49 protein-coding genes and 1 pseudogene (1 of these 50 running past the window's edge) are annotated in these 57,671 nt (G+C 56.0%); 37 read left to right on the forward strand and 13 right to left on the reverse strand.

From position 1 onward, the window contains the following. A partial coding sequence (mntR, locus tag KO492_RS03635; protein ID WP_216043731.1) for a manganese-binding transcriptional regulator MntR occupies positions 1-423 on the forward strand: 423 nt, incomplete at its 5' end. A 159-nt stretch (positions 424-582) separates the two neighbouring features. On the opposite strand, the gene KO492_RS03640 is transcribed toward mntR, so the two are convergent. Then, positions 583-1,287, reverse strand: a complete 705-nt coding sequence (locus KO492_RS03640; RefSeq protein WP_216043732.1) for a TetR/AcrR family transcriptional regulator — start codon at positions 1,285-1,287, stop codon at positions 583-585. 152 nt (positions 1,288-1,439) lie between these two features. Here KO492_RS03640 and KO492_RS03645 point away from each other — a divergent pair, with 152 nt between their 5' ends. The 8 genes from KO492_RS03645 to KO492_RS03680 all read left to right on the forward strand — a co-directional run bounded on the left by KO492_RS03645 (position 1,440) and on the right by KO492_RS03680 (position 12,313). Then, positions 1,440-3,539, forward strand: coding sequence for a hydantoinase/oxoprolinase family protein (locus tag KO492_RS03645; RefSeq protein ID WP_216043733.1), 2,100 nt, complete (start codon positions 1,440-1,442; stop codon positions 3,537-3,539). Beyond that, on the forward strand, positions 3,536-5,134 hold the full coding sequence (locus KO492_RS03650; protein WP_066605513.1) for a hydantoinase B/oxoprolinase family protein: 1,599 nt from the start codon (positions 3,536-3,538) through the stop codon (positions 5,132-5,134). Before KO492_RS03645 ends, KO492_RS03650 begins: the two co-directional genes overlap by 4 nt. Positions 5,135-5,204: 70 nt before the next feature. Next, a complete protein-coding gene (locus KO492_RS03655) occupies positions 5,205-6,218 on the forward strand; it encodes a TRAP transporter substrate-binding protein (protein ID WP_252735257.1) in 1,014 nt (337 codons plus the stop codon). Between the two features lie 14 nt (positions 6,219-6,232). Next, positions 6,233-6,784 (forward strand): TRAP transporter small permease, encoded by a 552-nt coding sequence (locus KO492_RS03660; protein ID WP_066605511.1) that lies wholly within the window; start codon positions 6,233-6,235, stop codon positions 6,782-6,784. Next, a complete protein-coding gene (locus KO492_RS03665) occupies positions 6,778-8,070 on the forward strand; it encodes a TRAP transporter large permease (RefSeq protein ID WP_066605507.1) in 1,293 nt (430 codons plus the stop codon). Before KO492_RS03660 ends, KO492_RS03665 begins: the two co-directional genes overlap by 7 nt. Before the next feature lie 4 nt (positions 8,071-8,074). After that, complete coding sequence (locus KO492_RS03670; RefSeq protein WP_216043734.1) at positions 8,075-10,186, forward strand: hydantoinase/oxoprolinase family protein; 2,112 nt, start codon at positions 8,075-8,077, stop codon at positions 10,184-10,186. Next, positions 10,183-11,850, forward strand: coding sequence for a hydantoinase B/oxoprolinase family protein (locus KO492_RS03675; protein WP_066605500.1), 1,668 nt, complete (start codon positions 10,183-10,185; stop codon positions 11,848-11,850). Before KO492_RS03670 ends, KO492_RS03675 begins: the two co-directional genes overlap by 4 nt. Positions 11,851-12,103: 253 nt before the next feature. Beyond that, positions 12,104-12,313, forward strand: a complete 210-nt coding sequence (locus KO492_RS03680; protein ID WP_216043735.1) for a hypothetical protein — start codon at positions 12,104-12,106, stop codon at positions 12,311-12,313. Between the two features lie 77 nt (positions 12,314-12,390). On the opposite strand, the gene KO492_RS03685 is transcribed toward KO492_RS03680, so the two are convergent. The 3 genes from KO492_RS03685 to denD are packed head-to-tail and all read right to left on the reverse strand — an operon-like array spanning position 12,391 to position 16,054. Continuing rightward, entirely contained in the window at positions 12,391-14,172 is a 1,782-nt protein-coding gene (locus tag KO492_RS03685) for an IlvD/Edd family dehydratase (protein WP_216043736.1), read from the reverse strand. Further along, entirely contained in the window at positions 14,169-15,074 is a 906-nt protein-coding gene (locus KO492_RS03690) for an NAD(P)-dependent oxidoreductase (RefSeq protein WP_066605491.1), read from the reverse strand. The genes KO492_RS03685 and KO492_RS03690 overlap by 4 nt, the downstream gene beginning before the upstream one ends. Beyond that, positions 15,071-16,054, reverse strand: a complete 984-nt coding sequence (gene denD / locus KO492_RS03695) for a D-erythronate dehydrogenase (RefSeq protein ID WP_066605490.1) — start codon at positions 16,052-16,054, stop codon at positions 15,071-15,073. The genes KO492_RS03690 and denD overlap by 4 nt, the downstream gene beginning before the upstream one ends. A 126-nt stretch (positions 16,055-16,180) precedes the next feature. Between denD and KO492_RS03700 the strand changes: the two genes are divergently transcribed. The 10 genes from KO492_RS03700 (at position 16,181) to KO492_RS03745 (ending at position 28,113) form a co-directional block, all read left to right on the forward strand. Then, on the forward strand, positions 16,181-17,617 hold the full coding sequence (locus KO492_RS03700; RefSeq protein WP_066605489.1) for an FAD-binding oxidoreductase: 1,437 nt from the start codon (positions 16,181-16,183) through the stop codon (positions 17,615-17,617). Between the two features lie 36 nt (positions 17,618-17,653). Beyond that, positions 17,654-18,370 carry a FadR/GntR family transcriptional regulator gene (locus KO492_RS03705; RefSeq protein ID WP_066605488.1) on the forward strand — a complete coding sequence of 239 codons (717 nt, stop codon included), beginning with the start codon at positions 17,654-17,656 and terminating at the stop codon, positions 18,368-18,370. Positions 18,371-18,509: 139 nt separating this feature from the next. Further along, on the forward strand, positions 18,510-19,676 hold the full coding sequence (locus KO492_RS03710) for a fumarylacetoacetate hydrolase family protein (RefSeq protein WP_231730550.1): 1,167 nt from the start codon (positions 18,510-18,512) through the stop codon (positions 19,674-19,676). Between the two features lie 2 nt (positions 19,677-19,678). After that, entirely contained in the window at positions 19,679-20,230 is a 552-nt protein-coding gene (locus KO492_RS03715; RefSeq protein ID WP_066605481.1) for a TRAP transporter small permease, read from the forward strand. Then, entirely contained in the window at positions 20,227-21,504 is a 1,278-nt protein-coding gene (locus KO492_RS03720) for a TRAP transporter large permease (RefSeq protein WP_066605478.1), read from the forward strand. The genes KO492_RS03715 and KO492_RS03720 overlap by 4 nt, the downstream gene beginning before the upstream one ends. Positions 21,505-21,559: 55 nt before the next feature. Beyond that, positions 21,560-22,570 (forward strand): TRAP transporter substrate-binding protein, encoded by a 1,011-nt coding sequence (locus KO492_RS03725; protein WP_066605472.1) that lies wholly within the window; start codon positions 21,560-21,562, stop codon positions 22,568-22,570. A 225-nt stretch (positions 22,571-22,795) separates the two neighbouring features. Next, complete coding sequence (locus KO492_RS03730; protein ID WP_066605469.1) at positions 22,796-23,602, forward strand: aldolase/citrate lyase family protein; 807 nt, start codon at positions 22,796-22,798, stop codon at positions 23,600-23,602. Between the two features lie 98 nt (positions 23,603-23,700). Further along, positions 23,701-24,681 carry an AraD1 family protein gene (gene araD1 / locus KO492_RS03735; protein ID WP_066605467.1) on the forward strand — a complete coding sequence of 327 codons (981 nt, stop codon included), beginning with the start codon at positions 23,701-23,703 and terminating at the stop codon, positions 24,679-24,681. A gap of 14 nt (positions 24,682-24,695) precedes the next feature. Beyond that, positions 24,696-26,447 (forward strand): L-arabinonate dehydratase, encoded by a 1,752-nt coding sequence (gene araD, locus KO492_RS03740; protein WP_066605465.1) that lies wholly within the window; start codon positions 24,696-24,698, stop codon positions 26,445-26,447. Between the two features lie 151 nt (positions 26,448-26,598). Beyond that, complete coding sequence (locus KO492_RS03745) at positions 26,599-28,113, forward strand: aldehyde dehydrogenase (NADP(+)) (RefSeq protein WP_216043773.1); 1,515 nt, start codon at positions 26,599-26,601, stop codon at positions 28,111-28,113. A 228-nt stretch (positions 28,114-28,341) separates the two neighbouring features. On the opposite strand, the pseudogene KO492_RS03750 reads toward KO492_RS03745, so the two are convergent. Continuing rightward, positions 28,342-28,512: pseudogene (locus KO492_RS03750) on the reverse strand (IS3 family transposase); the annotation flags it as partial. A gap of 347 nt (positions 28,513-28,859) precedes the next feature. Here KO492_RS03750 and KO492_RS03755 point away from each other — a divergent pair. The 9 genes from KO492_RS03755 (at position 28,860) to KO492_RS03795 (ending at position 39,541) form a co-directional block, all read left to right on the forward strand. Next, positions 28,860-29,240 (forward strand): DUF2946 family protein, encoded by a 381-nt coding sequence (locus KO492_RS03755; RefSeq protein ID WP_066605461.1) that lies wholly within the window; start codon positions 28,860-28,862, stop codon positions 29,238-29,240. Between the two features lie 30 nt (positions 29,241-29,270). Then, the gene (locus KO492_RS03760) at positions 29,271-31,460 is read left to right on the forward strand and encodes a NosR/NirI family protein (protein WP_216043774.1); all 2,190 of its coding nucleotides are present in this window, start codon (positions 29,271-29,273) and stop codon (positions 31,458-31,460) included. 14 nt (positions 31,461-31,474) lie between these two features. After that, entirely contained in the window at positions 31,475-33,412 is a 1,938-nt protein-coding gene (nosZ, locus tag KO492_RS03765; RefSeq protein WP_216043737.1) for a TAT-dependent nitrous-oxide reductase, read from the forward strand. Beyond that, complete coding sequence (locus KO492_RS03770; RefSeq protein WP_436835692.1) at positions 33,412-34,740, forward strand: nitrous oxide reductase family maturation protein NosD; 1,329 nt, start codon at positions 33,412-33,414, stop codon at positions 34,738-34,740. Before nosZ ends, KO492_RS03770 begins: the two co-directional genes overlap by 1 nt. Next, positions 34,709-35,611 carry an ABC transporter ATP-binding protein gene (locus tag KO492_RS03775; RefSeq protein WP_216043739.1) on the forward strand — a complete coding sequence of 301 codons (903 nt, stop codon included), beginning with the start codon at positions 34,709-34,711 and terminating at the stop codon, positions 35,609-35,611. The genes KO492_RS03770 and KO492_RS03775 overlap by 32 nt, the downstream gene beginning before the upstream one ends. Next, complete coding sequence (locus KO492_RS03780) at positions 35,611-36,438, forward strand: ABC transporter permease (protein ID WP_216043775.1); 828 nt, start codon at positions 35,611-35,613, stop codon at positions 36,436-36,438. Before KO492_RS03775 ends, KO492_RS03780 begins: the two co-directional genes overlap by 1 nt. Beyond that, a complete protein-coding gene (locus KO492_RS03785) occupies positions 36,435-37,025 on the forward strand; it encodes a nitrous oxide reductase accessory protein NosL (RefSeq protein ID WP_252735260.1) in 591 nt (196 codons plus the stop codon). Before KO492_RS03780 ends, KO492_RS03785 begins: the two co-directional genes overlap by 4 nt. Before the next feature lie 3 nt (positions 37,026-37,028). Beyond that, entirely contained in the window at positions 37,029-37,952 is a 924-nt protein-coding gene (locus KO492_RS03790) for an FAD:protein FMN transferase (RefSeq protein ID WP_216043740.1), read from the forward strand. Between the two features lie 389 nt (positions 37,953-38,341). Further along, the gene (locus KO492_RS03795) at positions 38,342-39,541 is read left to right on the forward strand and encodes an NnrS family protein (protein WP_216043741.1); all 1,200 of its coding nucleotides are present in this window, start codon (positions 38,342-38,344) and stop codon (positions 39,539-39,541) included. A gap of 160 nt (positions 39,542-39,701) precedes the next feature. On the opposite strand, the gene KO492_RS03800 is transcribed toward KO492_RS03795, so the two are convergent. Beyond that, positions 39,702-40,529 (reverse strand): Crp/Fnr family transcriptional regulator, encoded by an 828-nt coding sequence (locus KO492_RS03800; RefSeq protein ID WP_354668222.1) that lies wholly within the window; start codon positions 40,527-40,529, stop codon positions 39,702-39,704. Between the two features lie 112 nt (positions 40,530-40,641). Between KO492_RS03800 and KO492_RS03805 the strand changes: the two genes are divergently transcribed. The 5 genes from KO492_RS03805 (at position 40,642) to KO492_RS03820 (ending at position 44,828) form a co-directional block, all read left to right on the forward strand. Next, the gene (locus KO492_RS03805) at positions 40,642-41,322 is read left to right on the forward strand and encodes an NnrU family protein (RefSeq protein WP_216043742.1); all 681 of its coding nucleotides are present in this window, start codon (positions 40,642-40,644) and stop codon (positions 41,320-41,322) included. A 427-nt stretch (positions 41,323-41,749) separates the two neighbouring features. After that, on the forward strand, positions 41,750-42,061 hold the full coding sequence (locus KO492_RS18610) for a hypothetical protein (protein ID WP_252735261.1): 312 nt from the start codon (positions 41,750-41,752) through the stop codon (positions 42,059-42,061). Between the two features lie 21 nt (positions 42,062-42,082). Then, the gene (locus tag KO492_RS18615) at positions 42,083-42,322 is read left to right on the forward strand and encodes a hypothetical protein (RefSeq protein WP_252735262.1); all 240 of its coding nucleotides are present in this window, start codon (positions 42,083-42,085) and stop codon (positions 42,320-42,322) included. An 852-nt stretch (positions 42,323-43,174) separates the two neighbouring features. Further along, a complete protein-coding gene (locus KO492_RS03815; RefSeq protein WP_216043743.1) occupies positions 43,175-43,960 on the forward strand; it encodes a hypothetical protein in 786 nt (261 codons plus the stop codon). Beyond that, positions 43,950-44,828, forward strand: coding sequence for a lysylphosphatidylglycerol synthase domain-containing protein (locus tag KO492_RS03820; protein WP_216043744.1), 879 nt, complete (start codon positions 43,950-43,952; stop codon positions 44,826-44,828). Before KO492_RS03815 ends, KO492_RS03820 begins: the two co-directional genes overlap by 11 nt. Here KO492_RS03820 and KO492_RS03825 read toward each other — a convergent pair. The 3 genes from KO492_RS03825 to KO492_RS03835 form a co-directional block, all read right to left on the reverse strand. After that, positions 44,787-45,881 (reverse strand): glycosyltransferase family 2 protein, encoded by a 1,095-nt coding sequence (locus KO492_RS03825; RefSeq protein WP_216043745.1) that lies wholly within the window; start codon positions 45,879-45,881, stop codon positions 44,787-44,789. The two genes, KO492_RS03820 and KO492_RS03825, sit on opposite strands and share 42 nt — an antisense overlap. 3 nt (positions 45,882-45,884) lie before the next feature. After that, the gene (locus KO492_RS03830) at positions 45,885-47,456 is read right to left on the reverse strand and encodes a hypothetical protein (RefSeq protein WP_216043746.1); all 1,572 of its coding nucleotides are present in this window, start codon (positions 47,454-47,456) and stop codon (positions 45,885-45,887) included. Between the two features lie 696 nt (positions 47,457-48,152). After that, complete coding sequence (locus KO492_RS03835) at positions 48,153-48,884, reverse strand: SDR family oxidoreductase (protein ID WP_216043747.1); 732 nt, start codon at positions 48,882-48,884, stop codon at positions 48,153-48,155. Positions 48,885-49,060: 176 nt separating this feature from the next. Between KO492_RS03835 and KO492_RS03840 the strand changes: the two genes are divergently transcribed. The 4 genes from KO492_RS03840 (at position 49,061) to KO492_RS03855 (ending at position 55,327) form a co-directional block, all read left to right on the forward strand. Next, positions 49,061-49,948, forward strand: a complete 888-nt coding sequence (locus KO492_RS03840) for an AraC family transcriptional regulator (protein ID WP_216043748.1) — start codon at positions 49,061-49,063, stop codon at positions 49,946-49,948. Between the two features lie 129 nt (positions 49,949-50,077). Further along, complete coding sequence (locus tag KO492_RS03845) at positions 50,078-50,653, forward strand: ImuA family protein (RefSeq protein WP_216043749.1); 576 nt, start codon at positions 50,078-50,080, stop codon at positions 50,651-50,653. Further along, the gene (locus KO492_RS03850; RefSeq protein WP_216043750.1) at positions 50,625-52,067 is read left to right on the forward strand and encodes a Y-family DNA polymerase; all 1,443 of its coding nucleotides are present in this window, start codon (positions 50,625-50,627) and stop codon (positions 52,065-52,067) included. The genes KO492_RS03845 and KO492_RS03850 overlap by 29 nt, the downstream gene beginning before the upstream one ends. Then, positions 52,064-55,327, forward strand: a complete 3,264-nt coding sequence (locus tag KO492_RS03855) for an error-prone DNA polymerase (protein WP_216043751.1) — start codon at positions 52,064-52,066, stop codon at positions 55,325-55,327. Before KO492_RS03850 ends, KO492_RS03855 begins: the two co-directional genes overlap by 4 nt. 114 nt (positions 55,328-55,441) lie before the next feature. On the opposite strand, the gene KO492_RS03860 is transcribed toward KO492_RS03855, so the two are convergent. The 4 genes from KO492_RS03860 to KO492_RS03875 form a co-directional block, all read right to left on the reverse strand. Then, the gene (locus KO492_RS03860) at positions 55,442-56,476 is read right to left on the reverse strand and encodes a LysR substrate-binding domain-containing protein (protein ID WP_354668223.1); all 1,035 of its coding nucleotides are present in this window, start codon (positions 56,474-56,476) and stop codon (positions 55,442-55,444) included. Between the two features lie 17 nt (positions 56,477-56,493). Then, complete coding sequence (locus KO492_RS03865) at positions 56,494-56,682, reverse strand: hypothetical protein (RefSeq protein ID WP_216043752.1); 189 nt, start codon at positions 56,680-56,682, stop codon at positions 56,494-56,496. A gap of 49 nt (positions 56,683-56,731) precedes the next feature. After that, positions 56,732-57,049: a transposase gene (locus KO492_RS03870; protein ID WP_216043753.1), complete on the reverse strand. Its 318-nt coding sequence runs from the start codon at positions 57,047-57,049 to the stop codon at positions 56,732-56,734. A 103-nt stretch (positions 57,050-57,152) separates the two neighbouring features. Beyond that, positions 57,153-57,671, reverse strand: the final stretch of a protein-coding gene (locus KO492_RS03875; protein ID WP_216043754.1) for a PLP-dependent aminotransferase family protein. The gene runs 849 nt beyond the window's last position; only the last 519 of its 1,368 coding nucleotides appear in the window; the start codon falls outside the window, past its right edge — the gene reads right to left on this strand; it ends in the stop codon at positions 57,153-57,155.

Here is a 57,671-nt window from a genome sequence, read left to right on the forward strand (position 1 = left end):
TTTCTCGATGAAACCAAGCCAGCGAACCGTTTTGCCCGCGCCAGAGAAGCTCAGTCTGCGGCCTTGCTTGAGGACTATGCCGAGATGATCGGCGATCTTATTGAGGAATTAGGAGAAGCCCGCGTGGCTGACATCGCCAAACGGATGGGGGTGTCACAGCCTACCGCGACGAAATCCGTTGCACGGCTGAAGCGCGAAGGTCTCGCCACATCACGCCCGTATAGGGGTATATTCCTGACCGAAGAAGGGACGGCCTTGGCGACTCGTGTTCGCGCACGGCACAGGACAGTTGTCGAATTCCTGATCAAAATGGGGGTTCCCAAAGACATCGCGGAATTGGATGCCGAAGGTATAGAGCATCATGTTTCTCAGGTTACACTGACCGTGTTCGAAAAAGTCGTCGCGGGCAATAAAGGTGACTGACTGGAAGGTTCGCGTTCGGCAACGGACCTTCTCTCCAGCGAGCCTGAATGTCCGTTGTGGGCCGTTCGCGTCATTCGACATAGGCGGCGGATTGCGGACATTCGCTGCGGTTCGCTCCAAAGTCTGTTATGCGGATATCATAGGATCGCCACGACCAGTTCAATTGGACGAGGTCGGAGCCGTTAGCTCATTGCTTGGAATATCTGACGGCTGACGAAGCACCCAGCGTCTTACGTTGTCGCGTATCAACATTTCCCGGCGTTTGATGAAGTCCTTATCGTGCAGATCAATGTCGAAGGTGATCCCGAAAGTGTATTGAGTGGCAACTGTGAACCAGCACTGAGATGCCACGACCGTATAAAGCTCAACCGGATTGAGGTTTTCTCGGAACAGCTTTTCGGAGATGCCTGTTTCGGCAATTTTTTTGTACGTGCTTACGAGGGCGGGTACCAAAAGTTGTTCTGAACCGATGAGTTTCAGGTGTTCCCCTCGCTTCAGGTTCTCAATGCCGACGAGGACGAGAAAGTCCGGATTTTCAATATAGTAGTTCAGGGTGAAAGAAATTAGTTTGTCCAGTGCCTCAAGCGGGTCACTAGGCAAGGACAGTTCGGCCTCAGCTGTGCGCATATGTTGATAGGCACGTTGAAGTACCCGTCTATAGAGGTTTTCTCGATCTGAAAAATGGCGATAGACGAGAGATTTATTTAATCCGGCTTCTTTGGCAATCGCTTCCATGCGCGTGCCTTCAAGGCCATTTTGTACAAATTGATTGTGAGCGGCCTGAAGGATGCGCTGACGTGTGGCTTCGCTGCGAACCTCATGCGGTTTGGGCGCGCGTCCTATTGAGTTCACTGGGCTCTCCATCACATTCCCCATAAAGTCGCTTATCTTTTGGTCAGGCTATGCGTTTCAAGGGAGGCTCAGCAATGAATTTTCTTTCAGGAAGAAAATTTTGTTGACAGGAAACCTTCTCGCCTCGAATGATAACTGCAACGTTATCGTTACAGGAAGAATCGATGAAAACCAACAGGAACTTTCGGGTGGCATCTGATGTGGGAGGAACCTTTACAGACAGTATCGCATATGATGCGGAAACGCGCGTCATTACGGTATCCAAGGTTTCCACAACTCCCGAAAACCGCGCGAAGGGTACTGCAGAAGGTCTGCGAAAAGCGCTGGCACTACAAGGCGCAACAGGTGCCGATGTGTCCTATGTTGGTCATGGAATGACAACTGCGACGAATGCGGTCATTCAAAGAAATGGCGCGAAGACAGCCTTTCTGACCAACAAAGGGTTCCGCGACCTGTTGGAAATCGGTCGTCAAAACAGACCGACACTCTTTGATATTTCTGTTGTGCGCCCTGAACCGCTTGTGCCGCGGGAATTGAGTTTTACCGCTGAAGGGCGGCTGGACCATACCGGAGCGGAACTCATTCCTTTGAACGAAGGTGAAGTGCGCGATGCGGCACGTCAAATGGCGGCGGCAGGGGTGGAAGCTGTCGGAATACTCTTCCTTCATTCATACACGAATCCGGCGCATGAACGCCGCGCGAGCGATATTCTGAAAGAAGAGCTGCCCGGTGTGGCGATTTGTGCTTCGACAGACATCAATTCAGAATTTCGGGAATATGAGAGAGCTAGCACAACTGTCCTCAATGCCTATCTCAGACCTGTCATGGAGACTTACTTGCAGTCCCTATCCGGCATTTTGCAAGATGCGGAGGAGGGGCTTGGACTATCAGAAGATCGTCCTGTGATGGTCATGGATGCGGCGGGGGGGCTGATGCAGCTCGACAGTGCGCGCGAAAAACCTGTCCATACCGTCCTGTCAGGCCCTGCTGGTGGAGTTGTGGCCGCGGCCTATGTCGCGGATGCGGCAGGTATTCCCGACATTATCACGATGGATATCGGGGGAACTTCAACCGACATCAGCTTGATCCGGAACGGGCAGCCGGAGATCACACGCTCGGCGTCTCTCGAAACGGTGCCGATCCAGTTGCCGGTCATTGATATCAACGCAATCGGCGCGGGTGGCGGGTCGATCGCCTGGATTGATGAAGGTGGCGCGCTTCGGGTCGGCCCGATGAGTGCAGAGGCTGTTCCGGGGCCAGTCTGTTACGGGCGGGGTGGGGATCGTCCGACCGTGACGGATGCAAACATTGTCTTGGGCCGGTTTGACGGCAAGTCTCGTCTCGGCGGCTCTATGGAGCTTGATGCGAAGTCAGCCGCCCGCGTCATTGAACGTGATATTGCGGTGCCGTTGGGATTGAGCATTGAAGAAGCGGCCGCGGGTATTCTGCGGGTGGCCCATGCAAATATGGTGCGCGGAATCCGTGTTGTCTCTGTCGAACGGGGCTACGATCCACGGGATTTTGCGCTCGTGCCCTTCGGCGGGGCAGGGCCTATGCACGGTAGCCCCGTTGCACGTGATTTGAAAATGCCGAAGGTCATGGTGCCTCCGACTCCCGGTATTCTCTGTGCGATGGGGCAACTGATTTCGGATTTGCGTCATGATCTTGTCGAAACCCACATTTCTCTCTTTGAGGAATTGGGAGAGCGTGGGGCCAAAATTTTGATCGACCGGCTTTCTGCGCGGGCAGAGTCCTATTTGATTGCCGATGGTGTGCCGGAAGACCGGCGTGCTTTCGAGATCAAGATTGATCTTCGATATGAAGGTCAGAGCTTTGCGCTTCCTGTGCCAACCAATCCCGCAGAGACTGGATGGTGGGATGCATTGCCCTCCGCGTTTAACGATGCGCATATGGCGCGTTTCGGTCATGCCGACCCGACTGCGCCGCTTGAAGTTGTCGGAGTGAATGTCACGGGCATCGGCAAAATCGAAAAACCCCAATTGCCCGAAGTCGAGGCGGGTGAAAAGACCCCACCTCAAAACGCTCTTCGTGGGCAAAGGAAAATCTATTTCGAACCGGGAGACAGTGGAGACAAAGGCGCTTGGCACCCGTCCCAGATATGGGCGCGCGACAGCCTTCTGGCGGGGAACGTGATCACGGGGCCGGCAGCCATCGAAGAAGTGTCATCAACCACCATCCTGTATCCGGGCGACCGCGCATTGGTTCTCGCGACGGGCAGCGTAATCGTGGAGGTCGCGCAATGAAAACTTTCGATCCGATCCGTATGGAAGTTCTGCGCAACGCATTGGAGGCGACGGCGCAGGAAATGGGAGCGGTGCTCAAGCACACGGCCTTTTCTCCGAACATCAAGGAACGCATGGACGCGTCCTGTGCTATTTTTACAGCGGATGCAGAGCTTGTTGCGCAGGCCGAACATGTTCCGGTTCACCTCGGTTCCATGCTGCGCGCGGTCAAGCCGACACTGGATCGCACCGGACCGCTGGAAGACGGCGATGTTGTGATCGTCAATGATCCCTATGTGGCTGGAGCCCACCTACCGGACATCACGCTGATTGCGCCGGTTTTTATCAAGAATGAACGGGTCGCCTATGTTGCTTCTCGGGCGCACCATTCCGATGTGGGTGGTATGGAACCCGGCTCTATGCCGGGAAGTTCGAAAGAGATTTTTCAAGAGGGCATTCTCATCCCTCCCGTGAAACTCTACCGTGCCGGAGTGCTTCAGACGGACATCATGGATATGGTTCTGAGCAATGTTCGCACGCCGGAAGAGCGCCGTGGCGATTTGAATGCACAGCTGGCCGCTTTGCGTATCGGTGAACGTCGGATGGAGGATTTGGCAGATCGCTTTGACGCGGAAGTTCTCAAGGAAGGCCTCGCGGCAATCCTCGATTATACCGAACGTCGAATGCGTGCCCGAATGGCGGAACTTCCCAAAGGCGTCTGGTATGCAGAAGACTGTCTGGACAATGACGGCTCTTCGGATGATCCGGTGTGGATCCGTCTGAAAATCGAAATTGAAGAGGACCGGATTGCATTTGACTTCACGGGTACGTCGCCACAAGTGCGGGGCAACGTAAACGCCGTCGCGCCGATGTGCTGGTCGTCGATTTTCTATTCCCTGAAACTTCTAACTGATGCGAGCCTGCCGCCGAACTCTGGTGTTCTACGCCCTGTGTCTGTTCACATCCCGAAAGGCTGTTTTCTTGATGCGCAGCGTCCGGCGGCGGTGTGTGCGGGCAATACCGAGACCACACAGCGTCTTGCAGATACGATCCTCAAAGGCTTTGCCCAGATTGCTCCGGATCGCATTGCCGCGGCCTCGAATGGCACGATGAACCTGATCGGTATCGGTGGGGTCGATCCGCGAAACGGTCGGCCTTACACCTATATCGAGACCTCTGGCGGCGGGCAGGGGGGGCGGCCTATGGGGCCAGGCATGTCCGGCGTTCATGCCAATATGTCGAACACGCTCAACACGCCGATCGAGTCTCTCGAGATCAGCTATCCGCTGCGCTGCATCCGATATGAGCTGCGTGAAGGATCAGGAGGCGTCGGGCAGCACTCCGGTGGAGAAGGCATGGTTCGCGCGATCGAAGTTGTCGACCATGAAGCGCGTGTGTCTTTGCAAACCGACCGTCGTCGCTTTGCGCCCTATGGGCTTCACGGCGGCGCTGATGGCCTGCCAGGGCGCAACTGGAGAATTGTGGCAGATGGTAAACATACAGAGCAACCCGCGAAAGGGTCAGTTACGCTGAGCCATGGTGAGGCTGTTGTTCTTGAGACCCCTGGTGGCGGCGGATGGGGCCAACCACCCGCGCACGAGAACGCCGAAGGATAAAGACACAACAAAGGCAGAGACGGGAAAACCGTCCCGACACTTCAAACGTATCTGAAAAGGACCAACAGGAATGAAAATGGAAATGTTTGTGAAATGCGCAAACCGCACACTTCTGGCTGCTACTGCTGTGCTGGCTCTGGGAACCGGTTTTGCTTCAGCCGAAACGTGGCGATTTGCGACCAAAATGCCGGCGGACAGCCCCGAAGGTCTTGTCTTTCAGTATTTCGCCGATCGCGTAGGGGAATACAGCGAAGGAGACCTCACAGTGCAGGTCTATCCGTCCGAACAGCTTGGCAAAGAAGACGCCATTCTCGAGCAACTCGAACTCGGAACCGTGAACCTTTACGCCGAAGATGCCTTTTTCTTGCAAAAATGGGTTCCTGAAATCAAATGGATCGCACCGCACTTCCTGTTCCAGTCACGGGAAGAATGGGTCGAATTCACCAATTCCGATCTTGTTGCCGGTTGGTTTGCGAAAGCAGAAGACGCAGCTGGCGTCCGTGCGCTTGGTGACCCAATGGCCGTAGTGCGCGGTCCGTACCGTGTCCTGATTTCCAAAGAGCCTATAGAAAGCTATGAGGATATCGCGGGTATCAAGTTGCGGATGTATCCTGATGAGTTGGCGATTTCTGTATGGAAAAGCCTTGGCGCTGATCTTCAGATGCTTGCATGGACGGAGACCTACCAAGCGCTTCAAACCGGTGTGGCCGAAGCTGTGACAAGCCCTGCTGCGCTGGTTCAGGCTATGAAGTTCTATGAACAGGCTCCGTATATTACCCGTACCAATGAATACTGGCAGGGTTTGCCATTTATGATGAATGCTGCGGCGTTCGACGGGTTGCCTGAAAAGGACCAAGCCGCACTTCTCAAAGCTCATGAAGAGGCCGGTGCTTATTCGGTAGAGCTGATGGCGCAAAATTCAAACGAGATGCGTGCCATCCTAGAAGAGCAGGGTGTGACCTTTACGGATATGCCGCTTGAGCCATTGTTTGAACATATGGCTGACTGGTATCGCGAACTGGATGCGCAAGGCGAATTGCCCGAGGGTTTTCTTGATGATGCTCTGGCCAAACGCGCTGAGTAAGTCTGGAAAATAAGATGAAAAATGCAGTTTCATCCCGACGTGGGCCTCCTTGGTTTCGCTTGGTAGATCGTGTGCTTGAAGCGGTTGCAGAGGTCTTTCAGATCGTTGCCGAGTGTTTTCTTGCGATCATGCTGGTGATCAACTTCCTGAACATCGTTCTGCGAAATCTCGGCTTCCCAAGTCTTTTGTGGGTCTCGCCTTGGACACAGCTCCTTATGGTTTGGGCCGTTTTTCTGGCCTTTTACGTCATGTACCGGCGACATCTGGACATTGTCTTGATGATTGTTATGGGGCGTTTCGGGCACATCGGGGTGAAACTGTCCCGCATCTTAACAGCAATTGCGGGCCTCGTGGTCGTCGGTGTTCTACTGGCTGAGGTCCCGCAAATTCTTTCACGTCAAAGAGGTGCGATGGATCTCATCGGTTTGACGCGTTTCTGGCTGTCAGTTCCACTCATCGCTTCGGCCTTGATGCTGTTCGTGCATTTTCTGTTTGATCTGATCGCGCTCTTGGCGGGCTGGGCAGATGATGAAACTCCCGGAGATGAAGAGGCCATGTCATGGTAGCGGTTACGATTTTCGGTCTGTTTCTGCTCCTGATGCTGCTTGGAGTTCCGGTTGTTGTTGCGCTTGCAGCAGGAACGCTGGCTGGCTTCTGGCAAATTGGCCTCGCTGACAATCTGCGGGTGCTCTACACTTTCCCGCTCAATATCCTTGAGGGCGTCAACTCTCCGACTCTTACGGCTGTTCCGTTTTTTATATTGGCCGGGCACTTGATGACCGCCATTGGTTTGACCGAGCGGATTTTTACTCTCGCGAACAGTCTGGTCGGGCACCTTCGTGCGGGTTTGGCGCAGGTCAATGTTGTCTGCTCGCTTCTCTTTGGCGGGGTGACAGGCTCTGCGATTGCTGATGTGGCAGGCATTGGTAATCTGGTGATCAGCCAGATGGAAAAGCATGGCTATCCGCGGGCGTTCTCAGCGGCGCTTACTTGTGCGAGTTCGGTGATCGGCCCGACAATGTGGCCTTCTGTCCCGCTCTTGATATACGCTTTCGGCGCGCAGGTGTCCGTTGAACGGATGTTCCTTGCGGGCATAGGGCCGGGGATTATCCTTGTGATCGTTCTTATGCTCTACAACCGCTATATTGCGACACGGTTTGACGTTCCGCTTACTCCACGACCCAAGATGAAAGTGTTGGCGCGCGAGTTTTCCAGATCGGGCTGGGCGCTCCTTGCTCCGATGATCATTATCGGATCTGTGACATCCGGCATTGCAACGCCAGTCGAGGCCGGTGTGATCGCTTGTGCTTATACGCTTGTGCTCGGATTTGCCTACCGAACCCTGTCTTTCCAGAGGTTAAGAGGAGCTATCGGGGAAACGATTATTCTGTTCGGTTCGATCCTGATGATTATCGGCGTCAGCCACGCGATGGGGTTTGTCCTGACATATGATCAGGTCCCGCAAAGGATCGCGGCAGGTGTGTTGGGCGTCACGGAAAACAAATATGTTTTCTTGTTCCTTGTGATTTTGTTCTTCCTCGCCCTTGGCATGATCCTCGAAAATATTCCGGCAATGATCATTCTGATCCCGATCATGATGCCACTGGTCGACCATTTTGGCATCGACCGTGTCCACTTCGGGTTGATCATGGTCTACGGCCTTCTGATCGGCATTGTGACGCCGCCGGTCGGGGTTGCCCTGTTTATCGTCACGCGGATCGCTGACATCTCTTTCGAGCGGGTTTGCTGGGCGGCTGTGCCGTTCCTGCTGCCTCTGATCCTCGTGCTCTTCATCATCACATACGCTCCGGAGGTCGTGCTTTTCCTCCCGGACGTCATATTGGGGAAGTAATCCAATGACCGACAAACTACGTATCGCTGCCGACATTGGCGGCACCTTCACCGATGTCGCGCTGATCCGTGCGGATCGAACAATTGCCACGCGAAAGGTCTCGTCCACTCCCGAAGATTATGCACGCGGAGTCGCCGAGGGTATTCTGGAACTTGTAGAGGTCGAGGGACTAAAACCTGATGAAATTGGTGAAGTCATGCACGCTTGTACTGTGGCCACCAATGCCATTCTTGAGGGCAAAGGCGCACGAACAGCGCTTATTACAACCGAAGGATTTCGGGACGTGCTCGAAATGCGCCGCATACGCGTGCCTCGTCTTTATGATCCGCTCTATGAAAAACCACCAGCGCTCAGTCCCCGGAAATGGCGGTTCGAAGTGGAAGAACGGCTTGATCACAAAGGCAATGTGCTGACCCCGCTTGATGAGGCTTCTGTTCTAAAGGCTATCGAAAAAATCAAAGCCGCGAATGTCGAAGCTGTGGCCGTTTGCCTTCTGCATTCCTACGCAAACCCGGAACACGAGCTCCGCATCGGAGAACTGCTCAAGGAACATCTTCCGGATGTTTTCATCTCGTTGTCGGTGGATGTTTTGCCCGAAATTCGTGAATACGAGCGGACCTCGACCTCGGTTATCAATTCATTTGTCGGCCCGCCGGTAAAAAACTATCTGGAGTCTCTGCGTGACCGCCTCGCGGCAGCGGGGCTGCCGTCAAAATTCTTTATGATGCATTCGGCGGGCGGGATTGTGGATAGCCGCACGGTCATCGCAAAGCCTGCACAGATTGTCGAATGTGGCCCCGCAGCCGGTGTGATTGGTGCGCGTGCGGTCATGCTGGAGGCAGGTTTTACCGATGCGATTGCCTTTGATATGGGCGGCACGACTGCGAAAGCTTCTTTGATCGAAGGCGGGCAACTCATGCGCGCTGATGATTATGAAGTAGGGGGCGGGATTTCCCTGTCGTCCAAACTGGCCAAAGGGGGCGGGTATGCGCTGAAACTGCCGGTAATCGACATTTCCGAAGTCGGCGCGGGCGGTGGTTCTATTGTATGGCGCGACCGCGCAGGTGCGTTGAAAGTTGGCCCGCAAAGCGCCGGAGCACGACCCGGTCCGGCGTGCTACGGAATTGGTGGAACCGAACCGACTGTGACTGATGCAAACATGGTGCTCGGCTTTCTAAATCCCGAGGCATTGGCGGGAGGGGCCGTTCCCGTGAACCCGGAATTGAGCCGCGAAGCCCTCACCCGTGTTGTGGCTGATCCCATGGGGATCGAGCTTGATCGGGCGGCTTTCGGGGTTCACGAGCTTGTTTCGACGGTTATGACGCGTGCTGTAAAATCCGTGACGACCTTTCGCGGTCGGGATCCGCGCGATTTTTCAATGATCGCCTTTGGTGGCAACGGGGGCATCCATTCGGTTTCTTTGGCCCGCTCTCTTGGAGTGTCTAAGGTGATTGTTCCGCCGGGGGCTGGTGTGCTTTCTGCGTTGGGCTTGCTCTATGCTGATATCGAAACCTCGGCCTCTATGGCCTTGCTGAAACAGATTGATAACGTGGACCCTGCCGTTGTATCTAAAGGTTTCGCCGACTTGGCGACCCGCGTTTCCAATGAACTGGCCCGTTCGCTCAATGAGGTCGAACTGATTTACGAGGCAGATTTCCGTTATCGCGGGCAAGCCTTCGAACTCACCCTTCCCTTTGAGCAGGGTTTGTCCCTTACCGAGCAAAATGCTCTTCAGACGCGCGTGGCTTTTGATGAGGCGCATGAAAAGACGTATGGGTATCGTCTGGCCGGGACGGCCGTCGAGATTGTCAGCCTACGTGCAACCGCGCGTGTCCGCAAAGGGGCCGGTAGCCTTCCCGAATACCGCAGCCGAAAACCTGCACCAGAACGTATCCGCAGCGTCTATTTCGGGCCGGATTGGGGTCGCGTAGAGACGGCTGTTATTGATCGTGCCGCATTGTTGTCCGGCCCGCGCTCCGGTCCTGCGATCATCGAGGAATACGAAGGGACGACAATCGTTCCGCCCGACTGTTCCGCCCAAATTGATGCAAAGGGCAATATCATCGTCACTTTGCCAGTGTCGGCAACGACGAAAACTCTGGAGGCCGCAGAATGAGCAAGATCGATCCAATTCGCCTCGAAGTCATGAAGAATGCTTTTGACGCAATCGCAGATGAGATGGCGCTCATGTTGATGCGTGCTGCATATTCTCCGATCGTTCGGGACAGTATGGACTACTCCACAGCAATCTGTGATGCGCAAGGCCAGACACTTGCGCAGGGGGTAACGACCCCGATGCATTTGGGCAGTTTCTATGACGCGATGCAGCATCTGATGACGCGTTACGAGGGTGATATCCATCCGGGAGACGTTTTTATCGGAAATGACCCTTACGCCGCCGCTGGACAGCATTTGCCCGATATCTATATTGTAGAGCCGATCTTCTTTGAGGGCCGTCTTGTGGCGTGGACCACGACTCTCGCACACCACGCCGACGTTGGCGGTATTGTGCCCGGATCGAATGCTTTGGGTGCGGTGGAAATCTATCAGGAAGGTCTCCGGCTCCCGTTCTTGAAGCTCTACAATCAAGGTGAAATGAATACTGCGATCTGGGAGATCCTCGCGCTGAATGTGCGTGTGCCGGAGATGGTGCAAGGCGATCTTCGGGCGCAAATGGCGGCGAGCAAGGCTGGCCGGAAGTCCTTTGGCGAACTTGTTGCCCGCTATGGTATTGATGAAGTGCTCGCCTGCGCAGAAGAGTTGCATGATTACGCTGAGCGCCTTGGGCGCGCCGAAATCCGTGATCTGCCAAATGGGGAATACCATTTCACAGATCATATTGACGGACTGGGAGAGACACCTGAACCGATTGTAATTCAAATCGCGCTCACCATTCACGACGATACAATCTCTGTCGATTTTGCCGGCTCTTCGCCGCAGGTTAAGGGAGGTGTCAATACGCCGCTGCCGTTCACAAAGGCATCGGTCTATACAGCCCTGCGGTCGATTATGCTTTCGGACATTCCGAACTGCCACGGGTTTGAGCGTGTTGTAACCGTCACAGCGCCCAAGGGAACAGTTGTCAATTCTGTTCATCCAGCTCCCTGCGGTGCGCGGGGGATTACGGGCTACAGAGTCATCGACGGTATGTTCGGCGCATTGGCTCAGGTCGTGCCGGACAGGGTCACGGCTGATGGTATGGGCGGGTCAACCGTGCCGACCTTTGCCGGCTGGCACGACGGTCAGGCCTTTGTCTTTACAGAAACCGTTATGGGAACCTGGGGCGCAAGTTCTGCGCATGACGGGCAGGTTGGTGTGCCGCATATGGGGGCCAATCAGGCCAATGTTCCCATCGAGATGATCGAGGCATCTTATCCATTACGTGTCAAACGCTACGGGATTATGCCCGATACGGGAGGAAGTGGACGCTATCGCGGTGGGAATGCCTTCATTCGGGAATACGAGTACCTTGGTGAGGAAGAGGGGCTGATGTCTCTGCGATCCGATAAACGTGATTTTCTGCCGCATGGTCTGGAGGGCGGATCCGAGGGAACAGGTCCGGTCAACCTTCTGATACAAGATGGCAAAGAAACCCAGTTGCCGGTTCTCGTGACAGAGCCTTATGCCTTAAAGAAGGGCGATGTTTTCCGTCACATTTCACCCTCCGGCGGTGGATTTGGACCTGCCTCTGAAAGGTCTCTAGCGGAGGTGGCGGCTGATGTTGAGGCTGGTTTGATTTCTGCGGCAACAGCCATGCGCGACTATGGTTTGCCGGTTTGACCGGCGAACTGAAACTGGTCAGTGGGATTGATCACAATGAAACGTATCGGCTTTACCGGTGACCTATAGATTCGACTATTTTACAGTCGTTGTCATTTGTCCTTAAATCGAAATTTGTGTCTCCGCATATCGCAGCCCTCCATGCGAGGTTCACTTCTCTAACGGTTGTCGTGGCGGAGCCCCCGTATGCCAAAACTCTCGGCAAAAGCACTCGACCATTGTATTTGAAGCACTAGCGAATAAGGTCTCGTTCATGGCAGTTTTCACGGTAGCTCACAGGATGTTCAAGATTATGGGCACGGAGGAACACGGCCTAGCCGAGACAGGTGAAATGGCGGCCTTGAGAATCTGTGATTCCGACAGTGCTGCGGCAAGAGAAAAGCCGATGCCCTTTGATCAAAACAAGGCGGCGGTCGGGATTGGGATGCCATCAGTATCTTTGAGCATAAAGCCCACTTTCTGATTGGCGCCCAATCCGTTGATCGCCATTCTCGCCCGTGAGTTTTGGAAGCTTCGCAGGGCAAGGACTGACAAACGTGTCTAGTGGTTGTGACGTGGTAATTTGCGTGAGAGTTGTCTGAATTCTTCTGCCCCGCGAATGGTGGCACCATCTTGCATCTGGGTTACGGTCTCGCGGTAAATCTTTTGCCATGGCGTAGCCGAGGGAGGGATTTCGGGGAGCCCTTCGGATTTTCTCCGTGCGATTTCCTCCGCATCCACCAGCATATCACAGCGTCCTTGCTCAAGGTTGATGCGGATACGGTCTCTTGTCCGTAGCCATGCCAACCCGCCGCCCGCCGCGCTTTCGGGGGACGCGTTCAGGATCGAAGGGCTGTCTGCAGTGCCGGACTGCCGTCCATCTCCGATGGTTGGCAGCGAGGTGATTCCGCGTTTGAGCAATCGGTCTGGTGGTTGCATATTGACCACTTCTGCAGAGCCCGGCCAGCCAAGAGGCCCCGCGCCTCGGATCACCAGAATAGAGTTCTCGTCGATCTCCAGTGCAGGATCGTTGATCCGTGTGTGATAGTCCTCGGAACCGTCAAAGACAAAGGCGGTGCCCTCGAAGATGCCTTCGGATCCGGGCGTGGACAGATACCGGGTGCGGAATTCGTCCGAGATCACACTGGTTTTCATGATTGCGAAGTCAAAGAGGTTTCCGGACAGCACAAAGAAACCCGCACGTTCCATCATCGGATCGGAGTAGGTGCGAATGACCTCGCGGTCGGGGCTTTCGCGCCCGTCGAGGTTTTCGGCCATTGTAGCTCCGCTGACAGTAGCGCAGCTGCCATCAAGCTTTCCTGCTTGCAGAAGTTCCCACATAATCGCCGGAACACCGCCGGCTCTGTGGAACCTTTCCCCCAGATATTTCCCCGCAGGCTGCACGTTGGCCAAAAGCGGAATGTCATAGCCATGGGCTTGCCAATCCTCGGGTGTGAGATCCACTCCTGCATGCTTGGCCATTGCCATGATATGTGGCTGTGCATTGGTCGAGCCGCCAATCGCTGCGTTGACGCGGATCGCATTTAGGAAGGCGTCGCGTGTCATAATATCGGAGGGACGGAGGTCTTCAAGCACCAGTTCCACAGCTCGTTTTCCGGTCCGATAAGCCATTTGCCCGCGTTCGCGATATGCTGCGGGGATGGCGGCGCATCCGGTCAGCGACATGCCAAGTGCCTCTGCAATCGCGTTCATCGTGGAGGCCGTACCCATCGTGTTGCAATGCCCGACTGAAGGGGCGCTATCAAGGGCGGTCTCCAAGAATTCGTCACGCGTGATTTCGCCCGCAGCGTATTTCCTGCGCGACCTCCAGATTACAGTGCCGGATCCCACCAAATCACCTTCGTGCCACCCGTCGAGCATCGGCCCGCCTGACAAAACAATCGCAGGCAGGTCGACCGTGGCGGCTGCCATCAACGCCGATGGAGTTGTTTTGTCACAACCTGTGGTCAAGACGACGCCGTCGAAAGGATAACCATATAGCAATTCGACGAGCCCCAGATAGGCCAGATTGCGATCAAGCGCTGCAGTTGGGCGTTTGCAATTTTCAAACAGCGTATGGGTCGGAAATTCGATGGGAATTCCGCCTGCATCGCGGATGCCATCCCGCACCCGTTTGGCAAGGTCCAGATGGTGACGATTACAGGGGTTTAAATCGCTTCCCGATTGCGCGATGCCGATGATGGGCCGTCCTGCGCGCAATTCTTCGGGGGTGGTGCCGTAATTCATGAACCGTTCCAGATAGAGAGCGGTCATATCGGCGTGGTCGGGATTGTCGAACCAGTCCTGCGAGCGCAGGCGGCGTTTGGGTGTGGTGTCGGTCATGCTCTGTCCTCGGTGGTGGCTGTGCCTGCTTGGGGTGAGTTTAGCTGTTCAATATGCAGCAACAAGCCGCTGTGATCGGTTTCACCATGTCCCCCGGCCACAAAATCAGAAAAAGCATCGCGAACATCTTGCGACAAAGGTAGTGTCAAGCCCTGTGCCTGCGCTAGGTCCATCACTGCATCCAGGTCTTTTAGCTGTAAACGCGAGGGGCCTCCGGGGACAAAGTTGCGTTGAACCATCCGTGCTCCGTGCAACTCCAGAATCCGGCTTTCGGCAAACCCGCCGCGGATCGCATCACGAAATTTGCCCCGATCCGCGCCGCCGGCTTCGACTAGCATCATGGCTTCGGCCAATGCGCCGATGGTGATTGCAACGATTTGTTGATTGGCCAGTTTACACACCTGGCCCGCTCCAGATGGGCCCACATGCGTCAGTCGACCCAGAGAATCCATTACAGGCGCGATTTGTGCAATGGTTTCCGGCGTGCCTCCTGCCATAAGTGCAAGTGTGCCTTCGGTTGCGCCCACCACTCCGCCGGAAACGGGGCAGTCCACATGCCGCACGTTGAAATTGTCCAACCGGCATGCATGGTCGCGTGCAACATCAGGGGCGATAGACGAGCAATCTACCACTACGGCTCCGTTTTTTAGCGCTTCTGCAGTGCCTTGGGTAAAGAGCACATTCTCGACGGCTGCTCCGTCCGTGAGCATGGTAAAGACAATATCGGCATTGGCGACTGCCTGTGCTGGTGAGGTGGCGACAGTGGCGCCGTCGGCCTGGAGTGCTTGTGCCTTGGAGGTGTCGCGGTTCCAGACTGTAACACGATGACCGGCCGTGATTAGACGACGAGCCATTGGAGCTCCCATGAGTCCGGTCCCTAGAAAAACGATATGAGGGGTCATTGCACACCCTCCAATTCATCCTCAATGTGAGCTCGGATGATCTCTTCGAAATTGCTTTCGGCGTGGAAGCCGAGCGATTTGGCGCGTGTGGCTTCAAATCCGGGTGCCCAGCCCTCGCACATAGCGATGATAGTGGGATCCGGTTCGCGCCGGATTAGCCGGACCGCACTGTCGCCGGCAACACGACGAAGAGCCTCGATCTGTTCTCCGACAGTAGCGGAAACACCGGGCATCGAGAGGTTGCGCCTTGGGCCGATAGCATCGGTGTCCATCGTTGCTGCATGGATCATGAAGCCGACAGCCGAGCGTGGTGAGGCGTGCCAATGACGGATTGTGTCTGGAACGGGCAGGATAGCTTCTTGCCCGACCAGAGGTTCGCGCAGAATATTAGAAAAGAACCCTGATGCAGCCTTGTTGGGCTTGCCTGGGCGAATGCAAATCGTGGGGAGGCGGATGCCCACCCCATCAAAGATTCCGCGCCGAGTGTAATCCGCCAGCAAGAGTTCACAGATCGCTTTTTGTGTGCCGTAGCTCGTAAGCGGTGTTGTGTGGAAGTCATCAGGGATCGGATATGGCAAGGGTGCGCCGACCACGGCAATGGAAGAGGCAAACACTACCCGTGGCCGATAGCTTCGAGTGTCATGTTGCGTTCGAATAGCGTCAAAGAGAGCGCGTGTTCCGTCAAGGTTGATGCGGTATCCTTTGTCAAAATCCGCTTCCGCTTCGCCAGACACAATGGCGGCCAGGTGGAAGATGACATCAGGTCGACTTTCCACCAGGGCTGGTGCTGTGGCGGGATCTGACAGATCGGCCTGGCGGCAGGTTATAACCGCACCGGTGCTTTGAGGTGTCTCGGGGGTGATGACATCTACCAGGTCAATTGAACTTATGGGCTTGTCGGCCAGACGGCCTGTTTCCAGTAGATGTTGAGTGAGTTTGCGCCCGATCATTCCGGCAGCGCCAATTATTAGAATGTGCATGTGTTCCTCCGCATATCATCGGACCGATCTCCCCGCCGATCCCAACTTGTAATGTTGTCGGACAACATGATAGGAAAGACAAGAGAAGATTTGCCTGAAAGGGCCTGGTTTTGCGGAGGGACGGCGATGGACGCCATAAAAGGGCATGAAGATAAGAGTGAGACGCGTGCAGAGTTTGTGCAGGCGTTGGAGGCTCGTCTGGGATGTGAGATTGTCGTCACCGGCACTGATGTTGCCGTCTATTGTCGTGACTGGCACGGCGATATCCAGTCCGATGCTGTGGCCGTACTGCGCCCGCGCAGCACGGCGGAGGTGCAGGATTGCGTACGTGCTGCGATTGATCTCGGCCTGCAAGTTGTCCCACAGGGCGGCAATACCGGATTGGTGCTGGGCGCAGTGCCCGATGCGCCCGACCGTCAGGTGGTTGTGTCTTTAGAGCGGATGACAAAAATTCGCAGCCTTGATGCCGATAACTTTTCAGCGGTGGTTGAGGCAGGGATCGTGTTAGAAGATTTGAAAGAGAAGGTAGCGCAGGAGGGGCTTTATTTCCCGCTGGCATTGGGTGCGCAGGGCAGTTGCCGTCTGGGAGGCAATGTGGCCACCAATGCGGGTGGGGTGAATGTTTTGCGCTATGGAATGACGCGCGAGTTGTTGCTTGGGCTGGAGGTTGTGCTTCCTGATGGCAGCTTGTTCGAGGGACTGAATTGTTTGCGGAAGGACAATAGGGGTATTGATCTTAAACAACTTTTCATTGGGTCAGAAGGCACTCTTGGTATTATTACTGCTGTGTCGGTCAAGCTCTTGCCTGCGCCGGAGCAGGTGGCAACAGCTCTTCTAGCGCTTGGGTCTCTGGAAGATGCAATTACGCTCTATCGCCGAGCGCGGCGGCAATGTTGTGATCTGATGTCGGCCTTTGAGTTTATGCCGCCTATAGCCTTTGAATTAGCGAAAGAGGGTATGCCGGACCTCGTTCTGCCAATGCAGGCAGAATATCCCGCTTATGTCTTGATGGAGCTTTCCGGTTCCGGATTGGTCGATATAGACGACTTGATGGTCCGCTTCGTCGAGTTTGCCTTTGAGGAAGGGTTAGCCCTCGATGGGGTGATCGCGACGTCGCAGGCGCAGGCGCGTAATTTGTGGCTGATCCGCGAGGGTATGAACGAAGGGCAGGCCAAGCGTGGGAAGCATTTGCGTACCGATATTTCCGTACCCCTATCGCGGATGGCCGAGTTCGTTTCGGAGGTAGAGGCAAAAATTGGGACTGAAATGCCAGATGCAATCTGCGTGTCTTATGGTCATGTGGGCGATGGGAATGTGCATTTGAACGTATTGCCAGGGAGCCGCGGAGATGTGGATGAGCAAATCTACTGCGCCAAACAGATCGCCAATGAGGTTTTGGACCGCTATAACGGTTCAATAAGCGCAGAGCACGGGATCGGGCGTCTAAAAAAAGACGATTTCAGTCAAAGACTTACCGATGTTCACCGCCGATTGCTGGAGTCTGTCCGTAGCGCGATTGATCCGGCGTTGACGATGAATAGAGGGTGCCAGATCGACCTGTGACGGGAGTGGTCTGCTTGTCAGGCAAGGGGAAATTTAATGGACAATGAATTTGGACAAATCAAACGTGTTGCGCATCTTCCGACGCGAATTGCGTCGGAGTTTGCCAAGCGAATTTATGATGGCTCTCTCAAAGCCGGAGAGAAATTACCGACTGAACACGCTTTGTCCAAAAGTTTCGGGGTCAGCCGTACCGTTGTGCGTGAAGCCATAGCTCAACTCAAAAGTGAAGGACTAGTGGAAACTCGGCAGGGTGTAGGGGCGTTTGTTATGAAGCGCCCAGATCGTCAGATTCAGTTGGATGACGCTAAGTCTATGGATAAAAATGATTTTCAATCACTCTATCAACTGCGGATTCCGTTGGAGATGGAGGCTGCAGCTCTTGCGGCAGTCCATCACACTGAGGAACACATGGCGGCGCTCAGTGCTGCGCTTGTGCGGATATGCAACACAGAGGATTGGGGAAACTCCGGGGTTGCAGCGGATCTCGATTTTCACCGTATTATCGCGGAATCTACCGGAAATGACTATTTTTCACAGTTCGTCGGCGCGATATCGGATCGAATCAGCCATGTGATTGTGATCGCGCGCACAGAGGGCCAACTGGAGGATGTGATTTCTCGCACGGTTGAGGAGCACACGGCTATTCGAGACGCGATCCGCACAAAGGATCCGGTCATGGCGCGTGCAGCAATGCGGCGTCATTTGATTGGTTCAGCCCTCAGGATTGGGTTAAGTATCGAATTTTATTCATAAAATATAAATTTAAGTTTTTTTTATACATTGCCAGATTAGGGCTTGCGCCGCAGACACTCATGCTATTGTAATGTTGTCAGACAACAGGTGTCTTGCAGAGCGTATGGAGGCGCTCTGCCAATTCAAGGGAGGGTCTCAATTGGCTTTAGCGGATAAGTTGAAGGCTGATCATATCTTGCCGGCTGATCATCATCAGGCTGCACTCGTCGGTCGTGTCTGGTCGGAGGAGCAGGGCGGTCCTTGCGTAGTCACGCTGCGTAATGCTCTGGTTTTCGATTTGACGGCTATCGCCGCAACCATGTCAGGGCTTCTAGAGCGCGACGATCTCTTTCGTATATTGGAGCGTGACGACCTACCTTGTCTGGGAGGACTTGATGAGTTCCTCGATGGGACTTCAGGGCGTCTTCTGGCGCCTGTGGATTTACAAGCCCTGAAGGCTGCGGGCGTGACGTTTGCGGAAAGTATGTTGGAGCGTGTGATTGAAGAGCAGGCAAGAGGCGATGCTGCTCGTGCGCAGGAAATCCGTGGACGTCTAGCACCTGTCATCGGGGAGAACCTACGTGATATCAAGGCGGGCTCCGCCAAGGCGGCGCAAGTCAAGACGTTGCTACAAGATATGGGTCTGTGGTCTCAATATCTCGAGGTCGGTATCGGACCGGATGCCGAGATTTTTACAAAGTCACAACCCATGTCCGCAGTAGGATGCGGTGAGCGCGTGGGTATCCACTCAATGTCCCATTGGAACAATCCGGAGCCTGAAGTTGTATTGGTTTTGCGCGCGGACGGAAGCATTGTTGGCGCGTCTCTCGGCAATGATGTCAATCTGCGTGATGTAGAAGGGCGTTCGGCGCTGCTTCTAGGAAAAGCAAAAGACAACAATGCCTCTTGTGCTCTCGGGCCGTTTATCCGCCTTTTTGATGATACGTTCGCGTTCGACGATCTTGATAAGGTTGTTGTGTCGCTTTCCGTTGAAGGTGAAGACGGGTTCACAATGACGGGCGAAAGTCCGATGCAGGCAATCTCGCGCAGCCCTACTGATCTTGTCGGACAAATGCGCAACCGCTCTCACCAGTACCCAGACGGCGCTGTATTGTTCCTTGGCACAATGTTTGCGCCAACTAAGGACCGCCACGGTGTTGGGCAAGGGTTTACGCATGAAACGGGAGACCGCGTCGAGATCTCGGCTCCGTCTCTGGGATGTTTGGTGAACAGTGTAGATTACAGCGATGCCTGTCCGGAATGGTCGTTTGGCACAGTGGCCCTGTTCCGCAACCTGTTCTCCCGAGGTCTCGGGGAGAAGGTGTGATCATGGCCCGTATAATTGATCTTTTCTACCGTCTTCTTGATCTGGTGATGATCCTGCTTCTAGCGGGAATGGCCGTGATGGTTTTTCTGAATGTGGTTCTGCGCTACGGCCTAAACTCCGGCATTCCTGTCTCGGAAGAACTATCGAGATTCTTTTTTGTCTGGCTGACCTTTATCGGTGCCGTCGTGGCCCATCGGCACAATATGCATATGGGAATGGAAACCTTTGTCGCAGCACTTGGACGACGTGGGCGGATGCTGATGATGGGGGTTTCTGACCTTCTGATCCTCGGTTGTTCTTGGGTGCTGTTTCTCGGTACATGGAAGCAGCTTCCGATCAACGCCAGCATGACCGCGCCTGTTTCGGGGCTTTCTATGGCATGGGTCTACGGAACCGGGATGTTCACTGCGGTGATGATTGCACTGATTACAGCGACGCGTTTCCTGCGGTTGGTTACAGGGCGGATTACCGAAGATGAAATTGCTGCCTTTGCCGGCGAACGTCATCAATTTGACGAGACGCCTGCCTCCGGCAGAGAAGGAGGGGCACAATGACTCTTGTTGTATTTATCGTATCTCTGATCGGGGCGATGATGACAGGTGTGCCGGTCGCCTTTGCGCTGATTCTCTGTGGCGTTTCTCTCATGAGCTACATGGGTATGTTCAACACTCAGATCATCGCACAGAACATGATGATCGGAGCGGATACCTTTACTCTTCTGGCTATTCCCTTCTTCATTCTGGCTGGGGAATTAATGAATGCGGGCGGCCTTTCAAAACGCATTATTGACTTTTCGATCGCCTGTGTAGGTCATATCCGGGGCGGTCTGGGGATTGTGGCGATCTTTGCCGCAGTAATCCTCGCCAGCATCTCGGGTTCTGCAGCAGCGGATAGTGCTGCACTGGCGGCGATATTGCTGCCGATGATGGCGAAGGCGGGATATCATTTGCCACGCTCTGCAGGTCTGATTGCGGCGGGAGGCGTGATTGCACCTGTAATTCCACCATCAATGGCTTTTATTATCCTCGGTGTTGCAGGGAATATATCGATCTCCAAACTGTTCATGGCAGGGATCGTGCCGGGTGTCCTGATGGGGGTCGTTCTGATCGCGACATGGATCATCGTCGCCCGCAACGACGATGTGGCGACCTTGCCTAAAGCGAACTGGGAAGAACGCGTTCATACTGGTGGTCGGGCGATCTGGGCATTGGGAATGCCGGTGATTATCCTTGGTGGGATCAAGTTCGGAATTGTAACGCCGACAGAAGCTGCTGTCATCGCCGCCTTTTATGCTTTGTTTGTAGGTACTTGTGTTTATCGCGAACTGAAATTGAGAGATTTGTCACAGGTTCTATTGAATGCCGGGCGCACAACGGCGGCGGTCATGTTCCTTGTCTGTGCTGCGCTTGTGTCGGCCTGGCTGATTACTGCCGCCAATATCCCGGCTGAGATTTCAGGCTATATCGAGCCCCTGATTGATCGTCCAATCCTGTTGATGTTGGCCATTATGGCATTGGTTCTTGTCGTCGGCACAGCGTTGGATCTCACGCCGACCATCTTGATCCTTACGCCGGTTTTGTTGCCGATTATCAAGGAAGCTGGCATCGATCCCGTCTATTTTGGGGTCATGTTTATCATGAATTGCTGCATCGGCCTACTGACGCCGCCGGTCGGTGTGGTGCTCAACGTGGTCAGTGGGGTGGGGAGGTTACCCCTTGGCCGCGTAATCGTTGGTGTTTGGCCGTTCCTGTTGGCACAGATCCTTGTCATCCTGACTTTGGTTCTGTTCCCGCAGATCGTCATTGTGCCAGCAAATTGGTTCTACTGAACCTTGCTACACCTTCAAACTATGAAACTTTTTCACTTGATGATGGGAGGATCTCATGAAAAATTCCAAACTGAAAGCTGCCCTTATGGCCACGGTCGTCTGCGCAGTGGCAAACCCTGCTCTTGCTGATTTCAAAGACCGGAACTTCCGTGTCTCTAACGGGGTGGCCGAAGACCATCCGGTTCATAACGGAATGGATGCCATGCAGGCCTGTCTTGATGACCGGACTGGCGGAAAGATGAAGATGACAGGATTCTGGGGCGGCGCACTTGGCGGCGACCTTCAAGCTACGCAAGCCCTGCGCTCGGGCGTACAGGAAGCGGTGGTGACATCATCTTCGCCGCTCGTCGGGATTGAGCCGGCGCTTGGTGTGTTCGACTTGCCGTTTCTCTTCCGCTCGAACGAAGAGGCCTATGCTGTTATGGATGGCGAATTCGGAGATTTCATTAACGAAAAGCTGGAAAAAGTCGGTTTGGTCAATCTGGCCTATTGGGAGAACGGTTTCCGCAATGTGTCGAACTCCAAACGTCCGATCACCAAGTGGGAGGATTTCGAGGGACTGAAGATGCGTGTTATGCAGAACAACATTTTCCTCGACACATTCTCGAACTTCGAGGCCAATGCGACGCCCATGTCATTCGGGGAAGTTTTCTCGGCGCTGGAGACTAAGGCGATCGATGCACAGGAAAACCCCTATGTTACGATCGACACCTCTAAATTCTATGAGGTCCAGAGCTACATCAGCGAAACCAAGCATAGTTACACTCCGTTCCTATTCCTGTTCTCGAAGGCGATCTTCGACACCTACTCTCCTGAAGAACAAGCTGCTTTGCGTGATTGTGCTGCGGTGGGTCGTGATGTGGAACGCGAAGTGATCCAAACGCTGAATCAGGAATCTCTTGCCAAGATGGAGGAGGAGGGGCTTCAGTTCAATGTCGTCTCCGCCGAAGAACTTGAACGGATGCTGGAAAAATCTCAGCCGGTTTATGACAAGCACAAGACCGAGATCGGTGCTGATGTGGTCGAAATGGTCCAGAGTACTCTGACCGAGATGCGCAGTAATTAAGCGCATCTTTATTGTCTCTAAGGACTCCGCCAGACAAGGGCGGGGTCCGGTTTAGATTATGCACGGGAGACTGTGCCGGTGAAACGTTAGAACCACCCTGAAGAGTTGCAGGCGGAGTTGGTGCTTCGGGTTTCGTTTCCTGCCCGCGTTATCAACGGACAAATTCTGTAGGTCAACGGTGGTCTGCCTGCTGCCTTTCAACCTGTTTATTCAAGGAGCTTGGACATGCCCGCCCCTCACAATCTTTTCAAGGCCGCCTTGGCCGAACGTCGTTTGCAGATCGGTCTTTGGCAGGATCTGGCCAGCCCTTATTGCACGGAGCTTTGTGCAAATGCGGGCTATGACTGGCTGTTGATTGACGGTGAACATGGTCCGAATGACTTGGTGACCATATCAGGACAAATCGCTGCTCTCCGTGGGAGCCGATCTCACGCTATTGTCCGCCCGCCTGTGGGAGAAGCTTGGATTATCAAACAGATTCTTGATGCAGGTGCGCAAACTATTTTGGTGCCCATGGTCGAAACCGCAGAGCAGGCGCAGGCATTGGTACGGGCAATGCGCTACCCGCCGCATGGTATTCGCGGTGTGGGAGCGGTGGTGGGACGTGCCTCCGATTTCGGTCGGATATCCGATTACACGCTCACAGCAGATGCAGAAACCTGCCTTCTGGTTCAGGTTGAAACGACCAAAGGGCTGGAAAACCTTGACGAAATCGCCTCGGTGGATGGTGTGGACGGTGTCTTTATTGGTCCAGCCGATCTGGCCGCCAGCCTCGGCCACCTGGATAATCCCGCCCACCCTCATGTGCAGGATGTGATCGAGGACATGATCGCTCGCATCATTCGCCACGGAAAAGCCGCAGGTATTCTGATAGGCGATTTGGCGTTGTCTAAACATTATGCTGAGTTAGGTGCAACTTTTGTTGCCATTGGTCATGACGTTGGACTTTTGGCGCTCGGAGCATCGAAGTTGTTGGAGGACTTCCATGCAACCGCTCCTGCTCGCGCGACGGACAAGACGAAGGTCTACTGAACGAAGAGCAGGTAGCCGTCTGGACGACTTCCTACTGGTCCGTTTTGTCGCCATGCACGGCCATCAAAAATCAGGTCAATTACAAGGATGTATTTGAAATGCCCGTCTATCTGAGCCAGCTTAAATCTGGCGGTGTCGTTATTCGTGACGAGAATACCGACGTTTCAAACGCGCGGCTGATTGCTCAAGCCACGACATATGATCTGGCACAAGAGGCCATCGCGCGTGCGCTACCATTGTCACAGGTTTTGCCATCAGGCGGAGAAACTGTCGATCTGGCTCTCCTCGCCAGTCAGGGACATCTTGATGTGCCGATGCGCCATCCCGAGCCCGCACGTATGTATCTATGTGGTACAGGGTTGACTCATACAGGATCGGCTTCGACACGCAATTCCATGCATGCGAAATCCGAAGGCCATGTGTCGGATTCAATGAAGATGTTCCAGCTTGGATTGGAAGGTGGAAAACCCAACCGAGGAACCGTCGGGGCACAGCCAGAGTGGTTTTACAAAGGGCCGGGCAGTGAGGCAGTGGCTCATGGTGACCCGCTGATCTCGCCGGATTTTGCTCTGGATGGTGGGGAAGAGCCTGAAATAGCGGGTTTCTATTTGATCGGTCTCGATGGCACGCCGTGCCGCGTGGGGTTTGCCCTTGCGAATGAATTTTCCGATCATGTGACGGAGAAGCTCAACTACCTCTATCTGGCACATTCCAAACTGCGACCGGCAGCTTTCGGACCTGAAATGCGGCTGGGTGCTTTGCCTCGCCATATCGAAGGGCGTTCACGCATATTGCGTGGGGATAAGGTTCTCTTTGATCAACCCTTTTTGTCGGGTGAAGACAATATGTCCCACACAATTTCCAATCTGGAGCACCATCATTTCAAATACGCTCCTTTCAGGAGGTCAGGCGATCTGCATGTGCATATGTTCGGCACTGCAACCCTTTCTTTCGGGTCTGGCATCAAGACACAACCGGGTGATGTGTTTGAAATTTCGGCGCCTGAATTTGGTCAGGCCCTGAGCAATCCGTTGGCTCAGGCGCCAGAGCAGGGTCTGATCGACGTGAAGTCATTGTGAAGGAGAGGCAGGTCATGACAGCAAGTACTTTCACTCCCGCACCTTGGCCGCGCAAGCTTCGGTCACAAGAATGGTACGGAGGCAATTCGCGTGACACGATCTATCATCGTGGCTGGCTCAAAAATCAAGGCTATCCGCACGATCTCTTTGATGGACGTCCCATCATTGGAATCATGAACACCTGGTCGGATCTGACACCCTGCAACGGGCATTTGCGCGACCTTGCCGAAAAGGTGAAGGCGGGCATCTGGGAGGCAGGTGGTTTTCCTGTAGAGGTACCGGTTTTTTCTGCGTCCGAGAATACCTTTCGTCCGTCGGCGATGATGTTTCGCAACCTCGCCGCCTTATCGATTGAGGAAACAATTCGCGGTCAACCGATTGACGGCTGCGTCTTGATGGTGGGCTGCGATAAGACCACGCCATCGTTGCTGATGGCGGCTGCAAGCTGTGATGTTCCTTCGATTGTGGTCACAGGTGGGCCGATGCTGAACGGGTCTTTTCGCGGCGAACGTGTGGGATCCGGCACGCATCTTTGGAAATTTTCCGAGGATGTGAAGGCAGGGAAGATGACACAAGAGGAATTTCTGGAGGCGGAGCAGTCCATGTCGCGCTCAACCGGCACCTGCAACACGATGGGTACGGCTTCGACGATGGCTTCAATGGCAGAGGCACTCGGTATGGCGCTCTCTGGAAATGCTGCAATCCCTGCGGTCGACAGCCGACGTCGTGTGATGGCCCAGATGTCGGGGCGCCGGATCGTGCAGATGGTCAAGGATGATCTCAAACCTTCGGATATTATGACAAAGCAGGCTTTCGAGAACGCGATCCGCACGAACGGTGCCATTGGCGGTTCGACCAATGCGGTGGTGCATCTTCTGGCCATTGCGGGGCGGGTAGGTGTTGATCTGACGCTTGATGATTGGGACCGTTGTGGACGGGATGTGGCGACCATCGTGAACCTGATGCCCTCCGGTGAATATTTGATGGAGGAGTTCTTCTATGCCGGAGGTCTGCCCGTAGTGATTAAAAATTTAGGGGAATGTGGCCAGTTACACAAGGATGCCTTGACCGTTTCGGGGCAGACTATCTGGGATGAGGTGCGTGATGTGCGCAACTGGAACGAGGATGTGATCCGTCCTGTAGACCATGCATTGACCGAGCAAGGAGGAATTGCAGTGCTGCGCGGGAACTTGGCTCCCAATGGGGCTGTTCTCAAACCCTCCGCAGCCAGCGCGCATCTTTTGACCCACCGTGGTCGCGCCATCGTATTCGAGGATATTGACGACTATAAGACTCGCATTAATGACGAGACGCTAGATATCGATGAAACCTGCATTATGGTTCTGAAGAACTGCGGTCCTAAAGGTTATCCTGGCATGGCAGAGGTCGGCAATATGGGTTTGCCGCCCAAAGTGTTGCGGAAGGGGGTGACTGATATGGTGCGAATTTCAGACGCGAGAATGTCCGGCACGGCCTATGGCACAGTGGTATTGCATACCGCGCCCGAAGCTGCAGCGGGCGGTCCTCTGGGGGTGGTGCAATCCGGCGATATGATTGAACTGGATGTGCCTAATCGCCGCTTGCATCTTGATATTTCTGATGCCGAGCTAAAAGCACGTCTGGCGGCATGGAAACCGCGCCACGAGATTGTGACCAGTGGCTACGCCTATCTGCATCAAAATCATGTAGGTGGAGCGGATACCGGAGCGGATCTGGATTTCTTGAAGGGCTGCAGGGGCAATGCCGTTGGCAAGGACAGTCACTGACTGAGGCACTTCCTCGGAATCTTAATCCCGAACATCAGCGGACTTCTGCGCTGGAAGTGTGAGTGAGTTTGCTGCTTTGAATAACTGCTATGACGGAAGGTTTCGGATCCGGAGCCTTCCGATTATTCCCGAAATAATGAAAGGATACGTAATGATGTTCACCCCGCATGGAAAACATCTGATTGCAGGAGAATGGGTTGAAACAGATGCAAAGTTTGTAAATGAACCAGCCCATGGAGCGCCTTCGAGTTTCTCAATGGGAACGGTTGATCTGGTGGACCGCGCGGCGCATGCCGCCGAAGATGCTTTTTGGTCTTACGGCTATGCCTCACGCAAAGATCGAGCCGCATTTCTTGAAGCTATTGCTGACGAAATCGAAGCCCGCGCTGACGAAATCACCGATATAGGTTGTCGCGAAACAGGGCTGCCGGAAGCGCGGTTGAATGGGGAGCGGAGTCGCACAGTTGCACAGTTACGCTTGTTTGCTCAAACCATCCTTAAAGGCGACTATTTGGATGTGCGCCATGATGAAGCCTTGCTCGACCGGCAGCCAATGCCGCGTCCTGATTTGCGGATGATGCAACGACCGATCGGGCCGGTGGCTGTGTTTGGCGCTTCAAATTTTCCGTTGGCTTTTTCTGTTGCGGGCGGGGATACAGCAGCGGCGCTTGCTGCGGGCTGTCCCGTTATTGTCAAGGGGCACTCCTCCCACCCCGGCACCGGCGAAATCGTTGCCGAAGCTATCTATGCAGCCATCCAGCGCACCGATCAGCATAAAGGTGTGTTCTCGATGGTGCAGGGTGGCAAGCGAGAGGTGGGCACTGCGCTTGTGCAGCATCCTATCATTAAGGCCGTGGGGTTCACGGGAAGCCTTGGCGGGGGGCGTGCTTTGTTCGACCTGTGCGCAGCACGTTCAGAGCCGATTCCGTTCTTTGGTGAGCTAGGATCAGTGAACCCGATGTTTTTGCTGCCGCATGCCCTTGCCTCTCGTGCTGCCGATTTAGGGAAGGGGTGGGCCGCATCCATGACTGGCTCAGTGGGTCAGCTTTGCACCAATCCCGGCATCGCAGTTGTTCCGACAGGAAGCGATGGAGATGCATTTGTTGCTGCCACTGCCGGCGCACTCAAGGAAATTGCGCCGCAACTCATGTTGACATCGGGTATGGCTGAAGCCTATCGCGCGGGCAAAGAACGGTTCGAGAACCGGAATTCGGTCACTCCCGTTTACACCAGTGAGTCCGAGGGCCGTCAGGCGAGCCCGAACCTCTACGAAGTGACCGCAGACGCGTTTCTTGAAGACCATGCTTTGACTGAAGAAGTCTTCGGTCCGCTCAGTCTAGTGGTGCGTGTTGCAGATGGGGCCGCGCTGCCGGAACTGGCGCGGGGATTCGAGGGTCAACTGACTGCCACAGTGCATATGGACGAGGGTGACACCGATCTTGCGTGTGACCTTTTGCCCGTACTGGAGCGCAAGGCTGGACGTGTCTTGTTCAACGGTTTCCCGACCGGTGTTGAGGTCGTCGATAGCATGGTGCATGGCGGACCCTATCCGGCATCGACGAATTTCGGGGCGACTTCGGTTGGAACCATGGCGATCCGGCGCTTTTTGCGTCCGGTCTGTTATCAGAATCTGCCCGCAGTAGTGCGTCCAGAAGATCTAGGCTGAAGCACGTATGCGATGAAGACTATCTGTCTCGGTTCTGTGAAAATGGCTCTCCTGTCTTAACCGGTACAGATTGGGAGTGTTGCTTACGGTTAAAATGCGAGCAACACTCCAAAAGGTTTTTGGGGGGCATCACTTCAGATAAGGTGAGCTAGGAAGGGGTGAACTGTTGCTATCTGAGGTGCCCCTCATTTCCTTGACACCTGCCTTGTTCATTTTCCTTTGTTTGATTTCATAGTCAACTGGCGACAGCATTCCGTTGTTAGTGTGCTTGCGTGTCGGGTTGTAAAAAATCTCGATGTAGTCGAATACGTCCTGCCTTGCGGCGTTGCGTGTGAGGTATGTCCTCCGCCGAATACGTTCGCGCTTCAAGAATTGAAAGAAGCTCTCCGCGACGGCACTCGACCATTGCTCTTAAACCAATGGCGAAAAAGGTTTCGTTCATTGCAATTTCTACGACGGCTCGCCGGGCGGTTTGATTGCTCGACCTATCATTACAAATCCCGCCGTACCGATCCGACCGCGTTGAAAACGCGCAGTAAGGAGATTTGCGAGTCACGCGTGGGATACTGATAAGCGTAGAAAATTCGTGGTGCCTTAAACGGGCCGAGACGTAAGCGTATTTGTGCTTAAATTTAGAAAACAAGCATATATATTCATGTTTTGCAATTACTTAGCATAAACTTTAAAGCTTAGATTTTTGATTAAAGTCAAGGCGTCTGTGACCGGACGGGCGCACACCCGCGGGCATGACACGTTTTGCACCCCTTGTGATGATCGCGATTCTCGCGCTGAGCCTGACGGCTTCGGCGGGGATGTCGGGGATTCTCAAAACCGCGCACGGGATTGCGCGGGCGGGACAGACGAACATTGTCATCTGTGGGCAGAACGGCACCGAAACGATCACGTTGAATGCTTCTGGTGAACCCGTTTCCCCGAAAGACACACAAGAATGCGCACATTGCGCGGATTGTTCCCTCGTGCCGATGGCTGCGCTGTCCGCGCAGACCTTCAATTGTCCGTCGGCGACGCAGGGGGAACGCGTTCAACTCACACTGAACACTTTGCCGGAGCGCAGCAAGCGCATCTGGCAACCGTCCCGTGGACCTCCCAGCCAGAGCAAGGTTTGACACATGCCCCGTTTTTACAAATCTTTTTTGATGTCCCTGAACAGGCTGATCTGCCTGCTTTCTGCACTGGTTTTCTCCGCCTTCGTGACCATAGGTGACGCCGCGGCCCAAACCGCCCAACCCGTTCTCACCGGATTCCTGCAAAGTGAGACCCCCTCCGATATCGTCGAGGGGGCCGATGCGTTTGGCCCCATCCGCGACGATGTTCCTGTCGCACCCGTGTTGGCCGGAGATACCCGGCTGGGCTGGGTGTTCATCACCTCGGATTTCGTTGGTACAACGGGATATTCGGGCAAGCCGATCCACACGATGGTGGCTGTTGACGACAACGCGCGCGTGCTGGGTATCAAGCTTGTAAAGCACTCCGAACCAATCGTTCTGATTGGTATTCCCGACACAAAAATCAAATCCATGGTGGCCGATTACAAGGGTGTGAACCTTGTCGAAGAGGCGGCTTCCGGTGGCGAAAGTCATGATCTCAACATCATTTCCGGGGCAACCGTGACGGTGATGGTGATTGATGACAGCATTATCCGGTCCGGTATCAAGGTTGCCCGTGCGCTGGGCCTTGGCGGCCTGCAACAGGTCGAAGATACAGGGCCGAAATTTGCCATCAATCCAGAGGCCAAAGCGCCGGAAAGCTGGATGGAGATGGAGGGCGACGGCACGGTGCGCTGGCTGTCCCTTGATGTTGGCCAGATCAACGCCGCGTTCGCCGAAATGGATGATCCGCGGGCGGCCAAACGTGCATTGACCGAAGCGCCGGAGACGGTGTTCATCGACATGCAAATGGCGCTGGTCTCGGTACCGGGGATTGGCAAGGCCATTCTGGGCGAGGCGGAAAACAGCAACCTTCAGGACTGGCTCGAAGAGGGTGAACACGCGATCGCAGTGACCGGGCGTGGGCTTTATTCCTTCAAGGGATCGGGCTATGTGCGCGGCGGGATTTTTGACCGGATTGTGCTTATTCAAGACGATGTGTCGGTTCGGTTTCGCGACCGTGGGCATCGCCGCATGGGCAGCATCGCGGCGGCGGATGCGCCGGAATTTACAGAGCGCGATCTGTTCAAAATACCCGCCGATGTTGGCTTCGACCCGACCAAACCGTTCCGCTTGCAGCTTTTGGTGCAGCGTGAAGTGGCGGCGATTGAAAAGGTCTTTACCACCTTTGACTTGGGGTATCAGTTGCCCACGACATATCTGACACCGATTGCCGCATCCCAACCTGTTGCCGTCGCTGCAGAGAATTCAACCGAGGCGCAGGCTCAGGCCGCACTCTGGAAGCGGATTTGGCAGGACAAAACCCCGCAGATTATAGTTGTTGGCGCCATGTTGTCTGTTCTGACGCTGGCATTTTTCTTCCAGATGCAACTGACGCGCTCGGCGCGGGTGACGTTCTGGTTCCGCATGGCCTTTCTGAGTGTGACACTCGTTTGCCTCGGCTGGATGTGGAACGCCCAGCTTTCGGTGGTGAACCTCATGGCGCTGTTCGGCGCATTGATGACGGAGTTCAGCTGGCAAGCGTTTCTGCTTGATCCGCTGACTTTCATCCTGTGGTTCTCGGTGGCAGCTGCGCTGTTATTCTGGGGGCGTGGAGCCTATTGCGGCTGGCTGTGTCCCTTCGGGGCCTTGCAGGAGATCACCAACCAAATTGCGCGCAAGATCGGCATTCCGCAATGGACCCTGCCTTGGGGGCTGCATGAGCGGCTCTGGGCGGTCAAATACATGATCTTCCTCGGGCTGTTCGGGGTGTCGCTTTACTCCATCGAGCAGGCCGAACATCTGGCCGAGGTAGAGCCGTTCAAAACCGCGATTATTCTTAAATTCATGCGGGCATGGCCTTTCGTGGCCTATGTCGCGGCTCTCCTGATCGCGGGGCTTTTTGTGGAACGGTTCTATTGCCGTTACCTGTGCCCGCTGGGAGCGGCTCTGGCAATCCCAGCACGGCTGCGCATGTTTGACTGGCTCAAACGCTACAAGGAATGCGGAAGCCCCTGCCAGACCTGCGCGCATCAATGTCCGGTGCAGGCGATTCATCCAACCGGTGAGATCAACCCGAACGAATGCGTCAACTGTATGCATTGTCAGGTGCTCTATCAGTCCAAAGATTTTTGCCCCGTCGTGATCAAGAAAGAGAAACGGCGCGCGAAAGTGAGTTCACCCGATCTGTCGGCACTCAAAACTGCCGGGATCGAAAATCATCCCAACATCCGCACTTAGGGAAAGGAAACACCATGTCTAAATCGGAGAATAAAGGTCTCAGCCGTCGCGGCTTCATGGGCGCGACAGCTACGGGGGCAGCTTTTATCGGAGGAACAGGGGGCAGGCTGGGCCTGCTGGCTGGCGGGGCAGCGGTTGCGACGGCTGCGGGTACGGGCAGCGCGATGGCGCAGGCCACGGATCACCTCAGCCCGGTTCCCGGTGAACTGGACGAGTATTACGGTTTCTGGTCTTCGGGTCAGACCGGCGAATTGCGCATTCTCGGCTTTCCGTCGATGCGCGAATTGATGCGGGTGCCGGTATTCAACCGCTGCTCCGCAACGGGCTGGGGCCAGACCAACGAGAGCCTCAAAGTCCTCACCGAGAACATGCTGCCCGAGACCAAGGAGTATCTGGCGGCGCAGGGCAAGAAGGTCCACGACAACGGCGATTTGCACCACCCGCATATGTCCTTCACCGATGGCACCTATGACGGACGTTTCATCTTCGTGAACGACAAGGCCAACACGCGCGTGGCCCGTATCCGTTGTGATGTGATGAAAACAGACAAGATCATCGACATCCCGAACGCCAAAGCGATCCACGGTCTGCGTCCGCAGAAATTCCCGCGCACGGGCTATGTCTTTGCCAATGGCGAGGACGAGACACCCATGGTCAATGACGGGTCGGTGCTCGACGAGCCCGAAAAGTATGTGAACTTCTTCACCGCGATTGACGGTGACACGATGGAGATCTCCTGGCAGGTGATGGTGTCGGGCAACCTCGACAACACGGATTGCGACTATCAGGGCAAATACGCATTCTCGACCTCCTACAACTCGGAAATGGGGATGACCCTGCCGGAGATGATGGAAGCCGAGCGTGACCACGTCGTTGTCTTCAATATTGCCGAGATCGAAGCAGGGATTGCTGCAGGTGACTATATCGAGCTGAACGGCGTGAAGGTCATTGACGGGCGCAAGGGACAGAACAAGAAATACACCCGCTACATTCCTGTGCCCAACAGCCCGCACGGCATCAACACCGCGCCTGACATGAAACACGTTGTGGTTGCGGGCAAACTGTCACCCACCTGCACCGTGCTGGACGTGACCAAACTGGATGCGTTGTTTGACGCCGATGCCGACCCGCGTTCTGCTGTGGTGGCGGAACCCGAACTGGGCCTTGGCCCGCTTCATACCGCATTCGACGGCAAGGGGTTTGCCTATACGACGTTGTTCCTCGACAGCCAGATCGTGAAGTGGGACATCGCTAAGGCGGTGGAAGCCTATGCTGGCGTGGAGGTGGACCCGATCGTGTCGAAGGTTGATGTTCACTACCAACCCGGACACAACCACACCACCATGGGCGAGACTAAGGAGGCGGATGGCAAATGGCTGATCTCGCTGAACAAGTTCTCCAAGGATCGTTTCATCAATGTCGGCCCGCTCAAGCCAGAAAACGAGCAGATCATCGACATTTCGACCGACAACATGAAGGTCGTGCATGACGGGCCAACCTTTGCTGAGCCGCATGACGTAATTTTGGTGCGGCGTGATATCGTCAATCCGGTTGATGTCTGGGACCGTAACGACCCGATGTTTGCCGATGCGCGCGCGCAGGCCGAGATCGACGGTGTCGACATTGATGACTGGCAGGACACGGTCATCCGCGACGGCAACAAGGTTCGAGTCTGGATGTCCAGCCAGGCGCCGGAGTTCAGCCTGTCGAGCTTTACCGTCAAGGAGGGCGACGAGGTGACGGTTTATGTCACCAACCTCGATGACATCGACGATTTGACCCACGGCTTTACCCTTGGCAACCACGGCGTCGCGATGGAAGTCGCACCGCAGGCCACGGCTTCGGTGACCTTCACCGCCGCGAAACCGGGTGTCTACTGGTATTATTGCCAGTGGTTCTGTCACGCGCTGCACATGGAGATGCGCGGGCGGATGTTTGTGGAGCCTGCATGATGATCCGTCCCGTTGCCTGCCTTCTTGCCGCCTTGTGTTTCGCCGCCCCCGTGGCTGCGGAGCGTATCGAGGTGCGGGCAGGTGACGGGGCGCTTGCCTCTGCCGTGGCGAATGCTGCGGCAGGGGACGAGATCGTGCTTTCGGCGGGGCGATACGTCGGCCCGCTGGTCATCGAAACCCCTTTGCGCCTGACGGGTGCGAAGGGGGCTGTGATCGACGGTGCAGGGGCTGGCTCCGTCATCACGATCGATGTTGCGGATGTTACAGTGACAGGGCTGACGGTCACGGGATCGGGGCACTCGCACGACACGATTGATGCGGGCATCAAGCTGACGAAGAAGGCCACCCGTGCCCGCGTGATCGACAACGACATTCGCGGCAACCTTGTGGGGGTCGATATTCACGGCGCGCGCGACGCGCTGGTGAAGGGCAACCGCATCGAGGGGCTGCGGCTGGCGCGGATGAATGATCGCGGCAATGGGGTCTATGTGTGGAATGCACCCGGCTCGGTGGTGGAGGACAACGAAATCCGCTACGGGCGCGACGGGATTTTCTCCAACACCTCGCGCGACAATACCTATCGCGGCAACTTGTTTCGCGACCTGCGTTTTGCGATTCATTACATGTACACCAATGACAGCCTGATCGAGGGCAATATCTCCATCGGTAACCATCTCGGCTTTGCGATGATGTATTCCGACAGGATCGTGGCGCGGGAGAATATCTCGATCAACGACCGTGATCACGGGGTAATGCTGAACTTCACCAACCAGTCGGACATCTTCGCCAATATCGTGACGGGCGGAACGGAGAAATGCGTTTTTGTCTATAACGCGCACCGCAATCTTCTGGCCGAGAACATATTTGAGGGCTGCGATATCGGGGTGCATTTCACTGCTGGATCGGAGCGCAATACGATTACCGGAAATGCCTTTATCGGCAACCGGACACAGGTGAAATACGTTGGCTCCCGCGATGTCGAGTGGTCCTATGAGGGGCGTGGCAATTTCTGGTCGGATCATGTTGTTTTCGACCTTGATGGCGATGCCCGCGCTGACAGCCCCTATCGCCCGAATGACTTGATGGATCACATCCTGTGGTCGCAACCGGCGGCAAAGCTTTTGCTTGGCACCCCCGCTGTGCAGCTTGTGCGTTGGTCGCAGGCCCAATTCCCCGCCACACAGATCGGTGGTGTGGTGGACAGTCACCCTTTGACACAGGCGCCGGTTCCCGACGTGCCAGCGCCATATGAAACCCTAGCCCAAGCCACGCCGCTTTGGGCCAAAGGAGGTCGCGATGACGATTTTGACCCTCTCGCATCTCACTAAACGCTATGACAAGGCCGTCTCCGGAACTGCTGCACTAGACGATGTGTCCCTGAGCATTGCTGCGGGTGAACGCGTGGCTCTTTTGGGTCATAACGGTGCGGGCAAATCGACCCTGATGAAATGTGTGCTCGGGCTCATTCCGACAAGCGCAGGTGCGATTTCCATTGCCGGACATGCGCCGGGCTCTGCTGTGGCGCGGGCGCTGGTGTCTTACCTGCCCGAAAGTGCCGCGTTTCATCCGGCGCTTACGGGACGCGAACAGATCCGCCATTATTTGCGTCTGCGTGGAGGGCAGGTCAGGGATGCGGATGCGCTTCTGGATCGTGTCGGATTGTTGGAGGCGGCCGGACGCCGCATAGGCACCTATTCCAAAGGCATGCGCCAGCGTGTCGGACTGGCACAAGCGCTCATCGCCACGCCACGCCTTATGGTACTCGACGAGCCGACCTCCGGCCTCGACCCGATCTCGCGTCGGGAGTTCTATGACATTCTTGATGATCTGGCGGGGCAAGGCACGGCGATCCTGTTGTCTTCGCATGCGCTTTCGGAAGTGGAGGCACGGACCGACCGCATTGTGATCCTGTCCAAAGGGCAACAGGTGGCAGAGGGCAGCCTTGCCGACCTGCGGCGCAGAGCGGCACTACCGCTTACGGTGTCGATGGTGCCGCAGTCAGGTCAGGAGGAGGCGCTTGTTGCGGCTTTCCCCGAAGCTGCGATGCACCATGGCGCTCTGAGTTTTACCTGTGAGGCGGATGAAAAATCCAAGGTCCTCGCCCGTCTTGCAGCAAACAGAGATCAGGTTGCCGATTTCGATATTCAACCGCCATCTCTTGATGACATCTACGCCCATATCAGTCGGAGGGCCGCATGATGTTTGGTCGTATCCTGAGTACTGCTCGCATCGAATTTGCCATTGCGCTGCGCAACCGCTGGGTTGCGGTCGGTGTGGTGCTTATGGTGCTGTTCTCACTGGTCCTGTCGCTTGCGGGCACTGGCAGCGCCGGAGCGCTGGCCGTTGATACCCTGTCGGTCACCGTAGCCAGCCTGACTTCGCTTTCGGTCTATCTTGTGCCGCTCATCGCCCTGTTGATTTCATTTGACGCCATTGCCGGAGAGGTCGAACGCGGCACCTTGCCGCTATATTTGACCTATCCGCTGAGCCGTTCGGAACTGCTTTTGGGCAAACTTGCCGCACAACTGGGTGTGGTCGCCATCGCGGTGCTCTCGGGTTATGGTATTGCGGCGGCCTATGCCTTTGGCACCTCAGGGAACGAGGCCCTTTCTGGGCTGCCGGCCTTGTGGCGGCTGATCTGGACCTCGGTGCTTTTGGGGGCGGCGTTTCTCTCTCTCGGACATATGATGTCAGCACTGGCGCGGCGACCATCAGGGGCTGCGGCTCTGGTGATCGGGCTCTGGCTCATTGCCATCGTGCTCTATGACTTGGGACTTCTGGCCGCCATTGTCGCCGATGATGGTGGGGCGTTTACCACCGATGTTTTCCCATGGGCGCTTGTGATCAATCCCGCCGATGCGTTCCGCATTTATAATCTTGCCGCCTCGGAAGCGGTTGGTGCTGTCTCCGGGCTTGCAGGGGCCGCGTCGAGTATTGCGGTCTGGAAACCTCTTGCATCGCTCTGGCTCTGGCCGGTGCTGGCCGCAGGAGCCGCCCGCATTGCCTTTGGAAGGGTTATCCCATGAAAACCAGTTCGAAAATCCGCCAATCATTTTGCCTTCCGTTCTGTGTCGCTGTCTTTGCGGCTATGGCGCTTGGGGGGTGCAAGGAAGAACACATTGCGCGTCCTGATCCTGTCGACATGACGCCGGAGGCCGTGGGGTTTTATTGCCAGATGAACCTGCTCGAACATGACGGTCCGAAAGCGCAAATTCATCTTGATGGTATGCCTGCCCCGCTGTTTTTCAGTCAGGTGCGCGATGCGGTTGCATATTTGCATATGCCCGAACAAAGCCATGCGGTTGTCGCCACCTATGTTCAGGACATGAGCGGTGCGCGTTGGGATGCGCCGGGTTCCTGGGTCGAGGTGGATGCACCGCTCTATGTCATCGGTTCGGATGCGCTTGGCGGGATGAAAGCACCGGAATTTGTGCCTTTCACAAACCCGGACGCTGCCGAAGCATTTGTGCGTGAACATGGCGGACGGATTGAACGGTTTTCCGAGATCACTGCCGAAGAGGCTCTCGTCGATGCGTCTGAGGCCACAGAAAGCGGGCAGGAAGAAGACATCGGTGCGCGGCTTGAGGCGCTATCGTCACAGAAAGGATTTTGAACCATGCAAGAGACACAGCAGATTACTCGCAGACGCTTTCTCACTATTGCTGCGGCCTCATGTCTGGGTGCGGCGGGGGGGCTGCCGACATCTGTGGCATCGGCCGCGCATTGGCGTGGCGTCGCGCTTGGCGCGGATGCCCAGATCATTCTCGATCATCCTGATGCTACGCGTCTTATTGCGATGGCGCGTGTCGAAATTCGTAGGCTCGAAGCGGTGTTCAGCCTGTATGATGCAAATTCCGAACTGTCGCGGCTCAACCGTGCAGGGCATCTGGAGGCGCCGGCTTTTGAATTGCTTGATTGCCTCGCTTTGTGCCGTCAGGTGCATCTTGCCACTGAAGGGCGTTTCGACCCGACGGTTCAGCCGCTTTGGCAGGTCTTGGCCGAGGCAGCGGTGCAGGGGCATGTCCCCGTAGCGGGCGCGCTTGCCGCGGCTCGCTCGGCGATCGGGTTTGATCGTGTGATGTTTGAAGCGGGGATCGTGCGTCTCGGGCAAGGACAACGGCTGACGCTGAATGGTATCGCGCAGGGGTATGTCGCGGATCGTATCGCGGAGTTGCTCGGTCGTGAAGGCATCGAAGATGTGCTGATCGACACGGGTGAGATCGTAGCGCTTGGCTCTGCGCCTCAGCATGATGGCTGGCCTGTAACGATTGCGGGGGAGAGCGTCCAAAGGCATCTGCGCAATCGGGCTTTGGCGACATCAGCGTATCAGGGCACGGAAATACGGGACGGCGAGGGCCATATCCTCGATCCGCGCCACGGAAATCTGGTGCAGGCGGCGGCGCAAGTCTCGGTCAGCGCGCCCACTGCGGCTATGGCGGATGGGCTTTCGACCGGTCTGGTTCTGACGACATCTCAAGCCGAAGCCGAGCAACTCTTGAGGAATGCCAAGGAGGCGCGCCTTGAGAGTTTTATGCTTTGAACAAAGCGAAATTTAGCCGAGTGAAACGGTGACACGCTCATGCGAATTCTGAGTGTCGCGCTTGTCGTCTTGCCGCTGATGGCCTCCTCTGCCTATCTGGCTTCGGTCATGGGTTGATAGACCGGCGATGAAAAGCAAGTGGAATAGGCTGCTTTCGGGCACCCGTTTTGTATCTTACGTTTCATCGGCTTCTCCCAGAAGGATTTGTACCGGAGCCCATTGTTAAGTTTGGGGCATTCCTCCAATAAAATGAAAGAATTATTCGGTCTGTCTGATGCGGCTGGAAACCTTCTCGCGCCGGCATGATCTGCTCTCCTTGATTTTGGTTAAGACGCTTGTGGCTTGGATTTGTGAAAGTCTTTTTGATTTGCAAAAATAGGATCACGGTGATGAAACGATTTTTCTCACTGATACTGGGCGAAGGGTTTCGCGTTTTTTTTCTCGGTGCGGTGTTCTTCGCTCTTTTCTCTCTTTCCCTCTGGCTTGCGGCTTATTTTGGTGGGTTAGATATCACACCCGAACGTATTAGCCCGAGTGATTGGCATGCTCATGAACTGGTATTTGGTTATGGCGGCGCGACTTTGGCCGGGTTCTTTTTAACCGCAGTTCCAAACTGGACAGGGGCCAAGGCCGCTCGCCATTTCTATATCGGTGCGGCAGCGTTGATTTGGCTTCTTGCCCGTGTAGCAATCCTTTATATCGACAATCTCCCTCTTGCCGGGGTCGCAGTAGTCGAACTGCTTTTTGCGCCCTTTCTCGGAGCCAAGATCGCCACTCAGTTGGTTCGCAAGCCCAAGCCACAGAACTTGGTTTTTTTGATCTTTCTCACATTTTTCTGGGTTGGCGATTGTTTGGTGCTGCTTGACTGGGGGGGACACATCACGGGGCGCGCAGGCATTGGTCTTAGGGTTGGTTTGCTTTCTTTGGCTGCCATGATCCTAGTCTTGGGAGGAAGGGTTACACCAGCCTTCACGCGCAATGCCATGCATAGAGCAGGGATTGAGGTCGCAGAGCTCGCTGATCCTGCAGTGTTTACTCCGGTTGCTCTGGTTTTGGCGATTGCCCTGCCGGTAGTGCAGCTCCTTTATCCTGATACGCTGCTATCCGGCATAATCACTCTTATCGTGGGATTGTTTGCGCTGATCAGAGTCGCAAAATGGCAGAACCGGTTTCAATGGTCCCAGCCTATTCTATGGACACTGCATCTATCCTACGGAACTGTCGGGGTCGGTCTCGTGCTTTGGGGACTTGCAATGGTCGGTTTCGGAAGCGAGGTCGCTGGACTGCACTTTTTGGCCGTTGGCGGCGTTGGAGGCATGACGGTTTCGGTGATGTCACGCGCATCTCTCGGGCATTCCGGACGACCTTTGGTGGCCCCTTCTGCCATGGTGATCGCGTATGTTTTGCTGCCTGTCGCTGCCCTGATGCGATGGCTTGGTGGAATGAACCTTTGGGGCCTGTATACGCCGCTGGTGTTTTTGTCCGGTCTGGTTTGGTGTTTTGCCTTTGCATTGGTCGCAGGAGTGTTTTGGCCCATCTTGACCCATTCTCGTGCGCCACGTCCGTCTGTTACCTCTCCGCCAACATAGCGCAGCCCCACACAGGACGGTTGGCGTTCGTGAATAGTAAAGTGAACCTGTCAAGCTGTCCGAATTTATAACAAACGTCGCGCAGCCACCGGAGGAATGACGGTTAAGGTCAGCCTGTGATTTATTAATTTAGCTGCTTTTGACCTGATGGGTAAACATTTTAACGTGTCCATGAAGATGCAGGGTCTTCTTCAACATAATTGCGGAGAGCGTTGACGCTTTTGATCTCAGCAGTGTTCTGCTTCACGTGAACACCGTGTTCTTTTAGTTTTGCAAATGCACGCGACAGACTTTCCGGTTTCATGCCAAGACGTCCTGCGATCAGCGTTTTGTCATAGGGCAGAATGACTTGGCATGGCCCGTCTGAACCTTGACAAAGCTCCAGTAGGAATTCTGCGACTCTTTGCGGGGCTGTGCGGGATTTGAGCTGTTCGACCTGAGATACCAAGTTGTGGAGATGCGCATACGTGGCGGTCAGCATGGAGATTGCAATCTTTGGATTGCTTTCGAGCATTTGGATCAGCGTGACAGCATTGATGGCGATCAGTTCACATTCTGTTACGGCTTCCGCTGATACAGGATATCGTGCGGAGCGCAGTGCGACTGCCTCACCAAAGGAATGTCCTTTTGTGAACGTGCCTACGACCGCTTCGGTGCCGTTGGCGGCGATCCGGTACAATTTTATCCAACCGTTTACCACGATATAGATCGCCTCCGCCGGGTCATCCTGAATGAAAATCGTTTCACCTCGCGTGTGGCGGGTAACACGAGCACTCTCTAGCAACGGCTTAACTAGTTCTGTCGGAGCATTTTGAAATAACAGTGATGCTTTCGCGATCTGTGTAATATCCCGACGCATGGTGGAGCCTTTGGCATATGCAATGTGACGCTTTTCTCGCTGTGACCCTAGTGAGGGTTTATATGGATGACAACTGATGAAAGATGTTGTTTGCGGTGATTTGACAATCGTCAATGTCAGTTGTTCCACTATATGTGCCTCTGGCTTTGCCAAGAGATTTTTCTATTTGTGATGATACTTGGCTGTGTGGTCGGCTGCGGTATGCCTGGGTAAAGTTTTTGGCGTAATAGAGGATAATAAGATGAGTGGATGGGGCAGTTTTATTTTGGCCGCTGCGGCATTCTTTCTGAGCCACACCATTCCGGTTCGCTCATCTGCTAAGCCGTGGATTGTGGCTCGTATCGGAGCAAAAGGCTTTGGTCTTATCTATTCGATTCTGTCTCTTGTGATCTTTGTATGGTTGATTGTGGCTGCCAATCGTGCGCCCTATGTGCCGCTCTGGGAAAAGGCGGCTTGGATGCCGTATGTTACGATCTCCATCATGTTTGTGGTTTGTTTAATGCTGTCCTTTAGCATAGCCCGTCCAAATCCGTTTTCCTTCGGCGGGGCACGCAACGAAAGTTTTGAGCCAGCGCATCCAGGGATCGTACGGCTGACCCGTCATCCACTCTTGGTTGCGCTTGCGCTTTGGTCTTTTGCGCATCTTTTGCCAAATGGTGATTTATCTCATGTTATTCTGTTTGCCGCATTCGGTATCTTCGCCTTGCTCGGATGTAAAATGATCAACCAGAGAACCCGCCGGAAGATGAGTGAGGTGGACAAAGATTATGATGCGCTTTGGGTTGCAACGCGTGCAGGCTCACTCTTGTCAGGATGCGAAAACAGCGCTTCAGTTTTTTTGCGTTTATTGGGGGGATTAGGGCTCTATGTGCTGCTGTTGAGTTTACATGGTCCCGTCATCGGTGTGTATGTCTGGCCATAACTTTCTGGCATCATGGTATAAGTGATTTTTCTGATGAATGTCGGCTTTAGCTAGGTTTGAGATCGGACCCCGCACCCGCAGCTAAGGTCCGATTTCCGCCCATGGTGTTGATCGACGCGAACGGCCCGGAGTCGACATTGACCAAACCTTGCGTCGTCGCACCGCAGTTTCCCCGAAGCGGGCATTGGAACAGTTGTGCAACATTTTGCCCGGTTCGATGTCGGCAATGCGGACAAAGTGTGCTTTCGCTGCAGGTATTCCAGCGGCTGCTTGCGGATTACTCTGTCGACACTTTACTTGCTAATTTTCATTTCCCTTCTTAGGCTCAACCGGGTTGGGGCGCGCTATTGGCGTAGGTTGGCGCGCGCGGATACAGACTCGCATATAATATTATCCGCTAGGCACTAAACTGTGATTGGATATTAACGTGGCAAACGAAACTCATGAACATGATAAAAGTACAATCGTCATTGAAGTGCCCGAAGCCGTAGGTGTGTTTGAGACCTTTGATAGCTTTCAAAAAGCGTTCTACGACCTGCGTATGGTTGGCTTTAGTCGCTATGACTTGAGCGTTCTGGGCAATGACCACGCCTTGCAGGAAAAATTTGGCTCTGCTTATCTTAGCGCTAAAGACATGGAAGACGACCCGCATGTACCTCGCGCGGCCTTCGTTTCAGAAGAAGGTATCGGTGAGTTGGAGGGCGTGATTATCGGTGGCGCGTTCTTTATCCCATCTTAAATAGCGACGGCGGCGGCAGGAGTGACTGCTACGGCCACTGCGGCTGCTGTTGCGATTGTGGGTTTGCCTGCTGCGGCAATTGGGGTGCTCTTGGCGCGAAGGGTTCACCAACATCATAAAGACTATTACGCGGACCAGATTGCGAAAGGTGGCATTCTACTGTGGGTGCGCGTTTCAGACAAAAAACGCGAAAAGCTTGCAGTCGACATTCTTAAAGGTCATTCAGGAAAAGACGTCCATGTCCATGACTGGAGTATTTGAGGTTATGAAAACCACTCACCACGCGCATGGTGTCTACACTGAAAAGAGAAGATAAGGACGATGATTGGGTGCAGCCAGTCGGCGCGTCAATCGCGTTGACCTGACGCAGTATTGCCAATGATGCTGGTGTGTTGGAAGGAACTGCCATTCACTGCATGGCAAAATATCTGCAAATTGGGCTCAAACTGGACTTGCGGCGCTGCGTCCCGCAAATCTTGACCTTGCGGGCTTCGGCGCGACCAACCGGATGACCGGTCCCAGCCCTCCCAAGACATTCATGCCGGGCGCAGCATGACGAAGGGCATACACTGGAAGGGCGGTTTGCAGACATTCACTGCAGGTGCGCATTATTGGTTTTCATAGTGAAAAGCCGACATCCCCCCCCTGCCTGTGCGGTAGCTCTTGCCGCGCCACGCACTAAGGGTTGTAATGCGCAAGGACGCGATCTTTGCAAAGCCTCGGCCTTCACTCGGAACATAAGGCACGCACGGTCCTGTGCTGCCGTTCGTAAATTGCGCAGCAAAAGTCTCCTTACAGCCCCAATCAATCAATACTGGACGCACAAAGAACCTCCGCGTCTTTACCATCCGTTATGAAATCTTTAAAATTAAACTGGGTCTTATCGAGGGATATGGGACATAGAATTTCGTAACGTTTTTCTTTGGCGTTAAGACAAAAACAACAGAAATGACCTCTTGGGTAGTCTGGTATTGGCAAGAGAGTGTCGATCTTGCTCGTAGGACGCCAGAGGGCAAAGTGCCGGTGAGGATGAACCTGACGCGACCCGGCTTCCCTTATGATGTCCGATGTCTTATATCTAGAGAAGGCTAATAAATCTGAGCAGCACTGCCTATGACTACCTTTCCCGACGGTCCCTCGCTTGCGGCGCCCACGCGCCCACTTTACTATGTACTCTCCGCAGGTCGCACGGGCACGATGTTTCTGGAAACTCTCATCCGGCGGCACTGTCCGGATGTGCATGTTGAGCACGAACCTTCGCCCAGCCGGAGTTTGATGATACTCGGAAACATACGCAATGATTGCGGCCTGTTCGGCGCAAGGACCCGCCGCCTCTCCCGCTCTCATCAAGAGACCTTCCATGGCCGCGATGGACAATGCATCGAGGTCAATCCCTTCCTCTGCGCGGTGACTGACCTGCTGCCTCTCTCCACCCGGCCTTTGCGCATCGTTCATGTGGTTCGCGAGCCCGGGGCATGGGCGCAGTCGATGACCACGTTCAAGGCCTCGTCTCGCTATCGTCATGTGATCGACTACGTACCTTTTTCTAAACCATTTCCCGCGCCACGCCCTGACGGCTGGCCCAAGCTCACTCCCTTCGAAAAAAGTCTGCACCAATGGATCTGGTGCAACAACCGCATCGCCGCGCTGGCGGGTGAGGCCGAGGAGTATGTGCAGGTCCGTAGTGAAGATATTTTCTCAAGCGACAGGACCGTGCGAAACGCGACGCTCACGCGGATTTTCAGGGTGCTGGATCTGCCGATTCAGGCTGAGACATTGGCCACGGACGAGTTCAGTCAACGAGTGAACCCCGCCCCCGCCGGGACGAACCTGCGCGACGCGGCGGTCGAACGGGCAATTTGTGGTCATGCTGCCACCGAATTCGGCTATGATATCTAGGCGCAGCCTCATTGCCATCGCCATTAGTCTGGCGTTGCTAATCCTGATGCTCTGGGTTGCCGATATCGGTAGTATTGATCTTGCTGTTGTCCGCCCCTTTTTGCTGCTTCCCGCTCTCACCGCGTATCTGGTTGTGCTTGTTCTGCGTGGTGCTCTGTATTGCCAGTTGGCTGGTTCAGGAGAGTCGGGGCTTCGGCGGTGGGTGAAACTGGCGGGGCGTCACCAGTTTGTCTTTATCCTTGCGCCCTCGGGTGTCGGAGACTTGGTCTTTCCTCTGCTAGCGGGCCGCATGGTGGGACTCGCCGTTGCCCCCGCCGTTACGCTAATCGCCGTCGCGCGGCTGCGCGATGTATGTGCCGTTCTGGGCCTGGGTTGTGCCGGTCTGGCCGCTACCGGACATATGCCGTTGCTTTGCGGCGCGGCAGCGATCGCATGTTTCGCGGCGCTCTATTTCATTGATATCACCCTCAGCCTTGCGGGACGGCTGATTCACCGTTTACGCAACTTACCAGAAACTGACATTGCCACGCCGGCAAACCGAGCGCCTGCAGCCGCTCTCACGCTGGCGCTGTGGCTGGCGGCATCCCTCGGGGTGGCGGCGGGTTTTGCCGCCGCAGGGCGCCCGCTTTCGCTGTTCGAGGCTTGGGTCATGCTTGCCGGACTTAACGTGGCCGGTGCCTTGGCGCTATCGCTCGCCGGACTTGGTGTTGCCGAGGCGGGTGCAGCAGGGGTTCTTGTCTTTCTCGGGCTGCCGCTGACCGAGGCGGTGGCGAATGCCTTAGTCGCTCGCCCGATCCTGCTTTTATGCAACGTCGCCGCGAGCGGACTAGTAGAAGGTTTCTCGCGGATAACCCGCATGGCGCGCTGATTGCTCAATATCTACACCCACCACCTGAGGAACTTCAGGCACTGCTGGTGCTGGGATTGGCTGTGCTCGCAACACCCGCACGCGGGCGATATGCTGATGCACTGCTGGACGCTGCGAGGCGCTTACGTCATGACTGAGGAAACTTAACAGCATCTGCACCCCCAGTAGTACCGGGAAGGCACTCAGCATGACAGTGCCCGCCGTCGCCGGGGCGCCGCTTCGCGCACTTTCAAGCCACTGGCTCACGCCATAGATGCCACCGAAGGCACACAACAAACTTCCCATAAGAAGCATCAGCGAGGCGGTCGAGAAACCGCGCAGGAAGTAGTTGTAAAACACCCGCGTAATAAGGTTGCGCGCGTGCAGCCCGGGAAATTTCAGCAGTGCCTCCAACTCGCTGAGCCCGCTTTTTTCGTCGCCGTAAACCGCCTCCATGGGAACATCGTGTACCGCCGCGCCCACCGTGCCCAGACGGAACAGAAGGTCACTCTCGAAAAAGTAACGCTTGTGCAGCTTTTCCAGTGGTAGGATCGCCGCAACATCCGCATGGATCGCGGTAAAGCCGTTGGTCGGGTCGAACAGGTGCCATAGGCCGGAGGAGAGTTTACTCATGAACGATAACCCGGCATTTCCAACAAGCCGTAATGTCGGCATTTTTTGCACGCTGGAAATATCGAAGAACCGGTTGCCTTTCACGTAATCCGCCTCGCCACGTAAGATCGGATCGATCAACGCTGGTATAAGCCTTGGATCCATCTGTCCGTCGCTGTCCAGTTTAACGATCAACTTGGCGCCCCCTTCGATGGCCGCGCGGTATCCGGTTACCGTGGCGGCGCCCACCCCCTCGTTAATCTCGTGGGTCAGTACTTGCACACGCGAATCCTTGACGGCTAGATCGGACAGTACCTCGGCAAGGTTGTCGGGGCTGGCATCGTTGACGCAGTAAATCCGCCCGACTCCCTCGGGCACCTCGGCGACAACTGCGCCGATGCTCCCCGCAGCTTTGTAACAGGGGATCACTACGGCGGTATTGGAAAGCGGCGAGTTTTGCATGGGTCAGGACTCCTTCAAGAGTTTGAACGCCCGTATGCCTGGCGCACATGTGTTGATTTCATAATAATTTGACCAAATCCTGGCAAAATCCGGGTCCTCGGTGTAAAATTTGATAAAATCTGTTGGCAGGGTGCCAATGGCATGTCGCGTAGTGCGGTTATCCACGAAGACGAGAGAAGGGCGCTGCCCCATATCCTTTAGTGCAGCAGCCCGTTCGGCGGCCTCTGCCAGCGCCAGCACGCGGGTAGCTTGCGGCTGCAGGTCACCCGCAGCCCTCAGCCGCACGATGGCGGGCAGGGGCAGGCGGCTATTCGTGGTCGCCACCCAGCGGCGCTGACTATAGTTCGCGACCGGAAAGCCTGGGTATGGATGCGTTGAGAATGCCATAAAACTAGCATTTTTGGGTACATGCAGCTTCACCATATCGACAAGGCAGGCCGTCGTCCTGCCATAGGCTCCGCCTGCCATGCGGTTGCCAAGCGCTGCGGTGCTCTGAAGCGTCATCAACAACAGCCCGCCCGCAAGGGCGCCCGTGGCAACAGCCCTAAAACGCCGCAGCGGCGAGGCTAGCACACTTAATGCAAGCGACATCAGGGTCAGCGCAACGACTGGATATATGTGATAGGTATAGCCTTTGGCCTGTGCTAGCGCCGCCACAAGGAATCCCAAGGCGGCCAACGCGGTGATCATTGCCGCAGGCGCCTCTTTGTTTTTCCAACCGACAATCAGCGCCGTGAAACAAAGGATGATCGGGAAGGACTGGCTGAATATTTCCTGCGTGAGTGAATGACTGAACCCCCAGTAGATCTGCGAGATCAGCGGCACGACTTCGGTCAGGTAGGGTCTGGCAAAGGCCCATGTTGCGGCCAGATAGAACACACCAGTAAGCACAATTGCCGCGCTTTCGAGACTCAGTACCTGACGCAAACTGCGGCAACGAAACGCCACAAAAAGCCCCGCCAACACGGGCACTGCAAGAAAATGTGGCTTGAGGCAAATCGCGATACCCGCCGCAGTTCCCGCAACCAACGCACCAGCCCAGCTTGGGGCGATGCCCTCAACGCGGCGCGCCATTATTAGCAACCATGGCAGGCAAAGTGAGAGTGCCAGGTGCTCGCGCTGTCCGAAGTCGCGGTTGACGCCTAGCGTCAGTATTAGCGCCAAGCCAATCAACAGCCCGGCCCGTTTCCGGGGGTGCATACCGCTAGTCGACAGTATCCGGTCGCTCGCGGCAAGGCTGATAGTCAAGATCATCAACACCACCGCTCGAAAAGAGTTGATCGGATCGGTCTCCAACAATCGCGCCAGCCAGACCACCGGTACGTTGATCCACCAGATCAGTGGTGGGTTTGCCGCAATGATCTCACTTCCGAATGTGCCGCCGTCCAGCAAGCGCTCGGCAGAGTACAGCACCCAAGCCACGTCGTGGTTAAGATAGGTCATCGACTGGATCAATCCGCCGAAAAACAGCACAACAAGCGCCGTCATCATTGCAGCAAGTGGCAGTCCTTCGGCACTTTCGCCGTTAGACTGAGTTTGAATTGCACGCAATATCTTCCGCATGGCTTCCGTCACTTGGCTACCCGTCCTCATTGCTTCCAAACTGGAAGCTAACTAAGGCCAAAATTAGCCGTGCACCGGTCCATTGTTTGGCAAGGTGTTGCCGAAATTCTTACCGTTGTAGTTACCTCTCAGACACTTCAGATGATGGCTGATGAAATTCCGGGAGCGGCCCTGATGGGAGGGACCTCTGCCTATTGCGCACATGTCCTGACGACATAATAAATTCACACGTCAGCATGCAGCCCCCAACAAGACCCACCAGATCCCTCGGCGCACCCACAATACTATTCGCATTTTGCGGCCAAGCCCTCAGCGGAGCAACGCTTCACTAAGGAGTTTGATCGCTAAGTTACTCCGATGCCATCGCACAGAGGTTGTGCTCAAATGGTTTCGCCGGAGAAAAGCGCCGTTTTTTGAAGTCCTCAAAAGTGGTTAACGGCTTGGCGCTTCGAAAGCTCACTGCGTCTGCATTGCAGACCTTTGGCAAACAACAATCCTGCAAAATGGATCGAACGTCTGCTTCGGGGAAGCTGCAATGCAGTGTTCGGGCATCTGGCCAACGTCGGCTCAGGGCCGTTCGCGTCGATCAACATTAGTCGGCGGAGAGCAGTCATTCGCTGCAATTTCCACGAATGACTGCTTTTTTGGACTTGCATTGACAACTCAAAACGAGATTTCGAGTGCCGCAGTTGTGATGAGTTTCCTGACTTACGCCGGCTGACGTGTCGCCGCGATAGTGATGTCGCGGATGTTCACACCTTGTGGCTGTGCATACATAAACATTGCCGCCCGGGCGATATCGTCCGCCACCAGTACTCCCCCCATTGAGGTTTTCCAGTCCTCATAGCCGTCGACAATATCCTTGTCGGTGGTGTGGCTCAGTAGCTCGGTTTCCACGGCGCCCGGATAGATCGCCATCACGCGCACGCCGCTGTCGGCAACTTCTTCGCGTAGGTTCTCTGTAATCCCTGTGACGGCAAATTTGCTGCCCGTATAGGCGGCGTGGTTGGGAAAAGTTTTCTTGCCTGCGACAGAACTGACGTTCAAAATTGTCCCGCCGTTGCGCGCTTTCATGCCGCGCAAGACCGCTTGCGTCGCACCGAGCAACGCAAGTACGTTCACATTGAACATGCGCTGCCATTCTGTAGGGTCTTGTACATCCAGCGCCCCGAGAAGCATGACGCCCGCGTTGTTCACCAAGAGATCAACAGGACCATAAGCGACCTCCGCCTCGTCGATGGCAGCGGACAAGGCAGCTGTGTCGGTCACATCGACAGAGCGGCATATCGTGTTCGGCAAGCCGAGCGCCTCAAGGCGATCTGCGCGACGCGCGAGGAGCAACAGGGGATGCCCTGCGTCAGACAAGTGCCGCGCAATTGCTGCCCCGATGCCCGAAGAAGCTCCGGTGATGACGGCGAGTGGTTTGGTGGTCTGCGTCACTGTTTTGACCCTTTCAATCTTGGTATTTGATGGGCTTTAGATGGGGGAGATCGATCGGTCAGGGAATGAAGGAACCTATTGAAGACTTGCACAATCCTATCGCATTGCGGGTTGCGACTGGCGCAGATCGCCGCTTATGTACTATTTTCGTGTCGCGCCACTAACGGAGACCAGCCATGGACTTGTTTGAAGAGCTGAAAGAACGGCACGGGTTTGAAGCCGGTGCAGGTTTTGTCAAAACCGCGCTGTCGGGAGTGCGCTTCTTTTGGTCTACCGAGACGGTCGCGCGCGCACCACTGATCTACAACGCCGGTTTAGTGCTGATCTTGCAGGGAAATAAAATTGGTTATCTGGGTGACCGAGTTTTCCACTACAACCCTGATCATTACCTTGTGCTGTCCGTGCCGCTACCCTTCGACTGCGAGACGCATGCGACACCTGATGACCCTATGTTGGGCCTGTTTGTTGATATCGAACGTGCAGATTTGATCGCGTTCTTGAAGTTGATGGAGCTGGATGGCCCCGTCTCCCGCACGGCGACGTCGCTGGGCGTAGCGCCCGCTGAGCTGCACGGCGATATGCGCGATGCGGTCCATCGTTTGATGCGCGCGCTGTGCTCAGATGCGGCCAGTCAGGCACTCGGGGCTGGTATCCTGCGTGAGATCCTTTTCCACGCGATCGAAGGCCCACATGGCCCCTCCCTCCGCGCGCTGGCACAAGGGGACACACATCATAGCCGTGTTTCTCAAAGTATTATTACGATCCGCGAAAACTATGCTGACCCGCTCAAAGTCGAGGTCTTGGCCCGCGATGCAGGGATGAGCGTGCCGGTGTTTCATCGCGCATTCAAGGCCATCACCGGAACGTCTCCGCTACAATATCTGAAAGCCACCCGATTAGGTCGCGCCAAAGGTTTCATTCTCGCCGAAGGCCTGCCCGCAAACGAAGCCGCCCGCCGTGTCGGCTATGACAACCCCTCTCATTTCAGCCGTGAGTTCAAGAAGCACTTCGGCGTAAGCCCAAGAGATGCCCGCAGCGCAGGCTACATGCCCATCGACATTTGAGTACATATTCAGCGGAAATGCTGCGGAGCAGCCATTCGGGTGAGAAATATCCAACGGCAGGTCAGGGCCGGTCGTGTTTATTTCACTAAGACTGATCCCCTGTTCTTACTTTCATGTATAATCTGAATCATGGCCACCTTCGAATCCCATTTCCCCCCAATGCCTTCCCGCACCCATGAGGCTTGCGGTCCCTCGGCGCATGTCTTTGCTTATGCCTTTGCGGGGCAAGTGTCGCGTGCCAAGGGAAACTCGGTGCTTTGGGTGCGTGAGGCGTGGAATTCCGTGCAATTGAACCCGCTAGGGTTTGAGACCTATCTCGATCCGCAACAGCTTTTGGTTGCGCAGGCGCCGAGCCATATTGATGTTCTGGCTTCGGCGGAAGAGGTGTTGCGCTCGGGGCGCGTTGCCTTGGTGGTCATGGAATTGAGCCAATCCGTTGGCCTGACCGAAGGGCGGCGATTGCAGCTTGCTGCGCAGCAGGGCGGGTCGATGGGGCTTTGCATTCTGCCCGAGGGCATGGGCAGCAATGCCGCGCAAACCCGTTGGCGTTGCACGCCCGTTTTCGATCCGCAGGAACAGGCGGACTCGACTCTGCAAAAATGGGAAATTATAAAGAACAAATCAGGAACACTAAGAGAGTGGTATGTGAAGTGGGATGCGCAAACGCGTCGTATCAATGTGGTTTCCACGACTGCCCAGCGATAGGGTTCTACGCGCACGTGCGCAGGTCGCGGCCAACGACAACCGCCCCTTTGTGCTCACCCGCCACGAGAAAAACACCGACCGTATCTATTGCCTGAACCGCGCCGCCGAGGCGCAGGGGTTGCATCGCGGTATGGGGGTCTCTGATGCGCGGGCCTATTGTCCCGACCTGCAAAGCCAGCCTGCCGACCCGCGCGCCGATGCACGGTTTTTGCAGATGCTCGCGCGGTGGAGCAAGCGGTATTGCCCTTGGGTGGGGCTTGATGGTGCGGACGGGGTGATGCTCAATATTGCGGGATCGGCGCATCTGTTCGGGGGCGAGGCGGCGATGCTTGACGACATGCGCCACCGTCTTGCCCGCGGGGGGCTGAACGTGCGTATCGCGGCAGCGGACACACGCGGGGCGGCGTGGGCGCTGACCCGTTACGGGCGCTCCGCCCAAGACGACATTCGCACGCTGCCCGTTGCTGCCCTGCGCCTTGAGGCCAAGACGGATACCGCGTTGCAGCGTTTGGGCCTGCGCAAGATCTCCGACCTTCTCGACTTGCCCCGCGCCACGATTGCGCGTCGTTTCGGTCCTGATGTGCTGTTGCGTCTGGATCAGGCTATGGGGGCGCAGGATGAGGTCATCACGCCCTTGGGCGAGGCTCCGCACTACGGGGCCCGCATCACCTTGCCCGAGCCGATCGGACTGGCGGCAGATGTGATGGCGGGCACGGAGCGCCTTTTGCGGCGGCTGTGCGACAAGCTCAAAGAGCAGGATATGGGGGCGCGTCGGTTGCAACTCACCCTGCGCCGTGTGGATCAGGGCGCACAACAGGTCGAGTTGCGTCTGGCCGCGCCCATGCGCGATGCCGCGCGGATTTTGCCATTGTTCGAACGCGGGGTGTCTGCGGTGGATGCGGGGTTCGGCATTGATCAGCTTCGCCTTGAAGCCACGCAGGTGGAGCCTCTCCTACCCGTGCAAATTACGACAACCACGGCGGCACGTCCCGATGGTCTGGATGACCTGATCACGCGGCTTGGCAATCGCATCGGGCTTGAGAACGTCCAGCGGTTTTTGCCCGCGGACAGCCATATTCCCGAACGCAGTTTCCAGATCGTCCCCGCCGCCTATAGCACGGTGCAGGGCGCATGGTCGCGCCATCGGCCGCGCCCGTTGAAACTCTTTCCCCCCGAACCGATAGCCGGCACGGGCGCCCGCCCGCCCGCGCGGTTCCGCTGGCGGCGCATGGCACTTACAACGGGGCGCAGCACAGGGCCCGAACGCATCGCGCCGGAGTGGTGGCTGCCTGACGAGGCGTGGCGCTCTGGTGTGCGCGATTACTGGCATGTCGAGACGCGGGAGGGGCGGCGGTTGTGGCTGTTCTACACGCCGCAAAGCCCCGCGTGGTTTGTGCATGGGGAATTCGCATGACCGTCCGAAACCCCTCCCTGGACCCCGGATATGCGGAACTGTGCTGCACATCCAATTTCACCTTCCTGCGCGGCGCGTCGCATCCGGAGGAGTTGATCTCTCGCGCCGTCGATCTCGGCCTGACTGCCATCGCGATCACGGACCACAACTCGCTGGCGGGGGTGGTGCGGGCCTATTCCGCGCTCAAGGAATTGCGCCGCGAACACGGGGACGCCGCCCGTCTCCCCAAGCTCATCATCGGGGCGCGGCTGGTCTTGCGTGATAGCGACATTCACTGGCTGGCCCTGCCGCATGATCGTGCCGCCTATGCGCGGCTGACGCGGTTGCTCACGCTTGGCAAACGGCGTGCGCCCAAGGGAGCCTGTCACCTCGACCTGCGTGATATTGTGCAGGGAGGGGCGGGGATGAGCCTTATTGCCCTGCCGCAATCGGACTTGCACGACAGCGCAGAGGAGATCGCCACGCTTAGAAAGCACTTCCCGACAGATGTGTTTATCGGCGCGGCCCCGCGCTATGACGGCAGCGACCAGCAGTATTTCGACGCTGTTGCGCGGCTTGCGCATCGCACCGCCGCGCCGATGGTGGCGGTCGGGGATGTGTTGATGCATCACGGGTCGCGCCGGCAGCTGGCCGATGTTCTGACCTGTATGCGCGAGGGCATCACGATTGACGAGATCGGCACCCGCGCGTTGTTGAATGCCGAGCGCCGTCTCAAGGGCGCGGCTGATATGGCGCGGCTCTTTGCGCGTCATCCCGCCGCCCTGCGCCGCACGGTGGAGATCGCGGCGCGGTCGAGTTTCTGCCTGTCCGAGTTGAGCTATGACTATCCAGATGAGGTCGCGGAAGGTGAGCCGCCGCAGGAGCGTTTGGCCCGCCTCGCCGCCGAAGGGCTGAAAACCCGCTATCCTGATGGTGCGCCCGAAACCGCCATCGCGCAGATGGAGAAGGAGCTGGCGCTGGTGAAATCGCTTGGTTTTCCCGCCTATTTCCTCACCGTCCATGACATTGTGCAATTCGCCCGTTCCCAAGGCATCCTGTGTCAGGGGCGCGGTTCGGCGGCCAATTCGATCCTGTGCTATCTGCTCGGCATCACCGATGTCAGCCCCGAGACCATCACTATGGTTGTCGAGCGGTTCGTCTCCGAGCATCGCGGCGAGCCGCCCGATATTGATGTGGATTTCGAGCATGAACGCCGCGAGGAGGTCATCCAGCACATTTATGCCAAATACGGGCGTCACCGCGCGGGGCTATGCGCCACGGTGATCCATTTCCGCTCGCGGGCAGCCATTGCGGAGGTGGGCAAGGTTATGGGCCTGTCCAAGGATGTCACGGCCAACCTGTCAGGGCAGATTTGGGGATCGGGCAATGGCGGTGCGGACCCTGAGAGGGTCAAGGAGTTGGGCCTTGATATGAGCGACCCGCGCCTTGCGCTGACCATCAAGCTCATCGGGGAGATCATCGGGTTTCCGCGCCACCTCAGCCAGCATGTCGGTGGATTTGTCATCACCAAGGGGCGGTTGGACGAACTCTGTCCGATTGAAAATGCGACGATGGAGGACCGCACGATCATCGAGTGGGACAAGGACGACATTGACGCGCTCGGTATTCTCAAGGTCGACATTCTCAGTCTCGGAATGCTCACTTGCATCCGCAAGAGTTTCGATCTGATCGCGCAGCATGGCGGCCTGAACTATAGCATCGCCACCGTCCCGCAAGCCGATGCGCCAACCTTTGATATGCTCTGTGCGGCGGATGCCATTGGCGTGTTTCAGGTTGAAAGCCGCGCGCAGTTGAACTTCCTGCCGCGTATGAAGCCGCGCCGTTTTTACGATCTGGTGATCGAGGTCGCCATCGTGCGTCCCGGTCCGATTCAGGGGGGCATGGTGCATCCCTATATCAACCGGCGGCAGGGCAGGGAGCCTGTCACCTTTCCCTCCGATGCGCTCGAAAAGGTGCTGGGCAAGACCCTCGGCGTGCCGTTGTTTCAAGAGCAGGCGATGCAGATTGCCGTGGTCGCGGCGGGGTTTTCGCCCTCCGAGGCGGACAAGCTGCGCCGGTCTATGGCGACGTTTCGGCGGATGGGCACTATTGGTCAGCTGCGTGACAAATTCATCAATGGCATGTTGGAGCGCGGCTACGATCTGGCCTTTGCGGAAAGCTGTTTTTCGCAGATTGAGGGCTTTGGCGAATACGGGTTTCCCGAAAGCCATGCTGCCGCCTTTGCCATGCTCGCCTATGTTTCCGCATGGCTGAAATGCCACCACCCCGCCGCCTTTGCCTGTGCCTTGCTCAACTCCCAGCCGATGGGATTTTACGCCCCCGCCCAGATTGTCCGCGACGCGCGTGAGCATCACGTCGAGGTGCGCCCGATCTGTGTCAATGCCAGCGCGTGGGACAATACCTTGGAGAAGCGGGCGGACGGGTCACTGGCGCTCAGGCTCGGGTTTCGACAGATCAAGGGATTTCGCGAGGAGGATGCCGCATGGATCGTGGCGGCGCGAGGCAACGGCTATCCCGACCCCGAGGCGCTGTGGCTGCGGGCGAGGATCGGGCCTGCGACCCTTGAGCGGCTGGCCGAAGCTGATGCGTTTTCGGGTCTGGGTATGGGGCGGCGCGATGCGCTTTGGGCGGTGAAGGCGATCAGTGGTCCCAAGCCGCTGCCGCTGTTCAATGACCCGATTGAGGGGGAGGGGATACGCGAACCTGCCGTGACCCTGCCCGTGATGCATCTGGGCGAGGAGGTGGTCGAGGATTATGTTGCCATGCGCCTGTCGCTCAAGGCGCACCCGATGGAGTTGCTACGCCCCGAGATGGACGGGCTGACGCCCCATGCGGCGCTCCCCGATGTGCCTCTTGGTCCCGTTGCAGGGCGAGCCATTTCGGTCTGTGGTCTGGTGATCACGCGGCAACGGCCCGGCACCGCGTCTGGCGTGGTGTTTCTGACGCTGGAGGACGAGACGGGGGTTGCGAATGTGGTGGTCTGGCAGGCGGTCTACAAAAAGTTCCGTCGCGCGGTGATGGGCGGGCGGTTGCTGCGCGTCACGGGTGTGGTGCAGCGCGAAGGCATCGTGGTGCATCTCATTGCGCAGCATATCGAGGACGTCTCGCACCGTCTCAGCACCCTTGGCCATCCGATGGACAGCGCCGTTGGTGTGACCGAGCCACAAGCCGACGACGCTCCCCGCCCGCGCCCCCAACCTCGCGCCATGCACCCGCGCGATCAGGCGAAGCAGTTGTTTCCAAGTCGGGATTTTCATTAGGATAGTCGCTACGGGCGGATTGCGGTCGTTCGCTGCGTAAAGACCTCGGTATGATATGATGTATCAAAAGCAGACATCACCAATCAAACAACGAGACCACTTTTTGACGGGCGGCTATTGGCGTTGACGCATTGCCATAGTGTGCGAAAATGCATCGGCCAATGCGCGGACGCGGCGGGGTTGCGCCCTGCCGGGCGGGAACATCATCTGCAGCGGGGTCGGCGGCGCGGCATAGTCCTCCAGCAACGCGACCAAGCGGCCCGCCGCAATATCGGGCGCGACATCCAGTTCGGATTTGAGGATGATCCCGTGTCCCTCAATCGCCCATTGCCGCACCAAGGCCCCATCGTTGACGGTCTTGTTCCCCCGCACCGTCACCGTTTGTGGTTTTGTGTCGGGGCCGAAGCGCCAGACATTATCCAAAGTCATCCCGAGCCGCATGATCAGGCAGTTGTGCTGGGTCAGGTCTTCGGGCGTTTGAGGTGCGCCGTGTTCCGCAAGGTAAGCGGGGGCGGCACAGACGATGCGGCGGAAACGGCCAAGGCTGCGTGTGCGCAGGGTGCTATCCGTTATGACACCATAACGTAGCGCCAGATCGACACCTTGCCCGACGATATCAACATAGCCGTCGGAGAGGAGAAGCTCGACGGAGATTGCTGGGTTTTCGGCGGTAAAATCCGCGACCACATCAGAAACAATCGAGCGACCAAGGTCGATCGGCGCGCTGACACGGATCGGGCCGGAGAGCGTTTCGGCCCCGTGCCGGATACGCGCTTCCAGTTCCTCGACTTCGCCCAGAACCACCTTGGCCCCGCTGAGCAGCGTGCGTCCCTCATCGGTCAGGCTAAGCGAACGCGTGGTGCGGTTGATGTCGCTGCACCAAACCTGATTATGTCGCGTGATTGCCAGCTTTCTCAGCAGGTACGGGTAAATGCGGTGCTGTGGATGCTTCTTGCTGGTGTTTGGCCCCTTGTATACGGCCTGCAATCCCATAATGCCCATCAGACGACGCACACGATGCCGCCCAGCCGAGAACCCAGATTGGGGAAGGTAAGCTGCAATCTGGCGGCTGCCCACTGCCCGGCAGTGCATCTTTACATGCACGAGAGGGGAAGAACGGGTGTTTCGTGAAGACCCGATCGATCTCATTCATCAGCTTTAGCGTTTCAGCGTTCATACCAACTGGCGTGTAATACAACGATGACCGGCTGATCTTCAGCAACTTGCATTGGCGCGTCAGGCTGAGCTGACGTATTCTTCTTGCGGATCATAAAGCGTTTCTCAAAAAACTTGAGGCACTCAATTTTTGAGAAACGCAGCAACATCAAAGAAGTGTGGGAACGTTTTTCGCTCAATCTGATTCAGATTAAACGAAAACCGCTTTATCGCGACGTTCAGACGGGCTCATCGCTTCAGCCCTTGTGACAAAGCTAGGGGGACCGTGGCCTGAAGGGCCGCGCAAGCCCCCGTACCGTTCTCCACCGCAAGCTGGCCGATATTGGCGTGCAGATCTTTGATCTCGCCGTCCTTGTTCTCAGCCTTCTTGGTTTTGTCCGAAAACACCCCGGACATGCCATCAATCGCCTGCCGTTTCCATGTGCTCACCTGTGTCGGGTGAAGCTGGTGCTTGGCTGCAATCTCCTGGACTGCCTTGTCGCCACGTAGTGCCTCAAGCGCCACAGCAGCCTTAAACTTGCCTGAAAAATTCCGTCGCTTCGTCATTCTCGTATCCATTCATTCGTGTTGGATACACCTTAGCACGCTGTCCAATTTTGCCGGACCAATTCAAGAGATGCGTGACGATTTTGTGAAACAAGATACATCATCATCCCATGAAAATATTTGGAGTTAGGGCATCTGATAAAAAGTTTAGGTTTTCGCGCAGGGTCTCGCGGCTCGACGGTCCACCGAGAGAAATGCGCAGCTGTTCGCGAGGGTCGCCAAGTACAGTGAACGCATCCGAGGGCATCAGCCCGATCGGCCTGCGGGCCATTCGTGCGACCACATCAGCGCGGCTGACTCCGTCAGGAAGGTCTAGCCAGATGTTGAAGGCGTTCTCAGTGCCGCGATAATCAACGTTTGTTAGTATCTCGGCAACAAGCGCTTGCCGTGCGGCGCTTTCGGCTCGGACGAACCTACGGATGCTGTCAGCCGTTCCATCCTCTATCCATTGGGTGACTAGCGCCATCGACAGCGGCGAGGGCATAACGCACATGGCCCGAATGGATTGAGCCAGATGACGTGCGCATCGCGGTGATGGCGCAATGGTAAACGCCAGCCGCAAACCTGCACCGATGCATTTGGCCAAGCCGCCGATATGCCACGTCAAGTTTGGCGCAGACAG

The organism is Celeribacter halophilus, from assembly GCF_018860305.1.
In the GTDB taxonomy this organism is placed as follows: Bacteria; Pseudomonadota; Alphaproteobacteria; order Rhodobacterales; family Rhodobacteraceae; genus Celeribacter; species Celeribacter halophilus_A.

What these genes read in the sequence shown, in the direction of transcription:
- KO492_RS03640 (WP_216043732.1), bottom strand. Translation starts at nt 1,287, where the DNA reads ATGGAGAGCCCAGTGAACTCAATAGGACGCGCGCCCAAACCGCATGAG.
- KO492_RS03645 (WP_216043733.1), top strand. Translation starts at nt 1,440, where the DNA reads ATGAAAACCAACAGGAACTTTCGGGTGGCATCTGATGTGGGAGGAACC.
- KO492_RS03650 (WP_066605513.1), top strand. Translation starts at nt 3,536, where the DNA reads ATGAAAACTTTCGATCCGATCCGTATGGAAGTTCTGCGCAACGCATTG.
- KO492_RS03655 (WP_252735257.1), top strand. Translation starts at nt 5,205, where the DNA reads ATGAAAATGGAAATGTTTGTGAAATGCGCAAACCGCACACTTCTGGCT.
- KO492_RS03660 (WP_066605511.1), top strand. Translation starts at nt 6,233, where the DNA reads ATGAAAAATGCAGTTTCATCCCGACGTGGGCCTCCTTGGTTTCGCTTG.
- KO492_RS03665 (WP_066605507.1), top strand. Translation starts at nt 6,778, where the DNA reads ATGGTAGCGGTTACGATTTTCGGTCTGTTTCTGCTCCTGATGCTGCTT.
- KO492_RS03670 (WP_216043734.1), top strand. Translation starts at nt 8,075, where the DNA reads ATGACCGACAAACTACGTATCGCTGCCGACATTGGCGGCACCTTCACC.
- KO492_RS03675 (WP_066605500.1), top strand. Translation starts at nt 10,183, where the DNA reads ATGAGCAAGATCGATCCAATTCGCCTCGAAGTCATGAAGAATGCTTTT.
- KO492_RS03680 (WP_216043735.1), top strand. Translation starts at nt 12,104, where the DNA reads ATGGCAGTTTTCACGGTAGCTCACAGGATGTTCAAGATTATGGGCACG.
- KO492_RS03685 (WP_216043736.1), bottom strand. Translation starts at nt 14,172, where the DNA reads ATGACCGACACCACACCCAAACGCCGCCTGCGCTCGCAGGACTGGTTC.
- KO492_RS03690 (WP_066605491.1), bottom strand. Translation starts at nt 15,074, where the DNA reads ATGACCCCTCATATCGTTTTTCTAGGGACCGGACTCATGGGAGCTCCA.
- denD (WP_066605490.1), bottom strand. Translation starts at nt 16,054, where the DNA reads ATGCACATTCTAATAATTGGCGCTGCCGGAATGATCGGGCGCAAACTC.
- KO492_RS03700 (WP_066605489.1), top strand. Translation starts at nt 16,181, where the DNA reads ATGGACGCCATAAAAGGGCATGAAGATAAGAGTGAGACGCGTGCAGAG.
- KO492_RS03705 (WP_066605488.1), top strand. Translation starts at nt 17,654, where the DNA reads ATGGACAATGAATTTGGACAAATCAAACGTGTTGCGCATCTTCCGACG.
- KO492_RS03715 (WP_066605481.1), top strand. Translation starts at nt 19,679, where the DNA reads ATGGCCCGTATAATTGATCTTTTCTACCGTCTTCTTGATCTGGTGATG.
- KO492_RS03720 (WP_066605478.1), top strand. Translation starts at nt 20,227, where the DNA reads ATGACTCTTGTTGTATTTATCGTATCTCTGATCGGGGCGATGATGACA.
- KO492_RS03725 (WP_066605472.1), top strand. Translation starts at nt 21,560, where the DNA reads ATGAAAAATTCCAAACTGAAAGCTGCCCTTATGGCCACGGTCGTCTGC.
- KO492_RS03730 (WP_066605469.1), top strand. Translation starts at nt 22,796, where the DNA reads ATGCCCGCCCCTCACAATCTTTTCAAGGCCGCCTTGGCCGAACGTCGT.
- araD1 (WP_066605467.1), top strand. Translation starts at nt 23,701, where the DNA reads ATGCCCGTCTATCTGAGCCAGCTTAAATCTGGCGGTGTCGTTATTCGT.
- araD (WP_066605465.1), top strand. Translation starts at nt 24,696, where the DNA reads ATGACAGCAAGTACTTTCACTCCCGCACCTTGGCCGCGCAAGCTTCGG.
- KO492_RS03745 (WP_216043773.1), top strand. Translation starts at nt 26,599, where the DNA reads ATGATGTTCACCCCGCATGGAAAACATCTGATTGCAGGAGAATGGGTT.
- KO492_RS03755 (WP_066605461.1), top strand. Translation starts at nt 28,860, where the DNA reads ATGACACGTTTTGCACCCCTTGTGATGATCGCGATTCTCGCGCTGAGC.
- KO492_RS03760 (WP_216043774.1), top strand. Translation starts at nt 29,271, where the DNA reads ATGTCCCTGAACAGGCTGATCTGCCTGCTTTCTGCACTGGTTTTCTCC.
- nosZ (WP_216043737.1), top strand. Translation starts at nt 31,475, where the DNA reads ATGTCTAAATCGGAGAATAAAGGTCTCAGCCGTCGCGGCTTCATGGGC.
- KO492_RS03770 (WP_436835692.1), top strand. Translation starts at nt 33,412, where the DNA reads ATGATCCGTCCCGTTGCCTGCCTTCTTGCCGCCTTGTGTTTCGCCGCC.
- KO492_RS03775 (WP_216043739.1), top strand. Translation starts at nt 34,709, where the DNA reads ATGACGATTTTGACCCTCTCGCATCTCACTAAACGCTATGACAAGGCC.
- KO492_RS03780 (WP_216043775.1), top strand. Translation starts at nt 35,611, where the DNA reads ATGTTTGGTCGTATCCTGAGTACTGCTCGCATCGAATTTGCCATTGCG.
- KO492_RS03785 (WP_252735260.1), top strand. Translation starts at nt 36,435, where the DNA reads ATGAAAACCAGTTCGAAAATCCGCCAATCATTTTGCCTTCCGTTCTGT.
- KO492_RS03790 (WP_216043740.1), top strand. Translation starts at nt 37,029, where the DNA reads ATGCAAGAGACACAGCAGATTACTCGCAGACGCTTTCTCACTATTGCT.
- KO492_RS03795 (WP_216043741.1), top strand. Translation starts at nt 38,342, where the DNA reads ATGAAACGATTTTTCTCACTGATACTGGGCGAAGGGTTTCGCGTTTTT.
- KO492_RS03805 (WP_216043742.1), top strand. Translation starts at nt 40,642, where the DNA reads ATGAGTGGATGGGGCAGTTTTATTTTGGCCGCTGCGGCATTCTTTCTG.
- KO492_RS03815 (WP_216043743.1), top strand. Translation starts at nt 43,175, where the DNA reads ATGACTACCTTTCCCGACGGTCCCTCGCTTGCGGCGCCCACGCGCCCA.
- KO492_RS03820 (WP_216043744.1), top strand. Translation starts at nt 43,950, where the DNA reads ATGATATCTAGGCGCAGCCTCATTGCCATCGCCATTAGTCTGGCGTTG.
- KO492_RS03825 (WP_216043745.1), bottom strand. Translation starts at nt 45,881, where the DNA reads ATGCAAAACTCGCCGCTTTCCAATACCGCCGTAGTGATCCCCTGTTAC.
- KO492_RS03840 (WP_216043748.1), top strand. Translation starts at nt 49,061, where the DNA reads ATGGACTTGTTTGAAGAGCTGAAAGAACGGCACGGGTTTGAAGCCGGT.
- KO492_RS03845 (WP_216043749.1), top strand. Translation starts at nt 50,078, where the DNA reads ATGGCCACCTTCGAATCCCATTTCCCCCCAATGCCTTCCCGCACCCAT.
- KO492_RS03850 (WP_216043750.1), top strand. Translation starts at nt 50,625, where the DNA reads ATGTGGTTTCCACGACTGCCCAGCGATAGGGTTCTACGCGCACGTGCG.
- KO492_RS03855 (WP_216043751.1), top strand. Translation starts at nt 52,064, where the DNA reads ATGACCGTCCGAAACCCCTCCCTGGACCCCGGATATGCGGAACTGTGC.
- KO492_RS03860 (WP_354668223.1), bottom strand. Translation starts at nt 56,476, where the DNA reads ATGAGATCGATCGGGTCTTCACGAAACACCCGTTCTTCCCCTCTCGTG.
- KO492_RS03870 (WP_216043753.1), bottom strand. Translation starts at nt 57,049, where the DNA reads ATGACGAAGCGACGGAATTTTTCAGGCAAGTTTAAGGCTGCTGTGGCG.